General features: G+C 56.4%; 44 protein-coding genes, 1 tRNA gene, 5 pseudogenes and 1 other annotated feature (1 of these 51 running past the window's edge). Of the genes and pseudogenes, 15 read left to right on the plus strand and 35 right to left on the minus strand.

The genetic code is table 11. The annotated features are described in order from the left end of the window. Positions 1–96: 96 nt before the first annotated feature. The 6 genes and pseudogenes from BM046_RS16445 to BM046_RS14600 form a co-directional block, all read right to left on the minus strand. Positions 97–297: pseudogene (locus BM046_RS16445) on the minus strand (type I restriction endonuclease); the annotation flags it as partial. Positions 298–306: 9 nt separating this feature from the next. Continuing rightward, on the minus strand, positions 307–1,329 hold the full coding sequence (gene rhuM / locus BM046_RS14580; protein ID WP_090540769.1) for a virulence protein RhuM/Fic/DOC family protein: 1,023 nt from the start codon (positions 1,327–1,329) through the stop codon (positions 307–309). A 76-nt stretch (positions 1,330–1,405) separates the two neighbouring features. Then, positions 1,406–2,461: a restriction endonuclease gene (locus BM046_RS14585; protein ID WP_090540771.1), complete on the minus strand. Its 1,056-nt coding sequence runs from the start codon at positions 2,459–2,461 to the stop codon at positions 1,406–1,408. Beyond that, the gene (locus BM046_RS14590) at positions 2,461–3,966 is read right to left on the minus strand and encodes a restriction endonuclease subunit S (protein WP_143084206.1); all 1,506 of its coding nucleotides are present in this window, start codon (positions 3,964–3,966) and stop codon (positions 2,461–2,463) included. Before BM046_RS14590 ends, BM046_RS14585 begins: the two co-directional genes overlap by 1 nt. Beyond that, positions 3,956–5,674, minus strand: coding sequence for a class I SAM-dependent DNA methyltransferase (locus tag BM046_RS14595; protein WP_456236160.1), 1,719 nt, complete (start codon positions 5,672–5,674; stop codon positions 3,956–3,958). The genes BM046_RS14590 and BM046_RS14595 overlap by 11 nt, the downstream gene beginning before the upstream one ends. Positions 5,675–5,950: 276 nt before the next feature. Next, a tRNA-Arg gene (locus BM046_RS14600) sits at positions 5,951–6,024 on the minus strand. A gap of 747 nt (positions 6,025–6,771) precedes the next feature. Here BM046_RS14600 and BM046_RS14605 point away from each other — a divergent pair. Continuing rightward, positions 6,772–7,950, plus strand: a pseudogene (locus BM046_RS14605) (IS3 family transposase). After that, positions 7,050–7,176, plus strand: a sequence feature (AL1L pseudoknot). (Overlaps the previous pseudogene by 127 nt.) Positions 7,951–8,076: 126 nt before the next feature. On the opposite strand, the gene BM046_RS14610 reads toward BM046_RS14605, so the two are convergent. Then, positions 8,077–9,009: a quinone oxidoreductase family protein gene (locus tag BM046_RS14610; RefSeq protein WP_090540777.1), complete on the minus strand. Its 933-nt coding sequence runs from the start codon at positions 9,007–9,009 to the stop codon at positions 8,077–8,079. Positions 9,010–9,201: 192 nt separating this feature from the next. Here BM046_RS14610 and BM046_RS14615 point away from each other — a divergent pair. Continuing rightward, positions 9,202–9,516: pseudogene (locus tag BM046_RS14615) on the plus strand (CbbBc protein); the annotation flags it as partial. A 2-nt stretch (positions 9,517–9,518) separates the two neighbouring features. On the opposite strand, the pseudogene BM046_RS16620 reads toward BM046_RS14615, so the two are convergent. From BM046_RS16620 to BM046_RS14665, 11 genes and pseudogenes are all read right to left on the minus strand, one after another. Further along, positions 9,519–9,602: pseudogene (locus BM046_RS16620) on the minus strand (hypothetical protein); the annotation flags it as partial. Positions 9,603–9,902: 300 nt separating this feature from the next. Continuing rightward, positions 9,903–10,277, minus strand: coding sequence for a VOC family protein (locus BM046_RS14620; protein WP_090540779.1), 375 nt, complete (start codon positions 10,275–10,277; stop codon positions 9,903–9,905). A 188-nt stretch (positions 10,278–10,465) separates the two neighbouring features. Then, positions 10,466–11,647, minus strand: coding sequence for an acetyl-CoA C-acetyltransferase (locus BM046_RS14625; protein WP_090540781.1), 1,182 nt, complete (start codon positions 11,645–11,647; stop codon positions 10,466–10,468). A gap of 127 nt (positions 11,648–11,774) precedes the next feature. Next, complete coding sequence (locus tag BM046_RS14630) at positions 11,775–12,425, minus strand: CoA transferase subunit B (RefSeq protein WP_090540783.1); 651 nt, start codon at positions 12,423–12,425, stop codon at positions 11,775–11,777. Positions 12,426–12,427: 2 nt separating this feature from the next. Next, positions 12,428–13,126 carry a CoA transferase subunit A gene (locus BM046_RS14635; protein ID WP_090540784.1) on the minus strand — a complete coding sequence of 233 codons (699 nt, stop codon included), beginning with the start codon at positions 13,124–13,126 and terminating at the stop codon, positions 12,428–12,430. A 36-nt stretch (positions 13,127–13,162) separates the two neighbouring features. Further along, a complete protein-coding gene (locus BM046_RS14640) occupies positions 13,163–14,071 on the minus strand; it encodes a hydroxymethylglutaryl-CoA lyase (protein ID WP_090540786.1) in 909 nt (302 codons plus the stop codon). Continuing rightward, complete coding sequence (locus BM046_RS14645; protein ID WP_090540789.1) at positions 14,068–16,029, minus strand: acetyl/propionyl/methylcrotonyl-CoA carboxylase subunit alpha; 1,962 nt, start codon at positions 16,027–16,029, stop codon at positions 14,068–14,070. Before BM046_RS14645 ends, BM046_RS14640 begins: the two co-directional genes overlap by 4 nt. Before the next feature lie 67 nt (positions 16,030–16,096). Then, positions 16,097–16,891: a gamma-carboxygeranoyl-CoA hydratase gene (locus tag BM046_RS14650; RefSeq protein WP_090540791.1), complete on the minus strand. Its 795-nt coding sequence runs from the start codon at positions 16,889–16,891 to the stop codon at positions 16,097–16,099. 59 nt (positions 16,892–16,950) lie between these two features. Then, on the minus strand, positions 16,951–18,558 hold the full coding sequence (locus tag BM046_RS14655) for a carboxyl transferase domain-containing protein (protein WP_090540792.1): 1,608 nt from the start codon (positions 18,556–18,558) through the stop codon (positions 16,951–16,953). Positions 18,559–18,585: 27 nt separating this feature from the next. Beyond that, positions 18,586–19,767 (minus strand): isovaleryl-CoA dehydrogenase, encoded by a 1,182-nt coding sequence (locus BM046_RS14660; protein ID WP_090540794.1) that lies wholly within the window; start codon positions 19,765–19,767, stop codon positions 18,586–18,588. A gap of 25 nt (positions 19,768–19,792) precedes the next feature. Beyond that, positions 19,793–23,356, minus strand: a complete 3,564-nt coding sequence (locus BM046_RS14665) for an indolepyruvate ferredoxin oxidoreductase family protein (protein ID WP_090540796.1) — start codon at positions 23,354–23,356, stop codon at positions 19,793–19,795. A gap of 130 nt (positions 23,357–23,486) precedes the next feature. On the opposite strand from BM046_RS14665, the gene BM046_RS14670 reads away from it, so the two are divergent. Next, a complete protein-coding gene (locus tag BM046_RS14670; RefSeq protein WP_177197883.1) occupies positions 23,487–24,395 on the plus strand; it encodes a LysR family transcriptional regulator in 909 nt (302 codons plus the stop codon). Positions 24,396–24,437: 42 nt separating this feature from the next. Here BM046_RS14670 and BM046_RS14675 read toward each other — a convergent pair whose 3' ends face one another. Continuing rightward, on the minus strand, positions 24,438–25,292 hold the full coding sequence (locus BM046_RS14675; RefSeq protein WP_090540800.1) for an SDR family oxidoreductase: 855 nt from the start codon (positions 25,290–25,292) through the stop codon (positions 24,438–24,440). Between the two features lie 442 nt (positions 25,293–25,734). Here BM046_RS14675 and BM046_RS14680 point away from each other — a divergent pair, with 442 nt between their 5' ends. From BM046_RS14680 to BM046_RS14710, 7 genes are all read left to right on the plus strand, one after another. Beyond that, complete coding sequence (locus tag BM046_RS14680; RefSeq protein ID WP_090540802.1) at positions 25,735–27,387, plus strand: DUF1302 domain-containing protein; 1,653 nt, start codon at positions 25,735–25,737, stop codon at positions 27,385–27,387. Positions 27,388–27,411: 24 nt separating this feature from the next. Then, positions 27,412–28,776 carry a DUF1329 domain-containing protein gene (locus tag BM046_RS14685; RefSeq protein WP_090540804.1) on the plus strand — a complete coding sequence of 455 codons (1,365 nt, stop codon included), beginning with the start codon at positions 27,412–27,414 and terminating at the stop codon, positions 28,774–28,776. 111 nt (positions 28,777–28,887) lie between these two features. Next, positions 28,888–30,036 carry a WD40/YVTN/BNR-like repeat-containing protein gene (locus BM046_RS14690; RefSeq protein WP_090540806.1) on the plus strand — a complete coding sequence of 383 codons (1,149 nt, stop codon included), beginning with the start codon at positions 28,888–28,890 and terminating at the stop codon, positions 30,034–30,036. A gap of 167 nt (positions 30,037–30,203) precedes the next feature. After that, positions 30,204–32,723 (plus strand): efflux RND transporter permease subunit, encoded by a 2,520-nt coding sequence (locus BM046_RS14695; protein WP_218150048.1) that lies wholly within the window; start codon positions 30,204–30,206, stop codon positions 32,721–32,723. A 75-nt stretch (positions 32,724–32,798) separates the two neighbouring features. Then, a complete protein-coding gene (locus BM046_RS14700) occupies positions 32,799–33,764 on the plus strand; it encodes a VOC family protein (RefSeq protein WP_090540859.1) in 966 nt (321 codons plus the stop codon). 1 nt (position 33,765) lies between these two features. Beyond that, positions 33,766–34,578 (plus strand): enoyl-CoA hydratase/isomerase family protein, encoded by an 813-nt coding sequence (locus tag BM046_RS14705; protein WP_090540810.1) that lies wholly within the window; start codon positions 33,766–33,768, stop codon positions 34,576–34,578. Between the two features lie 37 nt (positions 34,579–34,615). Then, entirely contained in the window at positions 34,616–35,449 is an 834-nt protein-coding gene (locus BM046_RS14710; protein WP_090540812.1) for an SDR family NAD(P)-dependent oxidoreductase, read from the plus strand. A gap of 46 nt (positions 35,450–35,495) precedes the next feature. On the opposite strand, the gene BM046_RS14715 is transcribed toward BM046_RS14710, so the two are convergent. Next, positions 35,496–36,146, minus strand: coding sequence for a TetR/AcrR family transcriptional regulator (locus BM046_RS14715; RefSeq protein ID WP_090540814.1), 651 nt, complete (start codon positions 36,144–36,146; stop codon positions 35,496–35,498). A gap of 118 nt (positions 36,147–36,264) precedes the next feature. On the opposite strand from BM046_RS14715, the gene BM046_RS14720 reads away from it, so the two are divergent. Then, on the plus strand, positions 36,265–37,044 hold the full coding sequence (locus tag BM046_RS14720) for an SDR family oxidoreductase (protein WP_090540816.1): 780 nt from the start codon (positions 36,265–36,267) through the stop codon (positions 37,042–37,044). 5 nt (positions 37,045–37,049) lie between these two features. Here BM046_RS14720 and BM046_RS14725 read toward each other — a convergent pair whose 3' ends face one another. Then, on the minus strand, positions 37,050–37,457 hold the full coding sequence (locus tag BM046_RS14725) for a VOC family protein (protein WP_074779682.1): 408 nt from the start codon (positions 37,455–37,457) through the stop codon (positions 37,050–37,052). Between the two features lie 232 nt (positions 37,458–37,689). On the opposite strand from BM046_RS14725, the gene BM046_RS14730 reads away from it, so the two are divergent. Beyond that, a complete protein-coding gene (locus BM046_RS14730) occupies positions 37,690–38,601 on the plus strand; it encodes a helix-turn-helix domain-containing protein (protein WP_090540818.1) in 912 nt (303 codons plus the stop codon). Positions 38,602–38,615: 14 nt separating this feature from the next. Here the strand turns inward: BM046_RS14730 and BM046_RS14735 are convergent, their stop codons facing one another. The 7 genes from BM046_RS14735 to BM046_RS14765 form a co-directional block, all read right to left on the minus strand. Continuing rightward, positions 38,616–39,872 carry an MFS transporter gene (locus BM046_RS14735; RefSeq protein WP_090540820.1) on the minus strand — a complete coding sequence of 419 codons (1,257 nt, stop codon included), beginning with the start codon at positions 39,870–39,872 and terminating at the stop codon, positions 38,616–38,618. A gap of 46 nt (positions 39,873–39,918) precedes the next feature. Further along, positions 39,919–40,755: an SDR family NAD(P)-dependent oxidoreductase gene (locus BM046_RS14740; protein ID WP_090540822.1), complete on the minus strand. Its 837-nt coding sequence runs from the start codon at positions 40,753–40,755 to the stop codon at positions 39,919–39,921. Positions 40,756–40,777: 22 nt separating this feature from the next. Further along, positions 40,778–42,148, minus strand: a complete 1,371-nt coding sequence (locus BM046_RS14745) for a phosphotransferase family protein (protein WP_090540824.1) — start codon at positions 42,146–42,148, stop codon at positions 40,778–40,780. Between the two features lie 69 nt (positions 42,149–42,217). Then, positions 42,218–42,661, minus strand: coding sequence for a nuclear transport factor 2 family protein (locus tag BM046_RS14750; protein ID WP_090540826.1), 444 nt, complete (start codon positions 42,659–42,661; stop codon positions 42,218–42,220). Between the two features lie 51 nt (positions 42,662–42,712). Next, positions 42,713–43,510: an SDR family NAD(P)-dependent oxidoreductase gene (locus tag BM046_RS14755; RefSeq protein ID WP_090540828.1), complete on the minus strand. Its 798-nt coding sequence runs from the start codon at positions 43,508–43,510 to the stop codon at positions 42,713–42,715. A gap of 67 nt (positions 43,511–43,577) precedes the next feature. After that, complete coding sequence (locus tag BM046_RS14760) at positions 43,578–44,930, minus strand: DUF1329 domain-containing protein (RefSeq protein ID WP_090540830.1); 1,353 nt, start codon at positions 44,928–44,930, stop codon at positions 43,578–43,580. Positions 44,931–44,982: 52 nt separating this feature from the next. Next, positions 44,983–46,644 carry a DUF1302 domain-containing protein gene (locus BM046_RS14765; RefSeq protein WP_090540832.1) on the minus strand — a complete coding sequence of 554 codons (1,662 nt, stop codon included), beginning with the start codon at positions 46,642–46,644 and terminating at the stop codon, positions 44,983–44,985. Positions 46,645–47,006: 362 nt separating this feature from the next. Here BM046_RS14765 and BM046_RS14770 point away from each other — a divergent pair, with 362 nt between their 5' ends. After that, a complete protein-coding gene (locus tag BM046_RS14770) occupies positions 47,007–47,429 on the plus strand; it encodes a limonene-1,2-epoxide hydrolase family protein (protein ID WP_177197884.1) in 423 nt (140 codons plus the stop codon). Between the two features lie 240 nt (positions 47,430–47,669). Then, on the plus strand, positions 47,670–48,953 hold the full coding sequence (locus BM046_RS14775; protein ID WP_090540836.1) for an MFS transporter: 1,284 nt from the start codon (positions 47,670–47,672) through the stop codon (positions 48,951–48,953). 117 nt (positions 48,954–49,070) lie between these two features. Here the strand turns inward: BM046_RS14775 and BM046_RS14780 are convergent, their stop codons facing one another. After that, on the minus strand, positions 49,071–49,865 hold the full coding sequence (locus BM046_RS14780; protein ID WP_090540838.1) for an SDR family NAD(P)-dependent oxidoreductase: 795 nt from the start codon (positions 49,863–49,865) through the stop codon (positions 49,071–49,073). A 123-nt stretch (positions 49,866–49,988) separates the two neighbouring features. Next, positions 49,989–51,350, minus strand: a pseudogene (locus tag BM046_RS14785) (DUF1329 domain-containing protein). 357 nt (positions 51,351–51,707) lie between these two features. Here BM046_RS14785 and BM046_RS14790 point away from each other — a divergent pair. After that, positions 51,708–52,739: a hypothetical protein gene (locus tag BM046_RS14790; RefSeq protein WP_090540840.1), complete on the plus strand. Its 1,032-nt coding sequence runs from the start codon at positions 51,708–51,710 to the stop codon at positions 52,737–52,739. Positions 52,740–52,821: 82 nt separating this feature from the next. Here the strand turns inward: BM046_RS14790 and BM046_RS14795 are convergent, their stop codons facing one another. The 5 genes from BM046_RS14795 to BM046_RS14815 all read right to left on the minus strand — a co-directional run. Further along, positions 52,822–53,628 carry an FkbM family methyltransferase gene (locus tag BM046_RS14795; protein ID WP_090540842.1) on the minus strand — a complete coding sequence of 269 codons (807 nt, stop codon included), beginning with the start codon at positions 53,626–53,628 and terminating at the stop codon, positions 52,822–52,824. 175 nt (positions 53,629–53,803) lie between these two features. Next, positions 53,804–54,157: a Cif family virulence factor gene (locus tag BM046_RS14800; protein ID WP_090540843.1), complete on the minus strand. Its 354-nt coding sequence runs from the start codon at positions 54,155–54,157 to the stop codon at positions 53,804–53,806. 48 nt (positions 54,158–54,205) lie between these two features. Further along, complete coding sequence (locus BM046_RS14805; RefSeq protein WP_090540844.1) at positions 54,206–55,483, minus strand: cytochrome P450; 1,278 nt, start codon at positions 55,481–55,483, stop codon at positions 54,206–54,208. A 36-nt stretch (positions 55,484–55,519) separates the two neighbouring features. Next, on the minus strand, positions 55,520–57,115 hold the full coding sequence (locus tag BM046_RS14810; protein ID WP_090540846.1) for a phytoene desaturase family protein: 1,596 nt from the start codon (positions 57,113–57,115) through the stop codon (positions 55,520–55,522). A 371-nt stretch (positions 57,116–57,486) separates the two neighbouring features. Then, a protein-coding gene (locus tag BM046_RS14815) for a hypothetical protein (RefSeq protein WP_090540848.1) crosses the window boundary here: on the minus strand, positions 57,487–57,671 show its 3' portion. It continues 58 nt past the right edge of the window; the window shows 185 of its 243 coding nt (coding positions 59–243); its start codon lies beyond the right edge, outside the window; the stop codon is at positions 57,487–57,489.

The following is a 57,671-nucleotide window of genomic DNA, read 5'->3' on the forward strand; positions in this document are numbered from 1 at the left end:
GTGCGCATGGTTCTGGAGAACCTGAAGGACTACCCCTCCGAATGGGCAGCCATCGAATCCATTGCGCCCAAGATTGGCTGTGTCCCCCAGACGCTCAGCCTGTTCAACGGCGCTCTGGGGCAGGTGAGGGTTAATGCGGCGAATCGCTGCCTCAAGATCTGCCAGCAACAGCACCTGCCGGTAATCGGCCCGTTCCGGGGCGTCACCGTCCGGTGCAAGGTCTGGCCCAGAGGCGACCTCCCAGCCACCCTCGGCGAACCATTGCAGGCATTGTTGTTCCAGCTGATCTTCCGTCATGCATCCTTCCTATTTCCCTTCACCTCTGACATCGGCAGGCTCTTTCAGCAGCAGGAAATGCTCAATCAGCCGGATCATCAGGGTTTTCTGACCCGGCAGGCTTTCCGCCACCAGCAGCGCCAGGGCCACCAGGGTGTTGTCATTAATCAGTTGTTCTACCGGCCGCGCCAGCAAAGCGGCGTTGCGGCGCAGATACCATAAGAACAGAAACGAGCCGCAGCGCTTGTTGCCGTCGGCCAGCGGGTGATTCTTGATGACGAAGTAGAGCAGGTGAGCGGCGCGGGTAGCCACGTTCGGATAAAAGAGCTCATCCCCAAAGCCCTGCTCGATCGTCGCCAATGCAGAGGCCAGGCCATCACCCCGCAACTGGCCGAACAGCTCCGTGGCCTCGCCCTTGGCGATCAGAGTCTGCTTGAGCTCGCCAATGGCCTTGAGCGCTTCATCCAGCTCCAGCGGCCGCATATCCGGCTGCCTGATGCCAACTTCGGTCAGCTGCTGCTCATCGTAGCCTTGCAGCAGGCTCCAGGAGCGGGCGTAATCGCTGATCACCCGGGCGACAGCCTCGCCTTCATTGGATACCAGGCCCTGATTGGTGAGGGTGCGGCTCAGCAGGTCAACGGCCTGCTCAAACTCAATGCCGCGCTCGGCCAGCCGGTGCTGGTTAAGGGTGTAGCCTTGGACCAAGTGTTCCTTGAGTATCTGGGTGGCCCACTGGCGAAATTGGGTGGCACGCTTGGAGCTGACCCGATAACCTACAGAAATAATGGCATCCAGGTTGTAGTGTTTGACGCGGCGCCGAACCTGGCGCTTGCCCTCCTGGCGAACTACCGAGAAATCCTCGGTAGTTCGATCTTCCTCAAGTTCGCCCTCTGAAAAGATATTCTTCAGGTGCAAGCCGACGTTGTCAGTAGAGGTGTCGAACAGGGCGGACATCTGGCTCTGGTTAAGCCAGACCGTTTCACGATCCAAGGCCACTTCCAGCTGCGCCTGGCCGTCAGTTGAGGTGAAGATTCTTACTTGTTGTTCAGCCATGACAGTTCCTTGTCGTTATCAGCTAACGCCTAAAAGGCCGAAAGCCAGTCGTATTCCATCGCGAGTAATCCGGGCATCAGTCATCCGCCGCAACCACCGTCCAGACTCGCTTTAGTGGCAGCTGGGCTTTTAGCTCATCGTCCAGCTTGTCGTATACCGCGAACAACTCATCCAGCAAGTCATCCTGAGACCATAACCGCAGACGGAAGAAGCTGCTGGCCATGTCCTTCTGCACATTCTGTTTGAATCCGCCCCAAGCGACAAACAGACCATGGTCGGCGTTGAACTTCGACATGGCTCCCAAGAGCTTGTCCACAGTGGGCCTGTCCACCGTTCCAGTGCCGGACTTCACCTCCACACAGATGGTTTGGCTACCGAAGCCCATCATGCCGTTGGAAGCCAGAATATCTGCACCTCCGTCCGCGCCTTCGGGGCTTTGCCAAATGGTGTAGCCCTGCGCTTTGAGGATGGCTCCTACCAGTCTGGTTAACTCATGGCCTTTGAACTTCTGCTCAATCAGGCTGACCACCTGTTGCTTGGCCAGGTCTGCCAGATTGAAATCGAAGCCGTCGTCACCGGACACATCATCGGCATCGTGATTAGTAGGCTGGCCGGTATGCTGGATCACTGACTTGGTGTTCTCAGCCTGCCAGCCAGCCTTGTGCATGGCCTGCAGGCGCAGCAGTGCGTTGTTACGCCGGATGCGGCAGATGGTCATGAACGCGCCGAAGCTGTACAGCAGATCTTGCCCAAAGTGCGAGCGGGGGATCTCCTGCCCAAACCACTCGACGGATCGCCAGTGGAAGAAAGGATCCGGGCCTTGGGCGTTATGAACGTAGTCCCCTGTTATCTTCCCGACATACACAACAGGCTGTTTTTTGGAGGGGAGCACCACCCAGTCACCGGCTTGCATCGTTTTGACGAATGGCCAGATTTGGCTGCTGTGGTTCTGTAACCGCTTCAGCTTTTCATTCGGGTAAGTCTGCTCAAGGAGTTCCAGGAGGGACTGCCGGTTATCCAGTTTCGACAGATCTTCACCCAGTTCGTCCCAGGTCAGATAGATTCGGCCTTCGTCCAGGAACTTTTGTTCGAACTCGCCATGAGATCCTGCTCGGGTTAGCCAGAGTTCCATCAAGTTGCCTCCCGCTCTGCTCTTTGCGGTTCTGCTACAAGTTGATCTATCGTGCTGGGCATGGAGAGCTCACCCGACAGGAGCTTTGGCAATAAAGTGTCCCGTAGCGACTCCAACGAACGGCTCTCTTGTACTTTTTCATTAATAAGAGTGAATAACGGGGTTGCCTGACCTGCGTAAGCATCAATCAGAGCTTTCGAGGGCAACGCGAGCGGATACTCTGGTACTGCGTTCTTTGCTAGATGCAGAACAGTCGTGCCCGTTGTATGTGCCTTCGTGTGATACTGAAACGTATCCGTCTTGGCGAGACCATATAGGTAAGGTTTAAGGGCCGAGTCGACGGGGCGAATTACAGCAACGTCTAGTGATATTACTAGGTGCTCATACCTCTCATCTCCAATGACCATTGCTGGCTTACCAATCACATCGGCAGCTTGAGTTACGTCCGTGTAGGCAATGATTAAATCACCTGCCATCACCTCCTGCTGTGATTTATATTTCCCAGTGTATTCTTTCAGGCCATCAAGCCGGTAGCCGCCTCCCCGGTTAAAGGATTTCAAGGTCACCAAGGCTGTTTGTGAAGGTTCTAGCTCGGCGCTTTTATAGGACTTACCCTTCACGATTTCAGCTATTTCGTTGACCCTGGTTACGTTCCACCCCTCCGGAATCTCCCCCAACTCACTTTCCTGCATAGCCGAAGGAAACAGTTCGGCGGTGGTGCGAAGCTCGGTGTATTGCTCGGGCTGTTCGGCCTGGAGGCGGGTTAGCTCAGCTTCGCCTTTTCCGGAAATGGCCTGCATGGCGGCGCGCAGGGCGTCTTCCTCGCTGCCCCCGGCTTCCAGTGCGGCGATCTTGGCTTTGACCGGCTCGAAATCGACAAACCAGCTTTTGAAGATGGCCTGGGCCATCTGTTCGAGGGTTTGGTTGATTTGAAGGTTGACGTTAATTTTATGCTCAAGGGCAGCCGCGGTCTCGACGATTGTATTACGCTCGACTTGGGGCGCAATCGGAATTGGAAGGCTTCTAATGTCCTTCAGGTTGAGCGTTTTTTGAACCGTCGTGTTGAGCCTTGCATCGATTAAATGTTTGGCTGTGCTGCTTAACAGAACGTACCTCAACCAAGGACGAATAGTAGGATCTTTTAGTCGGACTACAGCGAGTGCTCGAGCAGCATTCCAGCCTGCCATGCTGTCATCGACGATTGCGCAATCGCCGGGGTTGCCTACGAGCGTGATCAGCAATTCGTTGCCGCATAGGCTTGTCCTGCGGTACTCATGGTTAACTAATTCGCTAATACGAAAAGCTGGTTCAGCAACGACTGCTCCGTTTTTTACATCTGAGACTTTGATCAACGGAACACCGGACTCATCGTGGCTTCCTGGATACATTACCCCTACCGCGATCGATTTGGGCCCGGCAAGCAGATCTTCAAATCGGACAAAACTCCAGTGAGCAGGTGCTCTGCCACCTGCATCCGTCCAAATTTCTCTTAATTCAGAGCTCATACCCAAGCCCCCCAAGATTCCGCTTGATCTCAGCTTCCAGTCGCGCACTTTCCGCAAACTGCTCCCGCAACTGCTGGGTCAACCGCGCCATCTTCTCGGCAAAGGGCTCGCCATCGTCTTCCTGTTCTTGAGCGCCGACATAGCGGCCTGGAGTCAGTACAAAGTCATGCTTCCTGATCTCGTCCAGGCTGGCGGATTTGCAGAAGCCGGCAACGTCCTCATAGCCTTCGCCCCGCTGCCAGGCATGGAAGGTGTCAGCGATTCTGGCGATATCGTCCTTGCTGAAGTCCCGCAGCACCCGGTCCCGCATAAAGCCCAGGTTGCGGGCATCGATAAACAGGAACTCCTGTCGGCGGTCACGCTTCTTGTCGTCACGCACCATGCCGTTGGCCTTGTCCTTGGTCAGGAGCCAGATGCAGGCGGGGATCTGGGTGTTGGTGAACAGCTGGCCGGGCAGGGCGACCATGCATTCCACCAGGTCCTCTTCCACCAGCCGCTTGCGGATTTCACCTTCGTTGTTGGTGTTGGAGCTCATGGAGCCGTTGGCCAGCAGCAGGGCCATGCTGCCGGTGGGGGCCAGGTGGTGAATCATGTGTTGCATCCAGGCGAAGTTGGCGTTGCCCCTGGGTGGGGTGCCGTACTTCCAGCGCACGTCATCGGCCAGGGACTCACTCCACCAGTCCTTCATATTGAAGGGTGGGTTGGCCATGACAAAGTCGGCGCGCAGGTCCGGGTGCTGGTCGTCGAGGAAGGTGTCGGCGTTCTTCTTGCCGAAGTTGAAGTCGATGCCGCGGATGGCCATGTTCATGGCCGCCAGCTTCCAGGTGGTGGGGTTGGATTCCTGGCCGTATACGGAGATGTGTTTCTTCTGTTCGGCGGCGTCGTAGTGCTGCTTCTGGGCGTGTTCTTCAATGAACTTGTCGCTGGAAACAAAGAAGCCGCCGGAGCCCATGGCCGGGTCATACACGCGCCCGGAGTAGGGCTGGAGCATTTCCACGATCAGGGTGACGATACTTTTTGGGGTGTAGTACTGGCCACCCTGCTTGCCCTCGGCCAGCGCAAACTGGCCCAGGAAGTATTCATAGACATGGCCGAGGATGTCCTTGCTGTGCAGGTTCAGCTTTTCGCCGTCGAACACCGGCTTGGTAAAAGAGGTGTCTGAGAAGGTGTTGATCAGCCCCAGCAGCTTGTCGTTTTCCAACTGGTACTGGCTGATGCGGTTGAGAATGCCCTTCAGCTTGGCGTTGCTCTTCTCGATCTCTTCCAGAGCGTTGTCGATCAGCCAGGACACCGAGCGAAGCTTGACCTCGTTGCCGGCATCGTCCTGCCAGAGCACGGTGCCTGCAGGCAGCACGGCCTTCTCCTTCAGGGTGCTCCAGCGGGCGGGTCTGGGGACCCAGAAGATGTTGGCCTCGCGGTAGTAGTCGAGTACTTCCAGCTCTTCCTGCAGGGCTTGCTGGTATTCCTCATCGCTGCCGAAGTCTTCTCTGGGCAGGTAATAGATGTTGTCGTCATCGTTTTGCTGGAAGAGCTCCAGCAGTTGTTGCTGGCGTTCTTCAAAGGCATCGGATACGTATTTGAGGAAGATCAGCCCCAGTACCACATGCTTGTAGTTGGCAGCGTCCAGGTTGGCGCGGAGCTTGTCGGCGGCTTTCCAGAGCTTGTCATCCAGTGCCTTCAGAAACTGTTGTTCTGAGCTGTTCATCATTCCCTCATGGTGTTCAAAGCGGTAGTTCCCTGTTGCTGTGCAGAGCCTGACCGGGGTCGGGGTTTCCGGGCGGTCAAGGGGTATGGTCAGCCTGTGTCTACAGGGTAGCGGAGCAGTGAAGCTCTGCTCCAGGGCAAAGCCCGACCTTAGGCCATCTGATATTGAGCTGCAATTGCTTTGGTATCTCGGCTGTGCGGTGAAAGAGCTGAGGACGCAGGGAGGGTGGACACAGGGAAGTCGAGAGAGGGGAATTGAATCGCGATGCTGAAGAGAATATGGCGCACCCGACAGGATTTGAACCTGTGACCCCTGCCTTCGGAGGGCAATCTGGTACAGCGAGGCGAGTATGCTTCGCTAGGCGTAAATCGGCTCTAAGGTGCATGGTATCTGGCTTAGAGGAAAAAAGCCACTACCCGATTAACATCGCCTCATATCGCATATATCCAAATGGATTGGGCACATAAAACGAGTTTTGGCACATCGCGTTTTGACCTCTAGCCGCGTTTGCCAAATCAGAATCAGACTAACAGACTTTCCTTTGATGTGGCTAGTATCCTGGCGAGTGCGCCAATAGTCTTTGAAGTCTTTATGGTCCACTCAGTGAGGCTGCAATTATACGCGTCCGCACCTGTCGGACAGGGAGCAACTGCCTTGCTTTCCGCAGACATTGCCTAACCAACCTGATGCTAACCACGATGACACGTTGCAGCGGTTGGCTTCGGAATCCACTTGGTTTCCACCAAGTTTGCTTAGCATTGCTTCGCCATACCTCTTCACTGGCACCTATTCTGCACCGTCAATCCTGCTAAATCCCAGTTGCGCAGCAGGCTGTCAACACACAATCACCGCGTTACCACTCCACTTCCCCCGGTTTAGCACTGCGTATCCCGCAAAAGCTTTGAGCGGTGGGTTAGGGACGGGCATGACACATATGAAACGAACCTTAGACTGCGGGTTTTACTGTGGAGGGCATGGGATGAGGTATTTGGGGTTCACGCTGATCGGTGGTGGCGCTAGCTTCAGGGATAGCTACATGGCTCTGGGGGAATGAATCGCACCGGGTTTCGTGGAGGCCTCAACTCTTGAGAGAATGAGGCATGAAGAAATCCAATAGCTATTCCCCTGAAGTCCGTGAACGTGCTGTGCGCATGGTTCTGGAGAACCTGAAGGACTACCCCTCCGAATGGGCAGCCATCGAATCCATTGCGCCCAAGATTGGCTGTGTCCCCCAGACGCTGCATGGCTGGATACGCAAACACCAGACTGATATTGGCCACCGCCCTGGTCAGACGACCGAGGAACGAGAACGCATCAAGGCTCTGGAACGCGAGAATCGTGAGCTGCGTAAGGCAAATGAGATTTTGCGCTTGGCCAGTGCTTTTTTTGCCCAGGCGGAGCCCGACTGGCCGGCACCCCGGCGCCGCAACAAACCCTGAACGCCTTCGTTGACGAGTACCGTGACCGCTACGGAGTCGATCTGTCGGGTAATCCAGATCGCTCCGTCCGGTTACTACCTGCATGCAGTCAAAGCCCGACAACCCGAACTGCGAAGCGCCCGTGCCAAGCAGGACGAGCTGTTGAGCGATGAAATCCAGCGAGTCTGGGATGACAATATGTAGTGCTATGGCGTAGTGAAAGTCTGGAAGCAACTCAAGCGTGAGGGCATTGATATTGCGCGATGCACGGTGCAGCGGCTGATGTGTCAGCTGGGCTTGCAGGGCGTTCGACGTGGTCATGTGATTCGCACCACGATACCTGATGGGCGCGTGGTCTGCCCTCTGGATAAGGTCCGGCGTCAGTTCCATGCGGATCGACCAAATCAGCTGTGGGTATCCGACTTTACTTATGTTTCAACGTGGCAAGGCTGGCTATACGTCGCCTTTGTGATTGATGTTTTTGCCCGGCGAATCGTTGGCTGGCGTGTGAGCAATAGCATGCGAACAGACTTCGTTCTGGATGCCCTGGAGCAAGCGCTGCACGCTCGACAGCCGAGTCGCATGGACGGCCTGATACACCATAGCGACAGGGGTAGCCAATACGTCTCCATCCGATACACCGAGCGTCTCGCTGAGGCAGGCATAGATCCCTCTGGAGGCAAAGGCGATAGCTATGACAACGCTTTGGCTGAAACCATCAACGGGTTATACAAAGCGGAGCTGATTTATCGGCAGTCCTGGCCTAGTCGCGAAGCAGTGGAAATCGCCACTTAGAAATGGGTTCACTGGTACAACCACCAGCGGTTGCTGAGTTCGATTGGGTATATACCACCGGCATAAGCCGAGGCAAACTTCTACCAGCAACAATCCGGTCAGACCATTGGCGGCCTGACTTAAACGAAATGGCCTCCATAAAACCCGGTGTGATTCACTGGGGTAAATTGGTCGCGTTCGACCTGTGTATGCTCAAGATCCACTAACCCTTGCGTAGATTTTTGCGTGTGGGCCATTTACCTGTGATTCCCAAGCTTTTGGTGTCTCGTCGAAGTCAAACTCGGCATAGTCCACAGTGATATTCTCCGTGGTGGTGATATCCAGTAAGCGTTCCCAGATTTTGCGACGATCCGCCGGAGGGCGCTGACCGGTACCGATGCATGAAAGCGTTCTGAATAAAAGATCAGCTATATCCAGGTTGAGTTGCCGTCCCGCACCGGTGCCGACGGTAACGATGCGTGCTCCCCACCGCGTTGCCTTCAATGCATTTAGCATGGGCTGACCACACACCAGATCAAGCACTACGTCGTAACCTTCTCCTGCTTCGGCTTTGAGTGCCGCCACATCAGTTTCATCGCCTTTGAGGCATACCGTAGCGTCGGTAATTCCGCGTTCTTTCAAGCGTGCCAGAGCTGCTTCGCTTCGGCCTGCGGCAACGACCTTGCCCGCTCCCAGATAACGGGCAAGCTGCAGGGCGATTTGCCCGAGCGTGCCGGTACCGCCGAGGATCAATACGGTCTCACCGGGCTGAATCTTTGCGGTTTCCAGTGGAATCAGCGCGCCGGTTCCGGCGATACCCATGGTAATGGCGGTGCGGTCATCGATATGGTCCGGCACATCCCAGACTTCCTCGGCAGGGACCAGTGTGCGTTCGGCCCAAGCGCCAAAAGGCAATACAGAACGTTCGCCGAAGTAAACTCGCTTGCCTTCCGCCGTGCGCCCGACGCCTTCGCCCCGGATGACGCAGGGATAGGCTACGCCCAATCGATACGCGCCGAGCACGTCCCAGCCGCCGAGGCCAGCAGTATCAACATCGATCAGTATCGCGCCGTCCTGGGCTTCCGGTTCCTTGAAATCCTGCATGACGGGAAGGGCGCCGCGTTCGGTAATGACAGCTGCTTTCATTGTTATTCTCCTTTTGTCGACAAATGCGCGAGGTAGAAGCTCCGGCTATGTTTGGCATGTTTGTGCGCTGTAGTGGGATATGATTCTGCAGTAAGATTTATATTCTGTCAAAAGAACGCAGGGTGGCGAATGAAGGACTCTAAAAGTCTCTTCGCGATACTCTGATCCATGCGCCCGCACTTGGTGAATCGGATGAGTTGGTTACATAACCGCAAAACGCAGTTCAAAATCTACAAGGGTTCTGCAGCTGGCTGGGGTGCATTGCTGAGCGTTACCCATGCGTGGCTGAACAGCGAACAGCCCATCAAGAACATCAAGGCGTTGCTCAGAACCAATCAACAGGGAGGCTTTGATTGCCCCGGTTGCGCCTGGGGTGATTCACCGGAATCCGGTGCGGTCAAATTCTGTGAAAATGGTGCCAAGGCGGTCAATTGGGAAGCGACCAGCCGACGGGTGGACGCCAAGTTTTTCGCTCGGCACAGCGTCACCCAGTTGCGTGAGCAAAGTGCCAGCGCAAAGGCAGCATCCCAACTGATCGGAAGATACCGGTCGGTCGCTGCGTCGTAGCGCACAGGTTCCGTCAAGCGCCCCTGGCGGCGGCTTACTATCCTGAGATAAATCCGCTGGTTCCGCTGGACAGTTTCGGCGTGGACAGTTTCACCCGGCATCAAAATTTATACCGATCAAACTGTTGCCTGGAGAGAGGGGAGCGAAGCTCGAATTAACTGAAGCCTGAAAGCTTCATGCGTTGCATTATTCCCATTCGATTTCAGTGAGCCTGGTAGGAAGTGTTCACGAAGGTTGGTGGATCTGGGCGAGCCGAGGGACTCCATGGAGTATGATCGGCCGCTGAAGTAGCTTACCCGGCGGCCTTTCTTCCAGTGCTGTGCCAGTCAGTGCTCGCTGATGCAGCTGGCTACTATCTTGTGGCCATCAAGGTCGCGCACATAGGCTGCGTACACATTCGGCCCCACATCTCTGAATCCGGGTGCGCCAGCATCCGTACCTCCCGCTTGCAGCGCACGCTGGTGGAACTCATCGACTGCGGCTCGGTTCGCTGCTGCAAAGCCTACTGTCAGGCCATTGCTTACACTGGCTATGTTACCGTCGGCGGGCTTTAGCACGACGAAGCGCGGGCCCGCGCCGCCCCAGAGCGATGCTGTTTCCTTATTACCAAGGTTTTCATAACCCAGCGCACCAAGCACTGAATCATAGAAGACGCGGGCGTTGGGCAGATCGTTGGTGCCTACAGTGATATGTGAAAACATAGGATAGTTCTCTTGGTTGGAGCGCCCTGAATCGCGCTCAATCGTTTAAAAAAGACTTCTGAGGCACGCTGTGAGGTTCAGCAATCCAAGCCGAGTAATGTGGCGACGTCTCGACGCAGCTCCGCACCAGCGCTGTAGGGAACTTTTCCGCTGTTCCCCCCCCCGGCTCTCACTGAATCCAGCGTTTATCAATCACGCTCTATAGCCAGCGCAACGCCTTGTCCACCACCGATACACAGCGTCGCCAATCCTTTCTTGGCATCACGCCGCGCCATTTCATAGAGCAGGGTTACCAACACACGGCAGCCGGATGCACCAATGGGATGCCCCAGGGCGATAGCGCCACCGTTGACGTTGACCTTCGACACGTCCCATTCCAGTTCCTTGCCGACCGACAGGCACTGGGCGGCGAAGGCCTCGTTGGCTTCGATCAGGTCCAGTTCCGCGATAGACCAGCCGGCTTTACTGAGGCATTTCTTGCTGGCGGGCACCGGTCCGATACCCATGATCGCCGGATCGACCGCTGCGCTGGCATAGCCCTTGATACGAGCCAGCACCGGCAGATTCAGCGTCTTCGCCTTGTCCGCCGTCATGAGCATGACTGCCGCTGCGCCGTCATTCAGGGTCGAGGCGTTGCCTGCGGTGACGCTGCCGTCTTTTTTAAATGCCGGACGCAGACCCGCCAAGCTGTCTTCAGAGGTGTCGGCTCTGGGTTGCTCGTCGGTATCGAAGGCAACGGGATTGCCCTTGCGCTGGGGAATCATCACCGGGGTGATTTCATCCTGAAAGCGTCCGGCACTGATTGCCGCATTGGCGCGCTGCTGAGAGAGCAGGGCGTAGGCGTCCTGATCCTCACGGCTGACCTGATACTGGCTTGCCAGGTTCTCGGCGGTGATGCCCATGTGGTAATCGTTGAAGGCGTCGGTCAAGCCGTCTTTCAGCAGGCTGTCTTCGAGCTGGGCATGGCCCATGCGCAGGCCGGTGCGCGCCTTGGGCAGCACGTAGGGCGCCAGGCTCATGCTTTCCATACCGCCGGCAATGATGATCTCGGCGTCGCCACAGCGGATCGCCTGGATCGCCATGTGCACGGCCTTGAGGCCGGAGCCGCACAGCTTGTTCAGCGTCAGCGCCGGAGTACTGAACGGCAGACCGGCATTGATCGCCGATTGACGGGCCGGGTTCTGGCCGCAGCCGGCAGACAGCACCTGGCCGAGAATGACTTCATCCACCTGGCTGGCGTCCAGGCCGGTGCTGCTTATTAACGAGCGGATGACGGTGGCGCCCAGTTCAACGGCAGGCACGTTAGCCAGCGCGCCTTGAAAACTGCCGATGGCGGTACGCGTTGCTGCGACAATGACGACGTCTTGCATGATCTTTTCTCCAAAAAAAACGTGGCTACCGCGATGGTGAGCCACGTAAAACCTTCAACGGGCAGCACTCCCAGGGCAGCTTGTTCAGCTGCTCCGGAAATCAGTGAAACCTATCCCCTAGGGTCGGCTAGTGTTTGCTTTGGTATTGCTCGGTCAACACCGGGCAGCCGGTGGCTTCCTGCAATGCCTGGACGGTGATACCGGGCGCCAATTCGAGTAGCTCCAGGCCGGCGTCGGTAATGTCCAGCACGGCGAGGTCGGTGATGATCCGGTTGACCACACCCAGGCCAGTGAGCGGCAGTTCGCACTGCTTAAGAATCTTCGGGCTGCCGTCCTTGGCGTTGTGCTCCATCAGCACCACGACGCGCTTGACGCCGGCGACCAGATCCATCGCGCCGCCCATGCCCTTGACCATCTTGCCGGGGATCATCCAGTTAGCCAGATCGCCTTTCTCCGACACCTGCATCGCACCCAGGATCGCCAGGTTGATATGTCCGCCACGGATCATGGCGAAGGAGTCGGCACTGTCGAAGAAACTGCTCCCGGGCAGACTGGTAACAGTCTGCTTGCCAGCGTTGATAAGGTCAGGGTCGACCTTGTCTTCCTCCGGGAAGGGGCCAATGCCGAGCAGGCCATTCTCACTCTGCAGCCATACATCCATGCCTTCGGGGATGTAGTTGGCCACCAGCGTAGGCAGCCCGATGCCAAGGTTTACGTAGAAGCCGTCAGCCAGTTCCTGAGCAGCTCGTTGCGCCATTTGTTCGCGTGTCCAGGCCATGATCAAGCGCTCCGTGTTGTACGTTTTTCGATACGTTTTTCCGGATTGGCATTGAGCACAATCCGCTGCACATAGATTCCCGGCAGGTGAATCTGATCGGGGTCGAGTGAGCCGGTTTCGACGATTTCTTCGACCTCGACGACGCATATCTTGCCAGCCGTCGCGGCGAGGGGATTAAAGTTTCGCGCGGTCTTGTTGAAAATCAGATTGCCGGATTTATCAGCCTTCCAGGCTTTGATTAGCGCTACGTCGGCTGTCAGGGAAGTTTCCATCACATACCATTCGCCGTTGAACTGGCGGGATTCCTTGCCCTCGGCGGTCAGCGTGCCGTAGCCGGTTTTGGTATAAAAAGCCGGAATACCAGCACCGCCAGCCCGAAGCTTTTCTGCAAGTGTGCCTTGGGGAGTAAATTCGAGTTCCAACTCGCCTGAAAGGTACTGGCGCTCGAACTCTTTGTTCTCGCCCACATAGGACGAGACCATCTTGCGAATCTGGCGGGATTCAAGCAGCAGCCCAAGCCCGAAACCGTCAACACCAGCGTTATTGCTGATAACGGTAAGATCCTTCTTCTGCGTATCGCGCAGGGCTTCGATCAGCGCTTCGGGAATACCGCACAACCCGAACCCGCCGACCGCCAGCGTCATGCCGTCGTCGACAAGCCCGGCTAGAGCCTCCCGAGCGTTAGGATAGATTTTGTTCATTGTTATAGATGCTCCTCTTCCCGTTAAAGTGTTTCGTCATTGATCGAGCTGGCTGCTTTTGGCTTTGGCAACACGCGAGCCGGACGGCCGGTTCAGCAACCTGCTAATTCGGTTCCCGGCCTGAATCAGCGCGTCCAGGTCTATTCCAGTGTGGATACCCAGGCCATTGAGCATGTAGAGAACGTCTTCGGTGGCGACATTGCCGGTGGCGCCCTTGGCGTAGGGGCACCCGCCAAGCCCGGCAACCGAGCTGTCGAATACCTGGATGCCTTCCAACAGTCCCGCGTAAATATTGGCCAGCGCCTGCCCGTAGGTATCGTGAAAATGGCCGGCCAGTTGATCACGGGGAATATGCTGCGCAACGGTTTCAAACAGGTTGCGCGTGGCGCCGGGCGTTCCGGTGCCAATGGTGTCGCCCAAGGAGATTTCGTAGCAGCCCATGGCGTGCAGTTCGCGGGCTACGTCGGCCACCTGGCTGGCGGCGATCTCGCCGTCATAGGGGCAGCCCAGCACGCAGGATACATAGCCGCGTACCCGCACGCCGGCTTCGGCTGCCGCGCTGATGACAGGTTCGAAACGCTGTATGCTTTCGCTGATCGAGCAGTTGATATTGCGCTGTGAAAACCCCTCGGAGGCCGCGGCAAACACCGCCACTTCGTCAGCGCCGGCTTGTAGAGCCAATTCAAAACCTTTCAGGTTCGGCGTGAGCGCCGCGTAAGTTGTGCCCGAGCGCCGCTGAATTCCGGCAAATACTTCCTGTGAGCCGGCCATCTGCGGGACCCACTTCGGCGAGACGAAACTGCCCACCTCGATGTAGCCCACCCCGGCGTTACTCAGGTCGTCGATCAAACGGATCTTGTCACCGTTGCTCACCGGCTGCGCTTCGTTCTGCAGGCCATCACGCGCGCCTACTTCGACCAGTTTGACCGAGGCGGGCAGGCTCATTGCGTTTCCTCCATTTCCACCAGCAGGGTGCCCTCGGCGATCAGCTCGCCTTCGGCGCAGAAGATTGCCTTCACTGTGCCGGCTTCGGCTGCGCGAATGCTGTGTTCCATCTTCATCGCTTCGAGCACCAGCAGCACGGCGCCAGCCTCGACCTGTTGGCCTGGCTCGACCATGACGCGTACGACGCTACCATTCATCGGCGCCTGCAAACCACCGGCGTGCTGATGGGAATGGTCCACTTCCGCAATCGGGTCAAATCGGTCGATCCGCTGCCAACTGTTATGCCACTGCAGATACAGAGCGCCATTGCTGATCAGCAGGCGGTGGCGGCGGGTCTGCTGCGCCTCGGTGACCAACAGCGTCTGGGTAGTCGGGCAATACGAGCAGCCGGTTACGTCTACGGCGGCAAAGGGCTGGTCCAGCTCGCCGCAGCGAAGGTGCAGACGACTCTGTGGGGGCAGTCCGGCGCGCCAGCTGGTCAGGTCAGTCCAGGGGCTGAATTCTGCTGCGCCAGATCCAGGTGCTACGGACGAAGCGCCCGGCATTGCCAGCAACCAGGCCTTCGCTGCGGTGCGCCAGAATTGCTCATCGAGTGATTCAGACGCGGGCAACAATTGCTCGGCATGACGCGGAATAAAACCAGTATCCAGTTCCGCCAGAGCGAAGGCGGGGTGGCCTAGAATACGAGTGAGGAACTTCAAGTTGGTCTGCACCCCAACTATTACGGTCTCGCGCAGCATATCCAGCAGGGACAGGCGGGCCTCTTCCCGCGTCTCGCCCCAGGCAATCAGTTTGGCGATCATCGGATCGTAGAAAGGCGAGACCACGTCGCCTTCGGTAACACCGCTGTCGACACGGCGGCCCTTGCCGGCGGGTGGTTCGCGATACAGCTGCAAAGTGCCGCTGGCCGGCAGAAAGTCGTTGTCAGTATCTTCAGCGTACAGGCGCACCTCAATGGCATGCCCCATCAGCGGCACTTGCTCCTGAGTCAGCGGGAGCTTTTCGCCCTGGGCCACCCGCAACTGCCAAGCAACCAGATCCTGCCCGGTGATGGCTTCGGTGACTGGATGCTCAACCTGTAGGCGGGTGTTCATTTCCATAAAGAAGAATTCGCCGCGTACGTCCAGAAGAAACTCCACCGTCCCGGCACCGACGTAGCCGATAGCCTGAGCCGCTTTCACTGCCGCATCGCCCATGGCCTTGCGCAGCTCGGGCGAAAGACCAGGCGCAGGTGCTTCTTCAACCACCTTCTGGTGACGGCGCTGGATCGAACAGTCACGTTCGTTCAGGTAAATACAGTTGCCGTGCTGGTCGGCAAACACCTGGATTTCCACGTGGCGGGGCTGCAACACGTACTTTTCCACCAGCATGCGTGCATCGCCAAACGAGGACAGGGCCTCCCGTTGCGCCGACGCCAAGGCTTCAGCCATATCCGCTTCGCGCTCGACCACCTTCATGCCCTTACCGCCGCCACCGGCGGTGGCCTTGAGCAACACCGGGTAGCCGATGCGCTTAGCAGCCGTTACGAAGGTCTGCAGATCCTGTTCGTCGCCATGGTAGCCAGGCACCAGCGGCACGCCGGCCTTTTCCATCAACGTCTTGGCCGCTGACTTGCTGCCCATGGCATCGATGGCCGAGGCGGGTGGCCCGACGAAGATCAGGCCCTGTTCTGCGCAGGCACGGGCAAAACCGGCATTCTCGGACAGAAAGCCGTAGCCGGGGTGAATCGCCTGGGCACCGCTGGCGTGGGCGGCGGCGAGAATCTTGTCAACCAGCAGATAGCTGTCCGCTGGTTTCGCACCACCAAGCCCGATGGCTATGTCGGCTTGCAGGACGTGCTGCGCCTGACGGTCAACGTCACTGTATACGGCTACACTGGTAATGCCCATCTCTTTGGCCGTGCGCATGATCCGGCAGGCAATTTCGCCGCGGTTTGCGATAAGCAGGGTATTGATCATTTTTGTTCGTCCCACATCATGGCGAAATTTATGTTGGTCTGTGTTCATTGTCTTATTCGGGCAGCTATCAGCCTGGCTGCCATGCCGGTTTGCGCTTTTCCAGAAAGGCGCTCAGGCCTTCCTGGCCCTCAGCGCTGACCCGGATGCCGGCAATGGCCGCTTCGGTATAACTACGGACATCGCCGGTTAGTTCACCGTGCTTGACGGTCTGCATCAGTGCCTTGGTCGCGCTCATGGCCTGGGGGCTGTTCAGCAGCAGGTTATCGACCCACTCCTGCAGCGCTACGTCCAGCTTCTCGGCTGGGTAGCATTCGGCGAGCAATCCCAGTTCCTGCGCCCGTTCACCGCTGAAACGCTCGGCGGTCAGGGCGTAGCGGCGCGCCGCCCGTTGCCCGATGGCCTGCACCACGTAAGGACTGATAACCGCGGGAAGAAGGCCGATACGCACCTCGGACAGACTGTACAGGCTGTCATTGGTGCCGATGGCGATATCGCAACAACTGATCAAACCCAGCGCACCACCAAAGGCTGCCCCATGTACCACGGCCAAGGTCGGCAGACTGAGCTGCGCCAGACTGGCCATCAGTTGCCCCAGTTTTTTGGCGTCAAGCAGGTTGGCTTGATAATCGAGCCTGGCGCATTCCTGCATCCAGGCTAGATCGGCTCCGGCAGAAAAGTGCTTGCCGCGCCCGCGCAGCAGGAGAAACCGCAGTCCTTCAACGGCCTGAACCTCGTCCATCGCCGTCAGCAGCTCGCTGATCATCTCGGCATTGAACGCGTTGTTGCGTTCGGGCCGGTTCAGCCACAGGGTCGCTACGCCGTTGTCGCTGTATTCGAGCTCGATTGTCGTGAAGCTGGTCATGGCTTTCTCAATCCGTGTTGTGGCAGTCAGCCGCCTGGGTTAAGCGGCGGCTGAAGCAATCACATTCTGAACACCCCGAAGCGGGTCGGTACAATAGGCGCATTTAGCGCGGCGGATATCGCCAGCCCCAATACGTCGCGGGTTTGCGCCGGATCAATTACCCCGTCGTCCCACAACCGTGCGCTGGAATAGTAGGGATGACCCTGCCGCTCGTACTGTTCGAGAATCGGCTTGCGCAGCGTCTGTTCCTGCTCGGCGCTGAAGATCTCGCCGGCGCGCTCAGCCTGCTCACGCTTGACCTGCACCAGCACGCCTGCAGCCTGTTCGCCGCCCATCACCGAAATGCGTGCATTGGGCCACATCCATAGGAAACGAGGATCATAGGCGCGACCACACATGCCGTAGTTGCCAGCGCCGAAGCTGCCGCCGATGATCACGGTAAATTTGGGCACCTGGGCGCAGGCCACGGCGGTGACCAGTTTAGCGCCGTGCTTGGCGATACCGCCCGCCTCGTATTTCTGGCCGACCATGAAGCCGGTGATGTTCTGCAGGAATAGCAGCGGAATGCCGCGCTGGCAGGCCAGTTCGATAAAATGCGCGCCCTTCTGCGCGGACTCGGCGAAGAGGATGCCATTGTTCGCCAGGATCGCTACCGGATGCCCGTGCAGATGGGCAAAGCCGCACACCAGCGTGGTGCCATACAGCGCCTTGAATTCATCGAACTGGCTGTCATCGACCAAGCGGGCAATTACTTCGCGCACGTCAAAAGGTTGCTTGGGATCGGCCGGGATGATGCCGTATAGCTCGTCGCTGGCGTAGCGCGGGTTGATTGGTGCGCGGCAGTTCAGTTCACCCTGCTTGCGCCAGTTCAGATTGGCGATGCAGCGGCGGGCCAAGGCCAAGGCGTGTTCGTCGTTCTCGGCATAGTGATCGGCCACGCCGGAGGTCTTGCAGTGCACATCGGCGCCGCCCAGATCCTCGGCGCTGACCACCTCTCCGGTGGCAGCTTTGACCAACGGTGGGCCGGCGAGAAAAATGGTGGCCTGGTTGCGCACCATGATGGCTTCGTCCGCCATGGCCGGCACATAAGCGCCGCCCGCGGTGCAGGAGCCCATCACCACGGCAATCTGCGGAATGCCCTGGGCGCTCATGTTGGCCTGGTTGAAGAAGATGCGACCGAAATGTTCGCGGTCGGGAAAGACCTCATCCTGGCGAGGCAGGTTGGCGCCGCCGGAATCCACCAGATAGATGCATGGCAGACGGTTCTGCTGGGCAATGGTCTGCGCGCGCAGATGCTTCTTCACCGTCAGCGGATAATAGGAGCCGCCTTTGACCGTTGCGTCGTTGGCCACGATCATGCACTCGACGCCTTCCACGCGCCCGATGCCAGTGATCAGGCCAGCCGCCGGCACGTCTTCGCCGTAGACTTCATGGGCGGCCAGCTGACCGATTTCGAGAAACGGCGAGCCGGGGTCCAGTAGGGCATCGATGCGCTGGCGCGGCAGCAGTTTGCCACGCGACAGGTGGCGCTCCTGGGCCTTGGCCCCGCCGCCTTCGGCAACGCGCACCAGCAGCTCGCGCAGTTCCGTCACCAACGCCTGCATCGCCGAGCAGTTAATTGCATATTCCGGCGCATTGCGGTTGATTTGACTGTTGAGAATACTCATGGATGCATCTCTTTTTATAGGTGCGCTTCAACGGGTCTCGTTGAACAGTTCACGACCGATCAACATGCGCCGAATTTCGCTGGTGCCTGCGCCGATCTCGTACAGTTTTGCGTCGCGCCAGATGCGGCCGGTAGGGTAGTCGTTGATATAACCATTGCCCCCGAGGATCTGAATCGCTTCGCCGGCCATCCAGGTAGCTTTCTCTGCGGTATAGAGAATCACACCCGCACAATCTTTGCGCACCTGACGAACGTGTCCGCTACCCATCGCATCAAGATACTTGCCGACGCTGTAAAGATAGGCGCGACATGCCTGCAGCGTGCTGTACATATCAGCGACCTTGCCCTGGATGAGCTGGAACTCGCCGATGCTCTGGCCGAACTGCTTGCGGTCATGAATGTAGGGCGTGATGATATCCATCGACGCCTGCATCAGGCCCACGGGGCCACCGCTCAGGACAGCACGTTCGTAATCCAAGCCGCTCATCAGCACCTTGGTGCCTTCACCGAGGCCGCCGAGAATGTTTTCCTCCGGGATTTCAACGTTGTTGAATATCAGCTCGCCGGTGTGCGAGCCACGCATGCCGAGCTTGTCGAGCTTCCGCGAAACGGAGAAGCCTGGGGTATTGGTATCCAGAATAAAGGCAGTCATGCCCTTGGCGCCGGCGGCGAGATCGGTCTTGGCGTAGACCACCAACACGTGGCAATCAGGACCGTTGGTGATCCACATCTTGGTGCCGTTCAATACGTAGCGGTCGCCTTTCTTGTCGGCGCGCAGTTTCATGGAAACCACATCAGAGCCGGCATTCGGTTCACTCATTGCCAGCGCGCCGATGTGCTCGCCGGAGATCAGCTTGGGCAGGAATTTCTGCTTCTGTGCTTCGGTGCCGTTGCGGTGAATCTGGTTCACGCACAGGTTCGAGTGGGCACCGTAGGACAAGCCTATGCCGCCGGCTGCACGGGAAATTTCTTCCATGGCGATCATGTGTGCCAGATAGCCCATGCCCGAGCCGCCGTATTCTTCGGCGACGGTAAGGCCAAGCAGGCCCATGTCGCCGAATTTGCGCCACAGATCCATCGGAAACTCGTCGGTGCGGTCGGCTTCGGCAGCACGTGGTGCGATTTCTTTGGCGGCAAAGCCGGCAACCGAATCACGCAGCATGTCGATGTCTTCGCCGAGGAAGAAGTCCAGTCCGGGTATAGCGCTCATATTATGTTATCTCCTGTTCTTATGTTTATAGCTGCGTGGCCTGGATGCGCGCATCCTTGGCGGTGGCGTCATGAAACTCCGTTTTGCGCTCGTTACGCCATGCCGATAGCAGCCTGGCATGCTGAATGTGGGCCTGTTTCAGGAAACGTTCCTTGACCGGGCCATAGCCACGGACGATGTCCGGCAAGTTTGCAAGCTCTATGGCTGTCTGCATTTTTTCTGCGGTCAGCCTGCCCAGCACCTCGTCAAGAATGCCTTCGTAGGTTGCCAGCCATTCGCGTTCTGTCTTGCGCTCGGCGGTATAGCCAAAGGGATCAATGACCGAATTACGCAGGAACTTCATCCGTGCCAACAACTTGAAGCTGCGCATCATCCAGGGGCCGAAACTGCGCTTTTTGGGCTCTTCGCCTGGCTTGGCATTGTTCATTATGGGCGGAGCCAGGTGGAAGTTGAGCTTATAGTTGCCCTCGAACTGGGATTCGATCTTCTTCATGAAATCGCCGTTGGTAAATAGCCGTGCCACTTCGTACTCGTCTTTTGTAGCCAGCACCTTGAAGTAGTTACGTGCGACGGTCTCGGTCAGCTTGCCCGGCTCGCCAGCGATCCGCGTTTCAGCGTCGCGGAATTGCTGCACGCGGGCGCGGTATTTTTCAGCCAGTTTGGCGTTCTGATACTCGGTCAGAGTGGCGATACGGCGCTGAATGACCTCATCCAGATTTTGTGACAGCGGTTGCGCTGCGGCTTTGCTGCTATTGCTGTCGATCAGGCTGCGCAGGCGTGGCAAATCAGCGGCGGCGCGGCGGCCCCAATCGAATGCTTTAAGGTTGAACTCGACGGCCGTCCCGTTCAGTTCGATGGCCTGCACCAGCGATTCTTGGGCCACCGGCAGCCAGCCCCTCTGATAGGCGAAGCCGAGCATAAAGGTGTTGGTGGCAATCGAGTCGCCCATCAGCACCGTGGCGATACGACTGGCATCCAGGAAACTGGACTGGCCCTCGCCAACCGCTTCGGCAATCTGTGCCAACATGGCCTGGGTGCGGAACTTGGGATCGGGATAGGCTTCGAGATTACCGCTCTCGGCCTGCATGGCAAAGGTGCGCACGAACTCGCTGGTGATGCTTTCATCCGAATTCACCACGGCATGGGTAACGCCGTGGCGGAGCTTCTCCAGGGTCTCGTTGTTGGCGCTGACCACCAGATCGCAACCCAGTAACAGACTGGCTTCGCCAGCGGCAATGCGCGGTGCATGCAGCTGTGATTGCTCGGCGGCGATGCGGATATGCGACCACACGGCGCCGCCTTTCTGCGCCATGCCGGCCATATCCAGGGTCAGCACGCCTTTTCCCTCGATGTACGCGGCCATCCCCAGCAGCGCGCCGATGGTCACCACGCCGGTTCCGCCTACGCCGGTGACCAGAATGTTGTAGGGCTGATCCAGTGCGGCCAGGGGGGGCGTTGGCAGATGCCAATCATCGGCGCCGGTGTTGCCCAGCCCCTTGGCCTTGCGCAATGCGCCGCCTTCCACGGTTACGAAGCTCGGGCAAAAGCCGGACAGGCAGGAGAAATCCTTGTTGCAGGATGACTGGTCGATGCTGCGCTTCTGGCCGAATTCGGTATCGACGGTTACCACTGACATGCAGTTGGATTTGCTGCTGCAATCACCGCAACCTTCGCAAACCGCTTGGTTGATCACCACTCGGCGCGCCGGATCAGGGAACTTGCCGCGCTTGCGGCGGCGGCGCTTTTCGGCAGCGCAGGTCTGGTCGTAGACGATGGCGGACACGCCGTCGAATTCGCGCAGTTCCTTCTGCAGCTTTTCCATCTCGTCGCGGTGCAGCACTGGTACGCCGTCGGCCAGACTCTTCACCGATTCGTATTTTTCCGGCTCGTCGGTCACTACGGCAATACGCTTGACTCCCTCGGCGGCCAGTTGCTGGGTGATCTGCGGCACTGTCAGAGTGCCGTCGACCGGCTGCCCGCCGGTCATGGCTACGGCATCGTTGTACAGGATCTTGTAGGTAATCCGCACCTTGGCAGCGACTGCTGCGCGTATTGCCAGGATGCCGGAATGGAAGTAGGTGCCGTCGCCCAGATTGGCGAAAACGTGCTTGGTAGTGGTAAACGGCGCCTGGCCGATCCAGGCTACGCCTTCGCCGCCCATCTGGCTGAACGTCTGGGTTTGCGGATAGATCCATGCGGCCATGTAGTGACAGCCGATACCCGCCAGCGCCCGGCTGCCTTCCGGCACCTTGGTAGAGATATTGTGTGGGCAGCCCGAACAGTAATGAGGCACCCGGTCCATCAGCGTGCCCAGCACGTTCTTGGTGTTGAGCTGTGCTTCGAGCTCCTCAAGACGGTTTTGCAATCTGTCGTTCGGACGCAGGCGCAGGATCCGCTTGGCCAGGGCGCGGGCGATATGCGCCGGCGTCAGCTCACTGATAGCCGGCAGCAGCCAATCAGTGTGGGGCATGCTCCACTCGCCCTTGTCGTCGAACTTACCGACGATGCGTGGCCGCACGTCCTCACGCCAGTTATACAGCTCTTCCTTCATCTGGTATTCGATCATGTGGCGTTTTTCTTCCACCACAATGATCTCTTCCAGGCCTTCGGCGAAATGGCGCACGCCTTCGGCTTCGAGGGGCCAGACCATGCCCACTTTATAAACGCGCAGACCCATCTGCTGAACCTGCTCTGCATCGATGCCGAGCATCTCCAGCGCCTGGCATACGTCCAGGTAGGATTTGCCTGCGGTGATGATGCCGATCCGGGCGTTGGATGAGTCCATGACCACGCGGTCGATACGGTTGGCGCGGGCATAGGCCAGGGCGGCATACAGCTTGTGTTCGAGCAGGCGCTGTTCCTGGGCCAGCGGCGGATCGGGCCAGCGGATGTTCAGGCCGCCTTCGGGAATCTGGAAGTCGGGAATGATCGACTCGACGCGGAACGGATCGATATCGACAATCGCTGCGCTCTCAACGGTATCGGCGACGGCTTTCAGCGCCACCCAGCAACCGGAGTAACGGGACATCGCCCAGCCGTGGATACCGTAATCCAGATATTCTTGCACGCCGGAAGGTGCCAGCACCGGCATCATCACAGCTTTGAATATATGTTCTGTCTGGTGGGGCAATGAAGAGGAACGGGCACCGTGGTCGTCACCGGCAACGGCCAATACACCACCGAACTTCGACGTGCCGGCCGCATTGGCATGCCGGAAGACGTCTCCAGAGCGATCAACGCCTGGCCCCTTGCCGTACCACATGCCGAATACGCCGTCATAGGTGGCGCCTTCAAATATGTTGACCTGCTGGGTGCCCCAGATGGACGTGGCGGCCAGCTCTTCGTTAACGCCTGGCTGGAAATGGGTGTGGCTCGCTTTCAGGTATTCCCGTGCGCGCCACAGATGCTGATCGAAACCGCCCAGAGGCGAGCCACGATAGCCGGATATAAAGCCCGCGGTATTCAGTCCCGCAGCCAGGTCCCGCTGGCGTTGCATAAGCGGCAACCGGACCAGTGCCTGGACTCCGGTCATCAATTGGTAGCCGCTTATCTGCGTATACTTGTCGTCAAGCGAGAGGGACGTTCCCATGGCTGATCATTACCTATCTTGTTCTGTTTATGGCTACTGCAATGCACGGTAGTGCGGATTGACTGGAGTATATGAAGATCGTCTGATATCGTAAAATTATAAAAACTGGACGAAGGTATTGGGAAAACAGATGACAAAGAATGATATTTCGATGCGCCAGTTGCGATACTTCGTTGCGGCGGCGAAGACCGGCCAATTCTCCCAAGCGGCTAGCAAGGTGCATGTGTCGCAGTCTGCGATCACTGCCGCGGTCATGCAGTTGGAAGAGCGCCTCGGCGTGAAGCTGTTCGAACGGATGCCCTACGGCGTTAGCCTCACGGCGGAGGGCAACAAGTTTTTGCAGCATGCAAGTCATATTCTTGATACGTTGCAGGATGCTCTTAGCGAGCCGTTCTTTCTCAGTCATGCAACCAGCGGGGTGGTGAGGGTAGGGGCCTCTTACACTGTGTTGGGTTACTTCCTGCCGAACCTGCTGGCGCGGTTCAAGCGTAATTATCCGGATGTCGAGATTGATCTGATTGATATGGAGCGGAGTAGCATCGAGGCCGCCGTCACTTCGGGTGAGCTGGACGTGGGTCTGACGGTAATATCCAACGCCAGCGATCTCAGCGGCCTGGAGCACAGCGTGCTGATCAGATCGCGTCGGCAATTGTGGTTGGCTTCCACCCATCCGTTGATGCAATCGAACTCCATCACTTTGAAAGATGTCGCTGAGCACGCCTATATCATGCCCACGGTCGATGAAGGCGAAATATCGGCTCTGCGCTATTGGCATAGCCAGAACCTGAAGCCGCAAGTGGCCTTTCGCACCTCTTCCATGGAGTCGCTCCGTGGGCTGGTGGCCCACGGTTTTGGGGTTACGATTCTATCGGACATGCTTTATCGTGCCTGGTCATTGGAGGGCAAGAAGATTGAAATCCGCCCGCTTACCGACGCCGTGCCACCCATGGAGCTGGGCCTGCTGTGGCGTGAAGGCGCAAGCCTGAACGAAGCTGCCAGCGCCTTTCAGCAATTCCTCATTCATGCTTGCGGATCCTGAGAAGGCAGTGTCCCGCCAGCGACACCTTATTCGATCAAGTGCTCACTCCGTTCGCGAGAAGTTTTCCCTTCGCTGCCGAATGGATTCGGCGAAATCGCGCTTTAATGTAGGGAAGTAGGCAATCTGCCCACCCATACCGCCGGCAATATCGATAGAGGCACCGCTGATAAAACTCGCGTAATCACTGGCGAGAAACAGCGCCATGCCGGCCACGTCTTCAGGTCGGCCGTAGCGCCCGAGCGGGACTACCTTCATGACCATCTCGTCGAATTCCTCTCGGGTTACCCCCGGCCCCATCTCCCTGAAGTGTCGATCCCACTGACCGGTATCAATCCAGCCCATATTCAACGAGTTGACCAGTATGTTGTCTTTGGGCAGCGACATGCCGAGCGACTTTGACAGGGCTACACAGGAGGCTCGATTGATCACTGATGGAATGCCTTCTGGCGTGGGGATCACGCCCGCCAGCGCATTGATCTCGATGATCCTGCCCCAGCGCTGCTTGCGCATGAAGGGTACAACAGCCTGAACAAAACGAAAGTGACCCATCTGCAGTACGTTGGCATGCTCAAGAATGGCCTCGGCCGTCAGCGTGTCCAGGTTGCCACCCTTGCCCTGGCCAGCATTGTTGACCAATACATCTACCCCGCCCCAGGCTTCCGTGACCTCAGCAACGAAAGCGTTCACCGAAGTGGTATCTGTCACATCCACCGAGCGGGCAATGACGGCGCTCGCGCTAGCTTCCAGTTCCTGCCCTGTAGCAGTGACTGCCTGCAGATTTCTGGCGCAGATCGCGACGCGAGCACCCTCCGCTGCAAAGGCGGTGGCAATTGCCTTGCCGATCCCGCGCGATGCGCCAGTGACAATCACGCGTTTGTCGCTAAGATCAATATTCATACATTCTCCTTGATGATGCATGTAAGCCGGAATGGCAGCTGAATTGCTTATAAGCCCCGCTTCTGAGGCTTCTATCGGCTGAGATGACTCTCGTTCGATTGTGATAAACCAAAAAAGTAAGACATAAATTGAACAGAACTCTATGTTATGTTTACTTAAAGGCGGTTGGCAAACCAGCAGCCGAGGTTTGTGCACCCGCTTCGAGTGATTCAGCGAGTAGGGGTGAGGTTCTGGAAGCAAAGAAACCGGCTACCTGTCAGTCTGTATAGAGAATTGAAATCTTGATGTGGAATCATGAAGGTTCTTAGGTTAGGATAAAAAGCGCTGAACAGGACGCAACGGATTTAAGCCGATGGACACATGATGGAGAGATCGGGAAGCGGCACTGCAGCAAACGCAGAAGGTTTCATAAGCCATTGAAAATAAAAACAAAGGAAGACCGATGAACGTTAAAAACAAACTTGGGCGAAGCACCCTGGCTCGCAGCGCTCTGGCTCTTGCTGTCGTGGCAGCAACAGGAAATGTATCTGCCATGCAGATAGATCTGGGTAATCCTGACATCCGTTTGCGCTGGGATAACACCGTTCGCTACAACCTGGGCATCCGCACAGACAAACCAGACAGTGATATTCTCAACAACCCGAATTTTGACGAGTCCAGCGGAAAATTTGACCGGGGCGATATCGTTACAAATCGTCTTGATGTGTTGACTGAAGTCGATCTGGCTTATAAATGGCATTTCGGTGCGCGGGTCAGTGCTGCTGGCTGGTATGACGACGCATACAGCGACCGCTCCGTCGAAAGCAATGTTCCGGGCTATCCGACCAGCTACCGCGGGGACCGCTATAGCTCTGAAGTCGAGCGCTACGTCTACGGCCCCTCCGGTGAAATTCTCGACGCTTTTGTATGGGCCAACTTCCACATCGGTAATGCGCCGGTCAACGTTAAGGTCGGTAAGCACACGAATTACTGGGGGGAAGGTCTGCTATTCGGTGCTCACGCCATCGCTTATTCGCAAGCCCCTACGGATGCAGTTAAAGCGGTAACCAGTCCGGGCATCGAGACCAAAGAGGTCTTTCTGCCAATTGGACAAGTTTCCGCAAAAGTGCAGCTGACAGACGCCCTTTCCGTCTCGGGCCAATATTTTTACGAATGGGATCATACGCGCATGCCGTATGGGGGGACCTTTTTTGGCGCTGCCGACCCTTTCTTCGAAGGACCTGACCGGATGGCAGTAGGCGGCGGTGCATTGATGGATCGTGCCGACTCCAAGTTCGGCCGGGATTCGGCCAACTGGGGTGTAATGGCCCGTTACGATATTCAGAGTACAGGCACCACCATTGGTGCTTATTACCGGGAATTTGATGATTACCAGGCTTGGTTGGCACCACAGATCGATATGGCCAATATGCAGTACCGCTTGGTATACCCGCGCAACGTTAAGCTCTATGGCCTGAGCTACGCCACCAACTACCGATCGGCAGCGATTGGTGCCGAGATCTCCTACCGCAAAAATGGTGCGTTGAACGCGACTGGAGTGAGCTCGTTAGATGATCAGGGGCCGCGCGGTGATTCCTTTCATATGGTGCTCAATGCGGTCTATGGCGTACCGCGCTACTGGTTGGCTGATAACTCCACGCTTGTGGCTGAAGTGGCATTCAGTCATCTGGACAAGGTCACCAAGCATGAAGAGCTCTACAAGGGAAGGGGATATGATGCCTGTACGGATTTACGTGATTCGGACGCTCCCGGCGGCAAGAGAGATGGTTGTTCCACGCGCAACTATTCGGCGGTGGCTGTCAACTATACACCTCAGTACCTGTCGATCTTCCCATCGTGGGATCTGGATGTTCCCTTTACCGTAAACTATGGCCTGTATGGTAATGCTGCCACTGCCGGCGGCGGATCGGAAGGTGCGCTGTCGTGGTCGGTGGGCGCAAAAATGACCTACCAGCAACGTCATGAGTTCACACTGCGTTATGCGGACACATCCGCGGATGAAAAACACACCCTGAATGCCAACGGCGATAGAATGACCAGCGCAGGGGGTACCGACCGGGGTTGGGTCTCTTTTACTTACCGAACCTCGTTTTAATAAGCATAAGAGCGGAGAATGTCTATGAAACTCCAACTCGCTTTAGGCATAGCCTTGAGTGGAATTTCAGCCTGTGTGATGGCTATCGCAACGCCCGAAGAAGTAGCTGAGCTCGGCAAGTCGCTGACCTTGACCGGTGCTGTTCAGGCCGGAAATGAGGCGGGAACCATTCCTGCCTTCGAGGGTGGGCTGCGCGAGGCACCTGCTGGCTTCGAGCCGGGCAGTGGTTACTGGGTGAACCCGTTCAAGGACGAGCAACCTCTTTTTCGCATTGATGCCAGCAATTATGCTCAACATGCGGACAAGCTGAGCGAGGGCCAGATTGAGCTGTTGAAGAGAAATCCTGAGTATTATATGGATATCTTTCCGACACACCGCACCGCAGCTCTGCCGCAGGAAGTTCTAGACGCATCTGTTCGCAACGCAACCGAATGCTCCACCCTCAAGGACGGGCTCGCTCTTGATCCCGCCTGCCGGGGTGGAGTCCCTTTCCCGATCCCGAAGACGGGGAATGAGGTTATGTGGAACCAGCAGGTGCGCTACAACGACGGAAAGTTTGGCACTACCACCTCGTCGTCGAACAGCTGGATCGTCGCGTCAAATGGCTCGGTAACCAAGGCGTCGGAACAGGCAACCTTTGTCGAGCGGCCGTTCTACCAGATGGATGTGCCCGGTCGTGACGAGCAGATGTACACGCGGGTGTACTCGGTCACCAAGGAACCAGCCCGTCGAGCTGGTGAAATGACCGGCTATACGGATTTTCTAGATCCGACCAGCAGACCTCGGCGCGCTTGGAGCTATACCCCAGGTCAGCGCCGGGTGAAACTGGCTCCAGAGTTTACCTATGACACACCGGTTGCCAGCATGGGCGGGATCGAGTTGTTCGATGAGCTGTTCATGTTCTCGGGTATGCAGGATCGCTTCGACTTCAAATTGGTCGGCAAGAAAGAGATGTATATCCCGTACAACAACTACGAGCTGTATTTTGACTGCAATGCCGATACTCAGCTGATGGCATCACATCTGAATCCAGAGTGTGAACGCTGGGAGCTGCACCGCGTCTGGGAAGTGGAAGCGACGCTGAAAGAAGGTCGTCGTCATGTCTACAGCAAACGAACCTACTACCTCGATGAAGACACCTATGGCGCCGGTCTGTATGACGCTTGGGATCAGAGTGGTCAGCTTTATCGATCCATGATGCTGGGTGGTGTTCAGCTCTATGATCACGATATTCCCTACATCGTCAAACATGTCATTTATGACTTCAATCGAGGCATGTATGGCTTGATCAATGATGCTCTGGCCGGTGGCTACAAAGTGCTCGAATCACCTCGGTCCGAGCGTGAGCTGAATCCTGAAGCCATCGTTTCTCGAGAAAGCGTGCGGTAACCCAAGCAGTTATGGTGCGGTCCCCAGGGGGAGCGCTACCGGGAACAGCTGTCGCCATCTGGCGACGCTGTTCAAACCCAAGACGCGTCTGGATTATTGAGGGTAAGAATAATGACTATATCCTGCTGGTTGGAATCTTCCCCAACCAAGAGATCGATCTCTCTGGCAGTTGCCTGCTTCCTGTGTCTTGGGTTGGGTTCCTTTTCAGTCCTGGCCTCCGAAACAAAAAGCGAGTCTTCACGCGGTCTCCATGATCCGCTTGAGCAGCCTTCCATCATTCAGGATCTGAGCCGTCCCCAGCCCGCTGTGGCAATAGCGCAGGCCGGTGGCAATCTTGTCAGTGTGGGGCTGCGTGGATTGATCATGATTTCCAGCGATGGCGGTAACAGCTGGAGCCCCTCCACCAGTCCCGTGGCCAGTGATCTCGTTCAGGTACGTTTTCGTGATGAGCTGCATGGCTGGGCTGTCGGGCATGATTCCGTTCTGCTCGCCACAACTGATGGCGGCAAATCGTGGGAAGTTCGGTTGGACGGTCGTAGCTTGGTGACGCTGTTGAGAGAGTACTACTCCACCGCTGCTGGCATCGATGAGTATGAAGCTGAAAGCCTACTGGGAGAAGTGGATCTGGCTCTGAGCACCTCGTCCGATTCCGATGTCATGGCCACGCCTTTTCTGGATGTGTTCATCAACGACAACGGAGAAGGCTTTCTGCTGGGTGCTTTTGGCATGCTGCTACACACCATTGATGACGGTATGACGTGGCAGCCATGGATCGAGCGCACCGAAAACGAGCGGCGCATGCATTTGTATAGTATCGATATGCACGGTGAGCAAGCCTACATAAGCGGTGAACAGGGTCTGGTCATGCGGTTGGATCGGGGGCTGGGTCGTTTCGTTCGGGTAGAAACGCCCTATGCCGGCACTTTTTTTGGAGTGCACGTAGGTGACAGTCTGGTCATGGCGTACGGTCTGCGGGGCAATTTGTATGTCAGCCGAAATGAGGGTCTGAGCTGGGATCGAGTGGACACTCAACAGCAGGCCAGTCTGGTGGATTGCCTGGAAGACGGCCCTAACCACTTTATATTGGTTAGTCAGCGCGGAGAGTTGATACGACTCGATTCCCGTAATCTCGAAACGGCCAGACTGGAAGTGCCCTTCAGCGGAGAGGTGTCCTCTGCGGCTATGGTGGACGGTTCAAGAGAGTTGATGGTTACTCAATTCTCCGGCGTCCGAAAGATAGATATCAGCAAACTCAATTAGTTAATGCTGGTATCAGGTAATTTATGGTAGTACCACGCCGCCTACCCTCTTTATCAAGAGAACAGGGTGGCTGGCTCAGGAACGCTTATTGGTATGAATGAAGTTTTCATCCGGGACGCACTGACGCTACATGTCTTGTATGTGCACTAGGGCCTTTGGAGAAAGAAATGGTCAAATTGAGTAATAACAATAACGGGATGCCGGTAGTACGTGACCTACAAGACTTCGACAAAAGTTCGGGTGGCCTGTTAGAGCGCATTGTTTTTCATAATCGGATGCTGGTTCTCCTGAGTTGTCTTCTGATAACCATTGTGCTGGGCAGCTTTGCTACGAAGCTGGATGTCAATGCCAGTTTCGAACGCATGATTCCGGTTAATAATCCCTATATCCAGAACTACCTCGAACACAAGAACGAACTCCCAGGCCTGGGTAATAACATTCGCGTGGTGGTCAGCAACAAGAAGGGCGATATATATGACCCGGAATATCTGCAGGTGCTGCAGGACGTAAATGACACGCTTTATTTGATCCCCGGCATTGACCGGTCCTGGATGCGATCCCTGTGGATGCCTATCGTACGGTGGCGGGAAGTCACTGAAGAAGGCATCAGCGGCGGTGCGGTTATGCCGTCTGATTACGATGGTAGCGAAGCCAGTATCGGCGCGCTGAGACGCAATATCACGCGTGCTGGGTTGTCGGGTAGCCTGGTCGCGAATGACTCAAGATCCAGCATGATCGTGGCGCCTCTGTTGGAAACCCATCCGCAGACCGGCGAGCCCTTGGATTACAGTGAGTTCTCGAAACAGTTAGAGGAGAAAATTCGGTCATTTGAAAGCGACAGTGTGGGGATTCATATCGTCGGTTTCAGCAAACTGGTCGGCGATCTGATCGAAGGACTTCAGGCGGTAATGGTGTTTTTCGGTATATCCGTATTAGTGGCCGCCCTCTTCGTGTATCTGTATACCCACTGCGTCCGCAGTACCGTCTTGCTGGTGAGCATAGCAGTCACGGGGGTTGTCTGGCTTCTCGGGCTGATGCAGTTGCTCGGCTATGAGCTGGATCCCTATTCCATTCTGGTACCCTTCCTGATCTTCTCGATAGGCCTGTCCCACGGCACCCAGAAAATGAACGGGGTACTCCAGGATATCGGCCGCGGGACCCATAAGTATGTCGCTGCACGTTACACCTTCCGACGGTTGTTTTTAGCTGGGTTGACAGCGCTGCTCGTCAATGTGGTGGGGTTCGCTGTTCTGGCCATAATCGACATTCCGGTTATCCGGGACTTGGCGCTGACGACCAGTATCGGTGTTTCTGTCCTGGTCTTCACCAAACTCATCTTGATTCCGGTTGCCTTGTCTTACATAGGCGTCAGCAAGAAAGCGGCACGGATTGCCATCGAAAAAGACAAGAAAGTACAGCAGAACCGTAACTGGCAAGGCAGGGTATGGCAGGGCCTGAACAGATTCACCGAACGCAAGTGGTCAATCATTGCGATAAGCGTTTCGGTGCTGGTCACGGCAGTCAGCTCTGTTGTAATGCTTGATTTGAAAATAGGTGATCTCGATCCAGGTGCGCCGGAGCTGCGTCCAGACTCCCGCTACAATACGGACAATGCTTTCATCACGGCCAACTATGGTCTGTCCAGCGATCAATTCGTGGTCATCATGAAGACCGATCCCGATGGGTGTCGTTTCTTTGGGCCACTGCAGACCATGGACAAGCTTGCCTGGCGCCTGCGCCAGACCGAAGGGGTGCAGACTACCACCTCACTGGCTGACACTGTCCGTTTCATGACCTCAGGCATGGCTGAAGGCAGCGCCAAATGGCTGACCATCAGTCGAGATCAGGCGATTACCAATGCGTCGGTCGATGCCGCGATGATTTCCTCGCCAGGTATTACCAATCAGAACTGTTCAGTCACCCCCCTGATTGCTTATCTGACCGATCACAAGGCCGATACGCTGACGCGGGTGCTGAATGAGGTCGAGGACTTTGCAGGGCAATACAATACTGGGCCTGGTGCCGAACAGTCGGTAGAATTCCTGCTGGCAGCGGGTAACGCAGGTATCGAGGCGGCAACCAACATCGAAGTTCGCCGTGGCATCATGGTCATGTATTTCGCTGTATACGGCGCCACTGCGTTGTTGTGTCTCATCGCCTTCCGCAGCATCCGTGCGACCCTGGTTGCGCTTATCCCGCTGATCATGACCACCATCATCTGTAAGGCACTGATGGTCTGGCTCGGTATCGGTCTCAAGGTTGCCACCCTTCCGGTCATGGCGGTAGGCGTCGGTGTGGGGGTCGATTACGCGCTCTATCTACTCAGTGTTCAACTGACCGTTCAGGCCCGCGGCGAGTCGTTGGCTGCAGCCTACCGTCGCTCGCTGGATTTCACTGGGAAAGTGGTGGCGCTGATTGGTTTGACCATGGCAGCAGGGGTTGTCACCTGGGCCTGGTCCCCCATCAAATTCCAGGCTGACATGGGCATTCTGCTGACCTTCATGTTCCTGTGGAACATGGTGGGCGCCCTGATTCTGATTCCCGCGCTCTCGCACTTCATGCTCAAGGATGTAGGAACTCGGACCGGAAAAGGTGGTGGAGTAACGTCACCAGTCGAAGCACCCGTCGAACCGTCTTCATCCGAGGCGACGCACGATAGGAAGCAGCAGCTGGTGGGCGCCCATTGAGCGCCTGCGTCAGGGATGACGCTTTCAACCCAATCACAGGTTTTATTGGCTTTCCCGCAAGAAATGGAGATAAAGATGTTCGATTTGCTGATGAGCGCCGACATGATGGTGCCAGACCCAGATGGCATGACCGAGTTGCTGGTCGACAAGCTGGGGATATATAAACACGAGCGCTGGCGCCAGGCGTTCGATGACCATCCGTACATTGCTCATTTTCTGCGTGTCCACAAGTCCCTGGCGGTTTCACCGACGCGCGTAGAGCCGCAATGGCATCTTGATCGTCCGAACCCCGGGGATCCGATGTTTCATGATTTTCTAGAAAGTCTGAAGGAGTATCAGGGCCGCCACCGTCCCATGCTTACTCACTCTATTGTGCTTTCGCTGCATGGTGACAAGTTTGACGCGTTAGTCAGCAAGTTGATGCGCAGGCGGCTTCCATTCCGCATGGCGCAGCGCACTCCCGACATGCCGTTTGACCGTCTGTGGCTCGGTGCCTCACCTGAGAAACCGTTCTATGACCCCATCGTCGATGGTGGCTTGTGCATAGAAATCATGCCCATGGAACCGCTGCAGATGCCAGCTGAAACCTTCTCGGTTCCCGCTCCGCAGCCCCGTGATTCCAAGCCTGGCGACATGGTGCGTGTTTCTGCTCGTGGCTACTTGGTGCGCGACCTTGACGAGACACTTCGTCGTTGCTCTACCAATCTCGACTGGGAGCCCTCGGGCCCCGTTGAGCTTATCGAGGGCGAAGGATACCGTCGCGCACGTATGGGCTTTACCCTGGAGAACAGCGCCACGCTGGACATCATTGAAGCGACTCGCTGGAACAGCGACGCGGGACTGTATCTCAACAACTGGGGGCCGGGACCTTACTACATTCGTATTGCAGTGAATGATCTGGCTGCCAAGGCCGAAGACCTCCGGGCCCGCGGCACGGCATTCAGCTGGATTGACTCCTGCGATGCGGTGGGTGGGAAGTCATTGATCAGGGTTGACCCTTCTGAACTCAGAGGGCAGTTGTTCGAGTTCGAGGAATGTTGACATGAGCACTAAAGAAAGCCTGCCTGTAATAATCAACGAAGCAGTTCAGATGCACTGTAACGGGCCTGTCGGATGGGTAATACTTACCCGTCCTGGTCAGATCAACGCCATCAACGACGCTATCCGCGCAGGTGTACCAGCGGCTCTCGAGCGCCTGGAGAATGACCCCGGAATTCACGTCATAGTGATTCGCGGCGAAGGCGAGCGAGGGTTTTGCGCCGGGGCAGACATCAAGGAAAAGCGTGCGCCCGAGACTTCCATTCAAGTGCGCAAACGTATGGAGAATACTCGCTGGATCGAGACGATTGATGCGGTAAGTAAACCGGTCATCGTCGCAATTCACGGATACTGCATGGGTGGCGGCCTCGAACTCGCGCTAGCCTGTGATATCCGTTTCGCGTCGCCCGATGCGGTGTTCGCGTTGCCGGAAACCGGTCTGGGATTGATTCCCGGCGGCGGCGGAACGCAGCGATTGTGTCGAGTGGTAACGCCGGGTCATGCGTTGGATCTGCTTCTTACGGGCGAACGTCTGGATGCTGAAAGGGCACGGCAGATCGGGCTGGTATCCCGTGTCGCTAAAAGCCCCGAGACCCTGATCGAGGAAGTATCAGCGCTGGCGTTGCAGATCGCTGGCAAATCACCTATGGCCTCGGTGTATGCAAAAAGAGCAGCGCGCGCAGCCTTGGAAGTCGAATTGAAGAAGGGCCTTGATCTCGAGCTGGATCTTTTCTCGTTGCTGGCCACCACCAAGGACGCCAAGGAGGCTGCGCTGGCCTTTGCCGAGCGTCGGACGCCGCAGTTCGCTGGTGAGTGAAGCGGATCATCTCGTATAAAGATAAGAGAACAATAAAATGACAACAGACAAGCTCAAGGATCGTGTAGCAATCATCACCGGTGCGGGAGGCGGTCTGGGCGCTGAGTGCGCACGGGTGCTAGCCTCCCATGGCGCAGCAGTTGCGATCGTCGATATCAATCAGCAAGCGGCGGAAAGTGTCGCGGCAGAGATCGAATCAGCCGGTGGTCAGGCCATTGCCTTGCGCACCGACGTATCCAGCGAAGACGACGTCAAGGCAATGGTAGAACAGGTGATGAGCCGATTTGGCCGCATCGACGTGCTGCATAATAATGCTGCTGTTCTGGACGTGAGCCAGCGCCAGAAGGATCGCGATATCTGCAATCTGGACATGGATGCCTTTGATCGCGCCGTCGCAGTCAATTTGCGCGGTGCCGTGCTGTGTTCCAAGCATGTCATCCCAGTGATGCTGAAACAGGGCAAAGGCTCGGTAATCTTCGCCACCTCTGGACTGGGCGCCCAGGGAGATCTGTCCCTGACGGGCTACGCGACAACCAAGGCAGCGCTGAACATGTTGCCCAAGCTGGTAGCGGCCCAGTATGGCAAGCTGGGTGTGCGTGGAAATGCGGTTCAGATTGGCTTGGCACCTGCAGAAAATGCCCACAGCTCCATGCCCCCGGAGTTGCTCAGTATTCTGCGCGACAATCACCTGACCCCTGAACTGGGAACCCCGCGGCAGATTGCTGATGTGGTAGCGTTTCTTGCCTGCGATGAGTCATCCTTCGTGACCGGAACCACCCTGGTAGCAGACGGTGGCTTTGGCAGTCATACCCCTTCGCTGGTGGCGATGCGTGCTTTCTTCGAGCAGTCGGAAGGTCGTACCGGGATGTAACAAGGGGGCGCTGCTTTGGTTGATACGCCTGTACGCCTGAAGTGGGCTACAGGCGTACAGGCTGCTGCATGATGCTGGCCAGAATGAGGTTGGCCGAGTGTTCGCGCCAGATTCGCATGCCGTCCTCCGAGGTGGTGTCAAACCCGACGAGAACTGACATGGTGTAATGGTTGGTGAACCCCCCCGACATCAGCAGCGCGGAACTCGCCAGAAGCAGTCGGGCATCAATACCCTGCCTGAACACACCAGTCTCCATTCCACGCTTCAGAATTGCTGAGAACTTGACGACAAGCGCTGGGGATTCACTGGTAAAACTGTTGCTTCTGGTCTCCGACGCGTTATGAAAACGAATACCCTCCAGGGCCAGCGCGCCTAGGTGTGGATCTTTCATATACTGGTCAAAACAGCAATAGAGCAAACTTCGCAGCGCTTCTTCCGGCGGCAGATCATCGATATCAAGCGCGATCAGTTCCTGCATGATCTGCTGCGATGCGTCATCCAGGACGGTTGAAAACAAGACTTCCTTGGAACCGTAATAATGATAGACCAACTGTTTGGTCACCTTGGCTTCGCGGGCGATATCTTCTACCCGGGCGCCTGCAAGACCTTTCAGGGCAAAGATCTTTCTGCCGGCAGCCAGCAGCCGATTCATGGTGTTGCGCTTGCTAGGTTCCGCTCGGGTTGACGGCTTGTTCATCGTATTCCGTCTCCGGTTTCATGGGAAAGTTTCAGTGTAAGTGTCTACAGGATAGAGGATTACGGCCTCGCTGTAATGAGGCTGAGCCTTGCGGCACTCGACAGGGGGGAGAGTAAATATGGATCTGAATATTGCCAATCGTAAAGCGCTCGTCTGTGCTTCTTCGCGGGGCTTGGGTAGAGCCTGTGCCATCGCCTTGGCTGCTGAAGGGTGCGAGGTCTTCATCAACGGGCGTGATCCCGGTAGCTTGAATGAGGCTGCGATGGCGATTCGCGACTGCACGGGGCGTGAGGTAGTGCAGGTGGTAGCGGATCTCAACACCAGCGTTGGCCGGGAGAAGCTCCTTGCGGCCTGTCCTGCTCCGGATATTCTGGTCACCAATAACGGTGGTCCAGCACCGGGGAAATTTCAGGACTGGGATCTCGAATGCTGGCAACAGGCACTGGAAGCCAACATGCTCAGCGCCATCTTGTTGATCCAGGCCGTGGTTGATGGAATGCGCGAGCGGCGTTTTGGTCGTATCGTCAATATCACCTCCGCCATGGTCAAGTCTCCGCGTTTGCCGATGGGCCTCTCGACAGCAGCCAGGGCTGGTCTCACCGCCTTCTCAAAGGCGCTGTCCGTGGAAGTCATTCGCGACAATGTCACGGTCAATAATCTTTTGCCTGAACGCATTGCGACCGACCGGCTGACCTACATGACCGGTCAGTTGGCAAAGCACAGGAGCATCAGTCTGGATGAGGCGAGAGCCGAGATGCTCAGACCTGTCCCGGCCAGACGATTCGGTACACCTGAAGAGCTCGCCATGGCCTGCGCGTTCCTCTGTTCAGCCCAGGCTGGCTATATCACCGGGCAGAACCTGCAACTGGATGGCGGCGCCTACGCCGGCTTGATCTGACCTACTCAGCGTTTGCTGCGTTGCTTCCAGTCGGCAGGTGGCGTTTCCTCGGCGGCGAAGTCGAGCTCGACCTCGACGTCATTCGGATCCTTGAAAAATACCTGCCAGGTTCGGTTCTCTCCGGGGGCGCGGATGATGCGGTAACGGACGTTGTGGTCATCGAGCTTGTCGAGCATCGAACCCAGACCAGAGGAAAAAAAAGCCATGTGATCGAGCACACCGCGGCGTGGCTCGGGCATCTGTTCCACTGAAATGACATGCAGCATGGGATGGGAGTCGGCATACAGCCACAGGCCATCCACTGGGAATGGTGGCCGGGGGCCGACTTCGAGTCCGAGAAGGTCCACGTAAAACTGGCGGGTGGCCTCCAGTTGGTCGGTAACAATGGTGAAATGATCCATTCGAAGTGTCATGGAGGCTCCTGAGTGAGTGCGAGTGAATGCGTGGAACTCATTAAAAGTGCATAAGCGGCGTAGGGACAACAATAAAGAACTGGTCACAGGTATCGCTTTTTTGAATACCAGCTAAAGGGATTTAGTAATTGGCACACAGCGGGCGAATACTATACTGAACAGTGACAAATAATGAAACCCAATGTTAGGCAACGTTCAGTGTCCACAATAATAATCGCTGAAGGTCGCAACAATGTATTCAGTAAAATATCTTGAGTATAACCCGTCCAGTGTTGGTGAGTTTAGCACCGAGTCCCGCTTGGTCGATGATGGTTTTGATATTCAAATCCAGAGCGCGCAGTGGTCAAGTGCAGGAACTGCAGTCATAGAAGCTAAGAACAGCTGCCTGCTGCGTCTCGTGTTGCCCAAAGCGGCCACTCGAAAAGCGATACATTCAGATAACAAGGGGCGCTTTTCTGGTCGGAATAGTGACTTCCAGTCGCTAGGCCAGGTGCTGTTTCTCCCGCCGGGGACTGAGTTCCAATTTTACCACGGAGTGTCCCAGTATAAATCGATGATCTGCCTGTTCGATCCCGGCGTTCTGGCCCCGTTGGCGGGCATTGAGTGGTGCTGGGAAGACTGCCTCAATGACGGCATGTTGAATTTGAAGAGCAACTATCTGCAGGCGTCCATGGAGCGTCTGGCGCAGGAAGTCGCTGCGCCGGGCTTTGCCAGCCAACTGCATATAGAGTGTCTGCTGACCGGCATTGCGATGGAACTGCACAGGCAGTTTATCGATCCGAGGAAGTCCGACGAGTGTCGCGGCAAACTCAGCTTGCAGCAGATCAGGCAATTGCGAGAGATGCTCGATGCCAATCCAGAAATGGGTCATTCGGTCAGGCAACTCGCCCAGGCGTGCGACATGCCCCCGCGAAAACTATCCATGTTGTTCAAGAACACCACCGGATTGACACTGCGTAAATATGTGGCCCAGACCCGAATTCACAAGGCAAAATCGTTGCTGCTGAACCACAAGATGTTGATCAAGCAGGTGTCCTACCAGACCGGATTCCAGAACCCCGCCTCCTTTGCGGCGGCGTTCCGCAAAGAGGTGGGTATGACGCCCGAGGCATTTCGTCAGCAGATGCGTGGCGTTAACCCTTGAACTGGGCTGGTGCATCAGACAGTTGGCGTCAGGGCGGTCGGGTGGCGAAACACTGGATAGCTACCCAGACTGAGCAGCATTAGCGGGCCGATGATGAAGCAAGCGGTGCTGAAAGTGAGAAGCCCGGAATAATCTCCGGTGAGGCTGTACAGAGCACCGAACAGTAGAGGTGCCGCCGCCGCCCCGGCGGTGATCAGCCCAAGGTGAATACCGAACAGTCGACCATAGTCACGCATGCCGAAGTAGCGTGCAATCAGGAAGGCGGCAATGTCGAACTCAGCCCCGGCACCGATACCTACCAGCAGGGTTGCCAGGATATACAGCGCCGTGTTGTTAGTGGCCATCGCAAAGATCAGGCAGGCCAGTGCCGGCATCATCAGTGCCACTGCTGCGACCCCGGGTGCCCACAGACGGTCGATAAGATAGCCTACTACCAGCCTGCCCAGTATCAGCGAAATGCCGAAGGCGCTGAAAATCTGCCCGGCTTCCACTGCGCTCAGCCCCCTGTCCTGTAGCAAGGGAATGATGTTGGTAACCAGGCCTACCGCACAGGCTACCACCAGTGTCATGGATAGATTGCATACCCAGAAGCGCCACGAGCGCAGAGCTTCGCTGAGCAGTATGCCACCGGACTCCTGTTGCGCTTTGGGCTGTTCTGCGGCCTTCGCACCATTTCTACTGCTGACCGGCATCAGCCAGCGCAAGGTCAACGGCAGCGCTATAGCCACAGGCAGTACCGACAGGGAAATGAAGCCGGCTTGCCACCCCCAGGTCGACACAGACCAAGTGATCAGCAGTGGCAGCAAAGCAGCGGCCAGTCCGGACCCGCTCAGTATGATCGCCAGCGCCAGCCCACGGTTTTCCACAAACCAGAGATTGACCAGGTGCGACCAGGTGATCTGCAAGGTTCCCAGCCCGGCAAGCGGAACGAGGAAGTAGCCAAGATAGAGGCTCCAGATAGTGGTTTGAATCTGAGTGAGGAGAAACAAGCTGACCGATAGCGCGATAAGCGACACGATGGTAACGATGCGCAAGCCGAACTTCAGGTTCACCCACCCAGCGAGCTGGGCGGCGACGATAGTACCGAGCGACAGCGCAGTGATTGCCGCCTGCAGTTCACTGCGGCCCCACCCCATAGCCAGTTCCAGAGGAATCATCATCGCGCTGAAGCTGTACAACAGAAGCGAGCTTGAACTGGTGGCTACGCCTACTGTGGCCAGAATCAGGATCTTCCACCCGAGTTTGAATTCCCTGTTGTCAAAATTTTTCATGTTTTTCATTGCTCATTCAGAGTGATTTCAATCGCGCTATGTGCGGTCAGTCGCGGCCAATGAACATGGCCGCCTCGGCGCTTTTGTTGATGACATGTTCACGGCGACGGTCACCGAGTGACAATTCGCCATCCGGCGACTCCAGATCCTGTGGGTGAACAAGGGTTGGGCCATTGGGCAGAGCGGCCAACGCCAGACGCACGATGTCATCGGCCTGGGGCAAGTTCATTGTTGCCGCGTCAGGAATATTCAAACGCTGCATGGTTTCGCGCATCATCGGCGTATCCACCGTACCAATGAGCAAGTTCAGCACATCAACCCCGTGATCCTTCCATTCGGCCCAGAGTGATTCTCCGAGGTTCAGGGAAAATGCCTTGGTCGCCGAGTACATGGCCAGCTTGCGCACACCGCCCAGTGCCGCGTGTGAACCGACGAGAATCACACCGCCCTGGCCACGCTCCACCATGCGCTTGCCATAAGCATGGATCGTTTCCAGTACCGTCTGGGTATTCAGCCGCAGCAGCGACATCCAGCTCTCGGCGTCGGTATTGAGGAACCGACTGATAAAAGGGTCGCCGCCGGCGTTATAGATCAGCAGACCTATCTGACGCTCGCCGGTCGCCTGCAGCAATCGGGCGGCGGCATCCTGCGCTGACAGATCCTGAGTCACGATCAGGACTTTAACCCCGTACTCGCCCTCCAGGCTCGATTTCAAAGATTGCAGGGTGTCTTCAGTCCTGGCTACGAGAATGCAGTTCAGACCTTGCGCTGCGACCTGTCGAGCGAATTCAGAACCGATGCCATGGGAGGCGCCTGCAACCAGAGCCCATGGGCCGTAGCGACGTAGGGAATCAGCTTGCTTATTGTTGTTATCGTCAAACATTTTGTGCTCCAGACAAATAGGACTACAGTGCCGGTAGGTCAATATGGCTTGCCGATCTGCCGATGGCAGTTTGTCCAAACACCTGCACCCGCCGCTCTATCTGTGAAGCGAACAGTGTCAGCAATGCCAGGTCGTGCTCTGTACCTGCGGTGGTGACAAAGCGTTCCAGGGCTGCTTCCATCTCATCATGGCGTGCAAAGGTGCACCCGAGGAGAGCGCCGGCTTCCTGCATATCCACGGCTTGCAGCTGATTGATCATGGCGTCAGCTCTGCCCAGGTATTCGACGATCTTGCGTACAGCGTTGAGCTTGGTCTGCTGAAATTCGTCCTCGATCTGAACCTGATTGACTGCATCGGCGAGCATGCTGAGCAGTTCTGCGTTCGGGCCATGTTCCACTATGTTGATTGCGGGGGGCGCAATCTCCGCGCCCATCGCCTCGGCCAGCGCGTGGACCACTACCCGGCGCAGAGCGATATCGAATTCGATATAAATGTCATGCGGATCGCCCGGCTGCGGTGTGGCGACCGTCGATGAGAACTGCATGGCACTGACCGTAGAGAATAAGACAGTATGGAAGCGCACTACGTCGGGTTCGGGCTTTTCGCCGCTGATTTCCTGGTAGTAGCGATAAAGCTCGCTGAAGGCGCCGCCCAGAGGTTCGTAATTATCGCGCATGCGCGCGGAGGCGAGATCGGCGAGCGGGTCGCCGATCATGGCGAACTCGAAGTCGTAGAGAGCATTTACCTTGCCGTTCTCGAAGAGATACTGACCTGAATCAAACTGAATCAGGCTGGGCTTGGTCCGGTGTTGTGGCACGTTGCGGCGCAGCCAGTTGAGCGCGAATTCCAGCAGTGGCTGCGGGCGCGTCTTGTTCCGTTCATACAGTGGATAGTAGGCCTCCAGACCCGCCAGAGAAATCGCTTCGGCGCCATGCGGTAGATCGATTCCCCGTGCGACAAAAGCGTCCAGCGGTAACTTGTGCATGGCTGCCATGGCGTCAATGTACTGCTTGGCCAGACTGAGGCGCTCGGCATTGTCTTTGGCCTGGGAGAGATCACGGGTACCTGGCACGTTCTGCATCACGATGGCCTGCGGGTCTTCGCAGAAGCCATAGATGCGGGGGACGGGAACACCTTGTTGCCCGATCAAAGTGAGGATATCCGCTTCGCGGCGCAGATCCGGGAACGGGCTGACATCGCCGCCGCGCTCACCGCGTATATGCAGCTTGATAATCTCGTCGCCGCGCTTGAGATCCACGTTCCAGGCGGGCCGCCAGCGAGGCAGGCGTTTTATGCTGGTAACGCTGCCCTCGAGCAGTTCTTCCACAAACTGGCAGAGTTTCCGTTCGAGCTGCTGATCGGTATTCATAGTCTCTTGTACGGCCATGTTCATTTGTTGCTCCGAAGAATTCATCGGCAAGTCCGGCTGGTCCGGTTGCCTGTCATAGTAAGAGGGTGGTGCTCAGGCGTCGGCATCCAGAGTTGGGCCGCCGACCTGCTCGAGCGGCACACCTTTCTTTTTCGCCAGATCCGCAGTATCCAGATACTCCCGCCAGGCGGTGATCAGTCCCTTATCATCCAGCTCGTAAACAGCCACCATGGAATGCGGCATGGGCTTGCCTCCCGACACTGCGTAGTCATCACGCTCGGTCATCACTACGTTGTCGGAAGACACTATGTTGCGGATTACGCAGTGGTTATGGGTCACATAACTCATTTGCCGGGTGATTTCGTCGCGTATCGCCTGCTTGCCCTGGATAACCGGGCCGCCTGGCACCCAGAGTTGCCAGATGGCGTCCTCGGCCATCATGTCCAGAATGGTCTCCAGCTGCGGCCGTGAAGTTGCTGTCCCATCGCCCCAGGCGGCGCAGAAAGTTCTAATAATCTTTTCCTGTTGCATACCCATGTTTCGAATCTCACCTTGAATGTCAGTTTGTCAGTTGAATGCCGCGCCTGATCAGAGATACGCCCTGACCACCGGAACCATCGGCGTACCACAGCTCATGCCACCATCCACGCGCATCAGTGCGCCATTGATGTAGCGTGACTCGTCCGAGGCGAGAAACAGCGCCATGTTGGCGATATCTTCGGGTTCACCCAGCTGCGGCACGTTCTGCAAGTCGAGGAAGGCTTTGGTCATTTGCTCATTGGCCCAGCCTTCCAGGGCCGCGGTGCGGATCACGCCGGGGAGAATGGCGTTGCAGCGGATGCCACGCTTGCCGAAGGTGGCGGCGATGGTTTGCACGTACCAGTTCAATGCTGCCTTGGAAGCGCCATAACTGAACTGCGCCACTTCACCCGCAATGGAGCTGGTAGAGGAGGTGAAGATGATTGAGCCTCGCGCTTGACCCAGCATATGCGGCAGCGCATGTTTGCAAGCCAGCACGCCACCCAGCACATTGACGCGCATGTTGGCGTGGAACAGTTCTTCATTGAAATTGATGAAGTCGATATCCCTGGCCGTGTCGGGATTCTTGTTGACGGCGTTGTTGAACAGCACATCGATACGGCCATAGATTTCAATAGTGCTGTCTATCATTTGTTTGATATCGTCTTCCAAACCGACATCAACTTTTAGCGCTATTGCCTCACCGCCCGTCTCGGTGATGGTCTGGACAACGGCTTCCGCCGCCTGGCTATACAGATCGGTAACGACCACTTTGGCGCCTTGTGCTGCGAATGCCAACGCGCTGGCGCGTCCTATGCCGCTTCCGGCGCCGGTAATAACGGTTACTTTTTCAGCGAGTCGCTTCATGGTTGAAGCCCCCTGGAGACTATGGTGAGATTCCGGAGGCGTACCTCCGGACGTGGTGATTTTCGGCTTAGCGTCGCTGGCCGGCGGCGATGGTCTGCGGATTGGCTTCACGCTCCGTTACCGGTGCGGCGCGGTAGCGGGTGGGGCCGTTTCCAAACATGCCGTATTGGCTGCGGGTGAAGTCGTAAAGCGAATATGAATCCTGCAGTGGATTGTTGGGGATGCCATACGCCTGGATGTTGTACTGAGCTCCAGAGCGGAACATTTCTCCACTGTTGTCCCACGCGTCATAGAGTGCAGCACCGAAAGTGTCTTCATCTATGTAATAGCGTCGAGACTTTTGCGCATGACGCACGCCTTCCTTGCGCTCGGCGGACACGACCCATACCCGGTGCAGTTCCCAGCGCTCGCAGGCTGGATTGATATGCTTGTCCATCAGTTTGGTTTCTATGTCACAGCCCCACTTCAGCTCATAGTTGCTGTAGGGAATAAACATTTCCTTCTTGCCTTCAAGCGTCCAGTCGAAGCGATCCATCTTTCCGGAAAATAGGAATATTTCGTCATAAAAGGCCACGCCGCCAAATGCCGAATTCGGTGTGTCGTATGAAAATTCGGGCGCTCGACGAATACGTCGCTGGCCGGTGGAGTAACTCCAGGCGTAGCGATCGTCCGCTACCGGATCCAGATGATCCCAGTAACCCGAAGCTGTGCCTGCGGAGCGGGCGGGCGCAACGATACGTGACCAGATGCGTGATGCAACCTTGGGGTCGCGGCCTGTCACTTCGGTTTGGTAGAAAGGTTTTTCACCCGTAGAGCGATTGGTATTGGTCAGGGTAATGTGCCCCTGGTTCACTACGTAAGCGCTGTGATTCCAGTCCCAGCCGTTGACCCCCTGGTAGTTGAGAAGATAGTTCCACATCACCTCTTGCCCGGTTTCGGGGATCGGGAAGGGCAGTCCGCCCCGACAGGCCTCGCTTACGGAGAGTCCATCATTCATCGATCGGCATTCCGGGTTTCTGGCATTCCGTTCGGTTGCAGACAAAAACTCTTCAGGAAAAGCCGCCGTACGATGCGTGGGATATATATCCATGTAGTAGGTGTCGGCATGCTCTTTTAATAGCCGCATCTGCCCTGACGACAACTGATCGGCAAACTCATCTGCATTCTCTGCGGTAATGCGAAAAAGCGGCGCTTCTTCGGCGAAGGGGTTAGGCCAGAATCCATCGCCCGGTTGCAGGTTCGCGGCTACTTGCAGCCCGCCAGTGTATTCGGGAATGGTGCCGGCTTCATTTCCGGCTTTTTCTGATCCGAAGCGGGTGAGTGCTTGCCCAATATCATCTGCAGTCCAGGCTGGGTTGCCTATCGCAGGACTGGCAACGGCTAACAGCAGAGAGCTGATCGCAATCCGATTCATATTCATGAGAATCTCCGGTTTTATTGTTTTATGTCGGGGTAAATGGCAGCAAGTCGTCTCAGAAGGCCGTACTCAGGGTCAGCGATACCCAGTCCCGATCAGACAGACCGACACTGCCGTTGCCGCCCACCACGGTCTTGCCAACGCCCGGTATGTCGCGGGTGATCATTTTCGAACCGTACCCGATGTACGCCAGACTGATTTCATAGCGCTCGTCCAGGATGCCCTTTATACCGACCTTGAAGTTATAATCACCTTCACTCCCACCTCCTGTCGCGGCGTTGCCGGAGATCCCGTAGTTGAGGCTTATGGGGGCGGAAATATTCCAGCCTGGAAATACGCTCAGCCATTCCGGAGTGAAGTTGACAGCGACACCTGTGTAGTCACGTGTGGCGCAGCCCCAGTCCTTGTCCTGCCCGTCGCAACCGGCGTAACCCTCTCCCCGGAAAAGGTCTGCATTGCTTTTCACTTTGTCCAGGCGGCTATAAGCTATCTCTGCGATGAGTGAGCCGGTGTCGAACAACGGCGTCGTGGGTAATAGCCAAAGACCATTGGCGACCATGTGCCAGGTATTGCCCCGAGCGCCTTGGCCATCGGCCAGATTGAAGCTGCTGGAGACAAGCGAGGCGTTCTCCCGGTAGGAAAGGTCAATGCCCACTGACGCGCCGCCCAGTAACGGGCCAGCGGACCAGCTCAAGCCATAAAGCTTCACGTCTTCTGGATATACATATCGGGCAAAGCCGGGCCCGGCCTGCAGTCCCCATGGCGAATAGTCATCGAACTCGCGGTAGAAAACGCTGATGTCCGAGTGCATGAAGTCCAGAGCGTAGCGTGCCATCACTCCCCAATTCCCACGATTGCCGGGCTTCACTGGGTCGATGATGGGCAAGGCGAAGCCAGGAGCCACGGGAAGCTGCTGCGGGCCTTCTAGCGCAACGTCCGCCGATGCAAGGTAGGTTCCGCCTTCGGGGGCACGGGTGGGATCCCATTCAAGAAAGTATTGAGCGGCAATGGAAAACCGGTCAGTAACCTGTGCTTGCCCGGAAATCTGCGCCAAAGGCAGGAAAATCTCGCGCGTTTCCGTACCTGGATTGGCGAGCGCTTTGCGGCCGTCAAGCGGAGCCTGTGCATAGGACACGGCGTGGCCGGCAATCAACAGACCATTGCCCCAGTACAAAGCGTGACGGCCAGCTCGCAAGCTGACGGGCACATCTCCGACATGGAAACGGGTAAACACGAACGCATCCAGCAGCTCGCCGCTCAGGCCGTGATGATATCGCTCGGTGTGAGACGAGTAGCTTCCGTCGCGATAACTGGGAGTGCTTGGGCCAGCGGTTGCGCCGGGGTAATAGACATTGCCCGGGTTGGTCTTGACGTCGGTGTTGGAATAGGCATCGTCATACCAGGCAGCACCACTGATTCGCAGGCCGTGGTTTTGTTTGTAGGTGAGCTCGAATTCGCTCATGACGTCCAGGCGATTGGTGACGACGTCACCCCGGTCGAATTTGTAGTTTGATTCGTCGTAGGTGGCGTTGTTGCCCAGCGCGGTGTCGCGGCTTTCTGCGCGTATGCCAAGGTTGTAACGGATGGTGTTGTCCCAACGACCGATCAGGTCGGGATTGCCAGTTTCGAATTCTGCGGCCTGGGCCTGGCTTGCACAGACAAGCAAAGCTGAAAGCCCTATGGCTTTGCTGATAGGTGTCAACTCTGGCTTGAACATTAAACATCTCCGTGAGTTTTGTTTTTATTGTTCGACGTCCTCAGTAGACGCCACTGCATCAGCGGGAACAACGCCAATGTCTATCGCTGAAAGACTCAGATATATCGCTGGATTACATTTGCAAGAGCGTGATCGAGTTTGGAAGAAAGGCTGAGGCAGCAGTACTGATAGAAGCGGACAGTACTGCCCAGCGTCGTGGTCAGGCAGTTTGACTCTAGGTCAAACAGTTCAGGGTGTGCGGTCGTTGCATGCAATGAGGTATGTGATCGACACTCCAGAGGGCGCTAAGGTCTGCTAGTCGCTACCACGTCACCTGGACGGAGTGACGTCCCACACAGCAAGCATTGAACAGAGAGATGCACATGGCTAATAACGAGAAAATCGTTCGAAAATTCATTTCTTATTTTCAAAAGAACTGGCCGGAAGACTTCGAGGCAGCGGTCGCTTATCTGGATGCCGACGCCTATTACCAGATGGCCACGCCAACCATTCCCCCGGTACAAGGCCGAGAGGCTATTTTAAAGGCTCTGCAGGCGATGAAGAGCAAAGTCGCTGAACAAGAACATGAAGTGATCAATGTCGCCGCATCCGACAGCGTGGTGTTTATGGAGCGGGTCGATTACTCGTTTCGCGGTGGCAAGTGGGTGTCCGTGCCGCTGGTGGCCGTATTCGAATTGAATGCCGAGGGCAAGATCACCGCGTGGAGGGAATATCTGGATATCTACAACAATATAAAGCAGCACGGTGTTTCTTTCGAGGAGTTCGAAAAAACCATCGGCACCTAAACTTGGTCCTTAAAATTATTCCGCATGCAGAATATTAGTCCGCATGTGGAATTCTGTGATGGTATACGCTAGGGTATCAATAGGCGTGTTGGCTGCTTCAAAGGCACGCAATGCGTACGGCACAAATTCTGTATAAGTAGCTAACCTATTGAAAATAAAAATAAAAGGGTCATGTCAAATGTTAAAGATCAGCCACCATTCACAGGTTTTTGCCGAAGGTACAGCAAGTAGGGTGGCCGCATGCTGAGCCGGTCGTTGCGAGGCAGTGAGTTCCGGGTGGCCTGGCCTATCATTCTTTTGGGAGTAGTCGGCGTTTTCACCAGCATGAGCGCCGCGCTGCTGTATGGTTTCGGTGCGCTGGTCGTTCCCCTGGAGGACGCTTTCGGCTGGAGCAGAGAGGAAATCACCACCTCGATCACTTTCCTGTTTGCCGGCGTAGCGGTCGGCTCGCAAATCGTTGGGTGGCTGTTCATCCGTTTCGGCATGCGCCGGGTGGCTATCTTTTCGGTATTGTTTCAGTCGATCGGTTATTTTCTGATCACGCAGATCCAGACCTCGATAGGCTGGTTGTACCTGGCCTTTTTCATCATGCCGATTATTTGCTCGGGTACCATCGCCATCACTTGGGCACAATTGGTCAACCTCTGGTATGTACGCAACCGAGGCTTGGCGTTGGCGATCATTTTCAGTGCCACCGGTCTGGCCGCCATGATCATGCCCTCGGCTATTACCTGGGCTATTTCGTGGGGGGGCTGGAAAGCTGCATTCGTATTGCTGGGGGCCATTCCGCTTTTGCTTACCCTACCGCTGACCTTGTTATGGATGAAGTTTCCCCAGGTTTATGCAACGGAGTCGAAGGGGGAGGGCAGCGCGCTGGAAATCCCCGGAATACCCTTCAGGCAAGCGCTGAAGTCGCGGGTTTTCCTGGGCTACAACATCGCTTTTACCCTATCTGTGGCGTTAACCGTGGGGATGGTGACGAATGCCGTGCCATTACTCCAGGATATGGGCCTCAGCGCAGCCACCGCCAGCGCGGTGTTCAGCAGTTTCGGGGTTTCCATGGTCGTGGGCCGTCTACTGGTCGGTTTTATCATTGACCGTTACCGACCAACCGTAGTTGCAATAGTAAGCCTGGCGTTGCCGATGGCGGGATGCCTGATATTCCTCCATGCCGGCAGTGGCGACATTTATTTGCTGATCATGGCGACGGCGTTGATAGGGTTCAGTGCCGGCGCTGAATTCGACTTGGCGGCTTTTTTGATAGCGCGTTATTTCGGCCTCAAGGATTATGCACGAATTTTCGGCCTGCACCTGGGATTGATCACCATTATCGCAGGTGGGATGCCAGCCTGGTTCGGCTACCTCTATGGCACCTACGGCAATTACACCCCGGTGCTCTGGTTTTGTTTTGCTTGCTCTTTTATCACTACGCTGGTTCTGTTCTTGATGAAAGATATACCGGCCTATGCCGCCACCGCAGCACCTAAGGGTACTGAATTGAGCGCCGGGCAGGTTACGCAGTGAAGGAGAGAGGGGGGCAAGGCGCCACCAAAATCGTTTGCGGGGTGGGTTATCCCGTTCAAGGTTGGGGGCCTGAACGGGCTTCAACGGTAGGGGCGGGCAAGCCTGGGCGCTGGCAGTTCAGTTCTGCGCCTGTTGGTAGAGTTCCGCGAAATGCGGCTGGCAGCTGTTCTTGCCGCCATTGATCTCGATGCATTCGCCGGTAATATAGCCGGACTCGTCCGAGGCGAGGAAGGCGGTCAACGCAGCGATGTCCTCGGGAGTACCGAGGCGTTGAGTCAACACATATTTGCTGGCGAAGGCGAGAACCTCTGGTGCGGTCGCCTGCATCGCCGCGGTGACGATGACCCCCGGGGCGATGGCATTGCAGCGCACCCCTTGACGGCCATACTGAGTGGCTATATGACGGGTCATATTGATCACCGCCGCCTTGCTGGTGCCATAGGCAATGCGTACCAGATCGCCCAGCATGCCCGACCCGGAGGCGGTGTTGATGATCGAGCCGCCGCCTGCCTCAATCATGTGTGGAATGGCGAAGCGACAACTGAGCATGTAGCTGGTCAGGTTCACATCGAGGGTTTTCTGCCAAACTTCCATGGGAATATCGAGCAAGGAAAGGTCCTGCCCATGGGTCTTCGGGTCGGTGACCGCAGTGTTGTTATGCAGAATATCCAAGCGTCCGAAATGTTCGACCGTCTGGCTCACCATGGCCTCGATGCTGTCGGCATCGGCGGCGTCGAAGCGCACTGCCAGGCCACTGCCCTGCAATGCATCCACTGCGCGCTGGGCCGAATCGAGGTTGATATCGGCGCAGACAACCTTCGCGCCCTCTTGGGCGAGGCGCAATGCCGTCGCCGAACCGATGCCGCCACCGCCCCCTGTGACGATGGCCACTTTTCCTGACAAACGCTGCATAACCGTACTCCATTTACTTTTACTTGATGCTCAAAGGAAGAATATATTCTTTATGGGCCGCCAGAATCGGCGTATCGGCGAATGGACCGGGTTGCCCCGGCCGTTATCGCCGTGCTTAGGCGGTCAGCGCTGAGTCATTTTACCAACGATGGCTTCCGGATTCTGTTGGGCATTGGACGGTGCTTCCGCGATGAAGGTTAAGTTGCCAATCAGGAAATCATTCAGGATGCCATACATGTTTTTGTTGAAGTCGAAGATAGCAAGCTTGGTCGCGTAGGGAATGTCCTTGTCATAAATTTGTACACCGGCCATGTACAGGGTGCGGTACAGGTTGTCGTTCTGATCCCAGGCGTCGTAAAGGCCCGCCCCGAAAGTATCCTCATCGATGTAATAGCGCCGTTTGCTATACACGTGGCGCATGCCCGGCTTGAGGGTCGCCTCCACCACATAGACGCGGTGTAGTTCCCAGCGTTCGACATCCGGGTTTACGTGGTTCTTCATTAATTGCTCAGGAGCTTCGATCCCGAAGTACCATTTGTAGGCATTGTAGGGGATGTACATTTCCTGGCGACCCAGCAGTTTGAAGTCAAAGCGGTCCTGCTGACCGGCGAACATCTGCAATTCGTCGAACAGGGATATGCCGCCCTGGCTCGCCACGGGCGTGTCATAGGCGAACTCCGGCGCCAGCTTGACGCGCCGCTGGCCGGGCGAGTAGCTCCAGGCGCGGCGGGGGCTCTTGGTCGGATCAAGGAAGTCGGAAATACCGCTCATCTCACCCGCGCGGCGCGCCGGTTCGGTGTTGATAGTCCAGACTCGGCCATATAGCTGCGGATCGCGATCCTTAAGGTGGGTTTGGTAGTAAGGGAACTCCTCGTAGCCTTCCTGCTGTGCCGTCTTGGTTATGGCGCCGTTAGAGGCAATTACCCAGCTGGTGTGCGTGTCGGCGACGCCGGTCGGACCATTCTTGTAGCGTAACAACTGGTTCCACATCATCTCATTGCCGTTTTTGGCAATGGGGAACGGCAAGCCCCCGCGGCAATCGGCTTCCAGCGACAGACCTTGGTTATAGGTCTTGCAGTCCCTAGCGTTGCGCACGGTGGCTTCAAGCACGTTGGCGGGGTAGGCCGCAGTCCGGTGGCTTGGGTAAACGTCCATCTACCAAGTGTCCGGGTATTGCTTGAGCAGGGTCTTTTGCCCCTCGCTGAGCTTGTCAGCATACTCCTGCACATTGTCTGCCGTGATGCGGTACAGCGGCTTCTCATCGCGGAAGGGATTAGTCCAGAAACTCCCAGGCTTGAAGTCGGCGGGAGCGGTTCTCAAACCTCCTTCGTATGGTGGGATGGTGCCTTCGGCATTACCCGCTTGGATGGCGCCGAATGGCGTGAGGGACCTTCCAAGTTCCTGAGCTTCCTCAGGAGTGACCGCAGCGTATGCAAACGCTGACAGACCGCCCAGGGCAACGCATAGAGCGAGTTGAAGTTTCATTAAACGATCTCCGTTATTGGACTTATATGGAGCCTGCCTGCAAGGGTTGCAAATGCATCAAGGTTTAACTTAGCCAAAAAATGCCGCTGCTCGTTGTCATACCGTTTTACCTTAGGTCAAACGAAAGAACGGGTAAGTGCTGGTAAATCGCAGGTCCGCTTGTAATCTATAAGCCACGGGCCAATACACCTGATAAGAATAAGAATAAGAATAAGAATAAGAATAAGAATAAGAATAAGAATAAGAATAAGAATAAGAATAATAAGAATAAGAGTGAGCAGTCATGTGGAACTTTATATCTGAACATTGTGTGCAAGGCCGGAGCCTACCGGCCTGCACCAAGCTTGAGAGGACAGTATGCGCACATTCAAAACAGTACCAGAACGTGGCGATTTCGGTTACCAGCAGCTGGTCGGTCCGCACAAGGTGACCGGACCGGCGATGGCCGGAACCCGGGGGTTCTTCGGCTTACATCTCAGCAAGAGCGCACCGTTCGGATCAGTTCGGGACGAGGAAGGCAATATTTATTCTTTTGTGCGATCGGTGCTGGCTCCCAACGGAACGCCCAATCCCACCAAGTTCATTTATCAGAGCACTTTGGTAGACGGCAAGCACCTGCGCATGGACCAAGAGCGTATGGCTGCTCAGGCAACGACCCCAATGCCCATCCAGACTCTGGAAGGCGATACGGTCCGCTGGAGTAGCCAACCAGACGAACCAGGCAACCCTTGGGAAATCACCGCATCCAGTGAGCGGCTAACCTGGAAGGAAGAGGGTCTGTTCGAACTTGAAGGCAAGTTGATAGGATCCGGTATGCAATGGTATCTGCCCGGCGTCGAGTGGGGCACATTCTATGTTTCCCAGCTATGGGACATCGCCGGCGTGTGCGAGGGCCGGCCGGTCAAAGGTGCGATGGCGCTAGATCAATTCTACATGGCCGAAGGTGGCGCCATTCATTTTAAGAAAGACCTCGTTGTAAACAACAATATGCACGTTATCTGGTGGTCCTTCGCGACCTTCTACAAGGATGGTACCTGGGACGCTGGTTCGTTCATGGTCGGGCACGACAATCTTGGCTACGCGATCTTCATGAACGAAAAAGGTGAGATACGCACCACCACTGACATCGAAGGGACCGCAGTTCATAAGGACGGGAGCTACTTTCTCGAATCGGCGCGTATCGTTCTTGAAGGCGAGGAGGAATGGGAATTCTTACCCGATCCCAAGGGAGAAATGATCGACTTCGTCGGTAGTTTCCCGATCACAGCGCAACAGGAAGGACGGTGGCGCCGGGTGGGTGATACACGCGAGCCCGACCGTTGGTTCGCCTGGGGCGAATCGGATCGTCGCAACGGTTCCGCACGCAACGTGAAAGGCGCGGATCTGTAACCCAAAGAAATGGCGCACCGGTATCTGTTCCTGAGGGACATGACCCGGTGGCGCCGACAGCCTCTCTCACTGTCGAGCGGACTCAGACACTCCGCTCGAACACCCAAGTCTGGGATCTGACGTGGCAAAGCCGGAAACCCTGACCCATTATCGTGTTGACCACGCTGGCGGTAGCCTCATCGCCTATTTCAGGGGTATGCAGCTCGACCATGATCAAGCGTAAGTCATCGGGCAGCTTATCCGGCAACAGCCCCACCTCGGCACCCTCGATATCCAGCACGAGGACGCTGGGGCGAATGTTATCAAACAGGTCAGAAATTCTTGCAACCTCAGTCTCGACTGGCTCTCCCGAACCATGATCCAGCACCGAACTCCACCAGTATTCATCTTGCATGCGAAGCGTCAGCATCTCGCCTGAGAAGTCGTCGGCTACCACGGCCGCTGCAATCAGCTGGCATTCCTGTCCATTCAGCCGCACGTTCTGTCGGATGATGTCATGCATCACCTCGTTGGGCTCGACTATGGTGACCGGATTACCCGAATGCATGGCCGCCAGCGAACCGGTTATGCCCGCCCCGCCGCCGCACTCCAACACCCTGTCTCCAGGCATGACCAATTTCTCGATCAGTTCAAGATCGGCCTCCTCATAATCACCCATCGCAAAATAGTAAGCCATGCGGGCGCTAAACCCCTTTGCCACCTGCATCTTCAACGGCCGCAACGGGTGCTCCAATACTGCAGGCTCGCCCAAGCTATCGAGCCATGCACCTATACGTTCGATTTGCTCCAGATCGTCCGGCTGATCCTGCGGCCAGACGTTCAGACCTCGCTGTGAGACGATCTGCCGACGCTCTTGTATGCGCCAGTTCTCCACGAGTTGTTTGATCATAGGGAATATCCTGGATGGAATTGCTCGGCCGGGAGGGGGGTAGTACGCTAACGGCAGATGATTATAGAGCAAAGCTGAGCCACATTTGTGCGCAGCCTGGTACGCCAACACATGCCAGATATCAAGAAACCGCAGCGTTACCTGCGGTTTCTTGAGGTTCAGACGGGTCTACCCATCATTGCTTTATGAAGTAGCGTACTAGCGTCTTGCCCTGATCGAACTTGTACAGCTCAATGGTTTCGATCACGCCACTGCCGTCACGCATAACGTTCCTGTGGTGACAGGCTGCTTCGTTGGCGGCGATGATAGAGAGCTCCACCTCCACGATGAACTTGCTGTTCTGCTGCTCCCACATGTTTTCCAGTACCGAAAAACCTTCAACCACAGGCCGGCCCAGATATTCAATCTCCAGCCCATTGGGGGCAACACTTCTGTAGTGCGCAAAAAAGCCATCCCGGTCGCCGGCGTTCCAACACTCCAGCTGGCCATGCAGGAACGACTCGATTTCTTTGCTATCGATATTGCTCATTTATTCACCTTGCTGATTCGTTAATCATGGATCACCTTGTGCCGCGCTTCAGTCCCAGATCACGTGAACGGATTTCGCGCCCCGCAATTGCGCCCCGGCAATCTTCGGTGCGGGCATATCGGGATCCAAACGGAGGTTGGGGAACAGATCAAGAATGCCGTTGATCGCACAGGTCAGCTCCACCTTGGCAACGAACTGGCCAATGCACATATGCGGACCGAACCCGAATCCCAGCGAGGGACGGGATTTACGATCAATATCGAAAACATCCGGATCGTCGAACGCCTCCTCATCCCGGTTGGCGGAAATCACCATGCATTGAACCATTGAGCCCTTGGGCACCATAACCCCCCCAATCTCGACGTCCTTGGAGGCCTGGCGGACCTTGAAGGTCGAAACCGGCTCGTATCGCACAGTCTCGTCGATCAACTTACCAATCAGCTTACGGTCATTGCGGACTCGCTCCTGCAACTCAGGCCGCTCCAGCAGTAACGTCATCACCGAACTGAATGTCCGAGTCGTGGTTTCTCCTGCAGCGGGCAGGAGTGAACGGACGAAAGTTGTGACCTCATGATCATCCAGCGCCCGCCCCTCATATTCCGCATTGATGAGCCTGCTGATCAGATCAGTGCCTTGAGAGCCCTCGGCACGCTTGGCAACGACCACTTCCTTGATTGCATCGTAAAGACTCTTCACTGCCTGGCCCGCCAGAGCACCAAAAATCCTGGCCTTTTCCGGGTCGATCTGGTTGGCCGCCACAAGAGCCAAAGCCCAGCTGGCATACTTCTTGAATTTCTCTGGATCGTCGGCCGGAAAGCCCATGAGTTCATACATCACGCGAATGGGGAAATAGAGGCCAAAATCCATCAGATTGGCTTTCTTGTGTGGCGCCATCGGGAGCAGAAACTCTTCGCGGATGACCCGTTCAATCTCGGGCCGCCATTTATCCACCGTTTGTGGCATGAATACCGGCTGGAGCAGTGCCCGGGTGCGACGGTGCTGTTCACCATCCATTGCCAGAACAATCAATCCGTCAAAAAAAGCCCCCATTCCTTCGGCAATAAAGCCGTTCGTGAAAGTCTCCGCGTCGCGCAGTACCGCAATCACGTCCTTGTATTTGAATAGTGTCACCGCACATTTGGGCGCCTTAGCACCCGCGTTGGTCGGTACTTTCAAATATGTATCGACAAAGTCGCCCTGCATGACCGGCTCGTTAAGACGTTTCTCGCGGCAAAGTGCATGAATATCAACGTCTGTTCCGAGATAGGTGTCCGAGACCGCATGGTAGGCGGCTTCAATATCAAGTTCCTGAAATGTCAGTGACATGGCATATTCTCTTGGTAAGAACTTAGTTATTGTTGTTCATTGCTTGGATTTCTTGGCTAGATACCTGGCCACACGTTTAGCGGCCAACCGCCCGGCCATGCCGTTCACACCACCCCCGGGGTGACTGCCGGCGCTACCGAGATACAAGCCCGCCACCGGCAGAGTATCGCCACCCAACCCGTGAGCCGGACGCATGGTGCTTGAGCGCATAGAGGTAGTATCGATGTGTACCACGCAGCCGTTTACCGTGTTCAGCCGGGCGCTGAAGTCGGGAGCAGCTTCGATCCGGCGTCCGATGACATGACCTTTTATCCCCTCCACATAATCGGAAAGTTGATCGATAACCTGATCCGCCACCTTCTCTCTGATGGCGTCCCAGCCGCCGGTCGGATTGACCGGCATGACCGGCGGATAGATGTACACAACATCCTGGCCTTCAGGTGCCTGCGACGGGTCTGCTGCACTTGGCGCCGCCATGGTTATATAAGGCAGTTTCGGCACCTCGCCTCGGGAGCAAGTGGCAAAGTTTTCCAGTACGCCTTCTTCAGTACCGATTAACAGACAGGCTTTACGTAGATCAACTTCGTCCCCGCGCTTCGATTCAAAGCGCGGAACGGAAATCAGTCCGTCCAAAGCCAAATCCACTTTGAGTGGGCCGGAACCCTTGGCGTTCGCCGGAGCCATAGCAACGCGAGTCAGCAGATGCCGGGGCATTTCGCCAGGGGTGACCATTTCCAGCGCCACCTTTGGATGGCAGCCGGCAATGACTGCCCGGCTGGTAAACTGGCGGCCGTCCTCTAACCTCACGCCTTTGACCTTACTTTGGTGGGAAATAATTTCGGTGACCGCTGCGTTAGTCAGTACCTGCCCTCCCAACTCTTCCAACCGGGACTGCATAGCATTACTCAGTTGCTGCATCCCGCCGATCACGCGGCCGACACCAAACCGATGCAGAAAACCCAGCAAAGCATAATAGATCCCACCGCCGTCAGCGCTGATATCACCTGCCAGGCCCGTCAGTGCACACATGGCTGAAATAGTGACCGGATGTTCAAAACGCTCCCGGGCAGCCTGGTGCGCCGACCCTGTCATCAATGCCATCAATTCAGGCTTGAGTTTGCGGTTTTTCAAGGCAGTTCCGACCACCTTCAACTTGGTATTGAAGTTCAGCCTGGCGGGGTCCACACGCATCATTGGTAGTGCGATATCCATGAACATATCGATCACGTTCATGAATTCGAGAAAGGCCTGCGCATCCTTCTCACTGAAACGACGGATTTCCGCAGCTGTTTTCATCCGGTCGCGCCAAAAAACCAGTGAGCTGCCGTCCGGGTGGAGATACACGTAGCCAGGCGCCAGCTCAACGGAGCGGAAGCCATGACGTTCCAGCTCCAGTTCCTGCGGCACATGTGAATGAACGCGCATAGACATCAGATCCAAAGCGCAAGGGTGCACCAGGTGGTGCGGTGCCTCAGGAATGAGGAAGCCCGATGAGGCCATGCCGCCAACCTTTTCCAGCGCTTCGAGTACCAGTACCTTCTTGCCTTCCAAGCCAAGGTAGCAACCTGCCGACAGCCCATTGGTTCCGCCACCCACGATAATTACATCGAAATCTGTATTGTTATTATTCATACCCTCTCCATTCGAGCTCACAAGGACCTGCAGAACCGCAGATGTCCCTCTCGAGAAATGTAATCCGCACCCTAACAAGAAATACTTCACCCTGACGGTGATCCGTTTTACTTGCAGTAAAACGAAAAAAAAGGGTTCTAGCGCAGGTTCCAGCTGAATTTCTTGCGCGAAAGTGTGCTATGACTCCATACCATAGCATCACGTTCTAATAATAGAATTAAAATCTACATAAGGAATAGAGGGAGGTTTCTTTCAAAACGTAAAACGACGTCGGCTGGCGTGGAACAGCACCTTCACTCTCTTGCACAACCAAATGAGAGCCAATCCGGAATCGTCGCTGGCGGGAGAAATTGCCCGTCATCCGACTCATCTCAAGCGAGCCGCAGTCGAGGCGAGGGTATCCATACGAAGTACTCGCCAAGTTCGCGGCCATCGTATTCGACCGGACTCAGCAGTCGGCCATCGGCGCGGAAACCATCGACCTGCGGATGCCAGTCGGCAAAGCCGCGCTGCACGGCGAAGCGCGTTGATGTATGGGTTTGCAGATAATCGACCA

It is taken from the genome of Halopseudomonas formosensis, assembly GCF_900115905.1.
In the GTDB taxonomy this organism is placed as follows: domain Bacteria; phylum Pseudomonadota; class Gammaproteobacteria; order Pseudomonadales; family Pseudomonadaceae; genus Halopseudomonas; species Halopseudomonas formosensis.

What these genes read in the sequence shown, in the direction of transcription:
- BM046_RS14770 (WP_177197884.1), top strand. Translation starts at nt 47,007, where the DNA reads ATGGCTAATAACGAGAAAATCGTTCGAAAATTCATTTCTTATTTTCAA.
- BM046_RS14655 (WP_090540792.1), bottom strand. Translation starts at nt 18,558, where the DNA reads ATGAGTATTCTCAACAGTCAAATCAACCGCAATGCGCCGGAATATGCA.
- BM046_RS14640 (WP_090540786.1), bottom strand. Translation starts at nt 14,071, where the DNA reads ATGAGCCTGCCCGCCTCGGTCAAACTGGTCGAAGTAGGCGCGCGTGAT.
- BM046_RS14795 (WP_090540842.1), bottom strand. Translation starts at nt 53,628, where the DNA reads ATGATCAAACAACTCGTGGAGAACTGGCGCATACAAGAGCGTCGGCAG.
- BM046_RS14700 (WP_090540859.1), top strand. Translation starts at nt 32,799, where the DNA reads ATGTTCGATTTGCTGATGAGCGCCGACATGATGGTGCCAGACCCAGAT.
- BM046_RS14725 (WP_074779682.1), bottom strand. Translation starts at nt 37,457, where the DNA reads ATGACACTTCGAATGGATCATTTCACCATTGTTACCGACCAACTGGAG.
- BM046_RS14740 (WP_090540822.1), bottom strand. Translation starts at nt 40,755, where the DNA reads ATGTTTGACGATAACAACAATAAGCAAGCTGATTCCCTACGTCGCTAC.
- BM046_RS14760 (WP_090540830.1), bottom strand. Translation starts at nt 44,930, where the DNA reads ATGAATATGAATCGGATTGCGATCAGCTCTCTGCTGTTAGCCGTTGCC.
- BM046_RS14610 (WP_090540777.1), bottom strand. Translation starts at nt 9,009, where the DNA reads ATGAAAGCAGCTGTCATTACCGAACGCGGCGCCCTTCCCGTCATGCAG.
- BM046_RS14730 (WP_090540818.1), top strand. Translation starts at nt 37,690, where the DNA reads ATGTATTCAGTAAAATATCTTGAGTATAACCCGTCCAGTGTTGGTGAG.
- BM046_RS14620 (WP_090540779.1), bottom strand. Translation starts at nt 10,277, where the DNA reads ATGTTTTCACATATCACTGTAGGCACCAACGATCTGCCCAACGCCCGC.
- rhuM (WP_090540769.1), bottom strand. Translation starts at nt 1,329, where the DNA reads ATGGCTGAACAACAAGTAAGAATCTTCACCTCAACTGACGGCCAGGCG.
- BM046_RS14710 (WP_090540812.1), top strand. Translation starts at nt 34,616, where the DNA reads ATGACAACAGACAAGCTCAAGGATCGTGTAGCAATCATCACCGGTGCG.
- BM046_RS14625 (WP_090540781.1), bottom strand. Translation starts at nt 11,647, where the DNA reads ATGCAAGACGTCGTCATTGTCGCAGCAACGCGTACCGCCATCGGCAGT.
- BM046_RS14735 (WP_090540820.1), bottom strand. Translation starts at nt 39,872, where the DNA reads ATGAAAAATTTTGACAACAGGGAATTCAAACTCGGGTGGAAGATCCTG.
- BM046_RS14720 (WP_090540816.1), top strand. Translation starts at nt 36,265, where the DNA reads ATGGATCTGAATATTGCCAATCGTAAAGCGCTCGTCTGTGCTTCTTCG.
- BM046_RS14670 (WP_177197883.1), top strand. Translation starts at nt 23,487, where the DNA reads ATGACAAAGAATGATATTTCGATGCGCCAGTTGCGATACTTCGTTGCG.
- BM046_RS14660 (WP_090540794.1), bottom strand. Translation starts at nt 19,767, where the DNA reads ATGAGCGCTATACCCGGACTGGACTTCTTCCTCGGCGAAGACATCGAC.
- BM046_RS14775 (WP_090540836.1), top strand. Translation starts at nt 47,670, where the DNA reads ATGCTGAGCCGGTCGTTGCGAGGCAGTGAGTTCCGGGTGGCCTGGCCT.
- BM046_RS14585 (WP_090540771.1), bottom strand. Translation starts at nt 2,461, where the DNA reads ATGGAACTCTGGCTAACCCGAGCAGGATCTCATGGCGAGTTCGAACAA.
- BM046_RS14645 (WP_090540789.1), bottom strand. Translation starts at nt 16,029, where the DNA reads ATGATCAATACCCTGCTTATCGCAAACCGCGGCGAAATTGCCTGCCGG.
- BM046_RS14790 (WP_090540840.1), top strand. Translation starts at nt 51,708, where the DNA reads ATGCGCACATTCAAAACAGTACCAGAACGTGGCGATTTCGGTTACCAG.
- BM046_RS14665 (WP_090540796.1), bottom strand. Translation starts at nt 23,356, where the DNA reads ATGGGAACGTCCCTCTCGCTTGACGACAAGTATACGCAGATAAGCGGC.
- BM046_RS14650 (WP_090540791.1), bottom strand. Translation starts at nt 16,891, where the DNA reads ATGACCAGCTTCACGACAATCGAGCTCGAATACAGCGACAACGGCGTA.
- BM046_RS14705 (WP_090540810.1), top strand. Translation starts at nt 33,766, where the DNA reads ATGAGCACTAAAGAAAGCCTGCCTGTAATAATCAACGAAGCAGTTCAG.
- BM046_RS14680 (WP_090540802.1), top strand. Translation starts at nt 25,735, where the DNA reads ATGAACGTTAAAAACAAACTTGGGCGAAGCACCCTGGCTCGCAGCGCT.
- BM046_RS14765 (WP_090540832.1), bottom strand. Translation starts at nt 46,644, where the DNA reads ATGTTCAAGCCAGAGTTGACACCTATCAGCAAAGCCATAGGGCTTTCA.
- BM046_RS14685 (WP_090540804.1), top strand. Translation starts at nt 27,412, where the DNA reads ATGAAACTCCAACTCGCTTTAGGCATAGCCTTGAGTGGAATTTCAGCC.
- BM046_RS14810 (WP_090540846.1), bottom strand. Translation starts at nt 57,115, where the DNA reads ATGAATAATAACAATACAGATTTCGATGTAATTATCGTGGGTGGCGGA.
- BM046_RS14590 (WP_143084206.1), bottom strand. Translation starts at nt 3,966, where the DNA reads ATGAGCTCTGAATTAAGAGAAATTTGGACGGATGCAGGTGGCAGAGCA.
- BM046_RS14690 (WP_090540806.1), top strand. Translation starts at nt 28,888, where the DNA reads ATGACTATATCCTGCTGGTTGGAATCTTCCCCAACCAAGAGATCGATC.
- BM046_RS14780 (WP_090540838.1), bottom strand. Translation starts at nt 49,865, where the DNA reads ATGCAGCGTTTGTCAGGAAAAGTGGCCATCGTCACAGGGGGCGGTGGC.
- BM046_RS14715 (WP_090540814.1), bottom strand. Translation starts at nt 36,146, where the DNA reads ATGAACAAGCCGTCAACCCGAGCGGAACCTAGCAAGCGCAACACCATG.
- BM046_RS14635 (WP_090540784.1), bottom strand. Translation starts at nt 13,126, where the DNA reads ATGAACAAAATCTATCCTAACGCTCGGGAGGCTCTAGCCGGGCTTGTC.
- BM046_RS14595 (WP_456236160.1), bottom strand. Translation starts at nt 5,674, where the DNA reads ATGATGAACAGCTCAGAACAACAGTTTCTGAAGGCACTGGATGACAAG.
- BM046_RS14805 (WP_090540844.1), bottom strand. Translation starts at nt 55,483, where the DNA reads ATGTCACTGACATTTCAGGAACTTGATATTGAAGCCGCCTACCATGCG.
- BM046_RS14630 (WP_090540783.1), bottom strand. Translation starts at nt 12,425, where the DNA reads ATGGCCTGGACACGCGAACAAATGGCGCAACGAGCTGCTCAGGAACTG.
- BM046_RS14675 (WP_090540800.1), bottom strand. Translation starts at nt 25,292, where the DNA reads ATGAATATTGATCTTAGCGACAAACGCGTGATTGTCACTGGCGCATCG.
- BM046_RS14755 (WP_090540828.1), bottom strand. Translation starts at nt 43,510, where the DNA reads ATGAAGCGACTCGCTGAAAAAGTAACCGTTATTACCGGCGCCGGAAGC.
- BM046_RS14750 (WP_090540826.1), bottom strand. Translation starts at nt 42,661, where the DNA reads ATGGGTATGCAACAGGAAAAGATTATTAGAACTTTCTGCGCCGCCTGG.
- BM046_RS14695 (WP_218150048.1), top strand. Translation starts at nt 30,204, where the DNA reads ATGGTCAAATTGAGTAATAACAATAACGGGATGCCGGTAGTACGTGAC.
- BM046_RS14745 (WP_090540824.1), bottom strand. Translation starts at nt 42,148, where the DNA reads ATGAACATGGCCGTACAAGAGACTATGAATACCGATCAGCAGCTCGAA.
- BM046_RS14800 (WP_090540843.1), bottom strand. Translation starts at nt 54,157, where the DNA reads ATGAGCAATATCGATAGCAAAGAAATCGAGTCGTTCCTGCATGGCCAG.